At 63.3% G+C, this 56,577-nt stretch carries 52 protein-coding genes and 1 other RNA gene (2 of these 53 only partly in view); 17 read left to right on the plus strand and 36 right to left on the minus strand.

The window, feature by feature from the left end; all coding sequences use genetic code 11:
* From AC2T3R_RS25020 to AC2T3R_RS25065, 10 genes are all read right to left on the minus strand, one after another.
* On the minus strand, positions 1-394 hold the 5' portion of the coding sequence (locus tag AC2T3R_RS25020) for a MotA/TolQ/ExbB proton channel family protein (RefSeq protein WP_075046694.1). 326 nt of this gene lie to the left of the window's left edge; only the first 394 of its 720 coding nucleotides appear in the window; its start codon is at positions 392-394; its stop codon lies beyond the left edge, outside the window.
* A gap of 30 nt (positions 395-424) precedes the next feature.
* Positions 425-1,216: an energy transducer TonB gene (locus AC2T3R_RS25025; protein ID WP_486744405.1), complete on the minus strand. Its 792-nt coding sequence runs from the start codon at positions 1,214-1,216 to the stop codon at positions 425-427.
* 387 nt (positions 1,217-1,603) lie between these two features.
* On the minus strand, positions 1,604-2,593 hold the full coding sequence (locus AC2T3R_RS25030; protein WP_013974693.1) for a sulfate/molybdate ABC transporter ATP-binding protein: 990 nt from the start codon (positions 2,591-2,593) through the stop codon (positions 1,604-1,606).
* Positions 2,594-2,596: 3 nt separating this feature from the next.
* Positions 2,597-3,469 (minus strand): sulfate ABC transporter permease subunit CysW, encoded by an 873-nt coding sequence (cysW, locus tag AC2T3R_RS25035; protein ID WP_410951518.1) that lies wholly within the window; start codon positions 3,467-3,469, stop codon positions 2,597-2,599.
* Positions 3,470-3,480: 11 nt separating this feature from the next.
* A complete protein-coding gene (gene cysT, locus AC2T3R_RS25040) occupies positions 3,481-4,299 on the minus strand; it encodes a sulfate ABC transporter permease subunit CysT (protein ID WP_013974695.1) in 819 nt (272 codons plus the stop codon).
* A 184-nt stretch (positions 4,300-4,483) separates the two neighbouring features.
* On the minus strand, positions 4,484-5,491 hold the full coding sequence (locus tag AC2T3R_RS25045; RefSeq protein WP_486744406.1) for a sulfate ABC transporter substrate-binding protein: 1,008 nt from the start codon (positions 5,489-5,491) through the stop codon (positions 4,484-4,486).
* A 49-nt stretch (positions 5,492-5,540) separates the two neighbouring features.
* Positions 5,541-5,723, minus strand: coding sequence for a sulfur starvation response protein OscA (oscA, locus tag AC2T3R_RS25050; protein WP_003258557.1), 183 nt, complete (start codon positions 5,721-5,723; stop codon positions 5,541-5,543).
* 298 nt (positions 5,724-6,021) lie between these two features.
* Complete coding sequence (locus AC2T3R_RS25055; RefSeq protein WP_486744407.1) at positions 6,022-9,087, minus strand: efflux RND transporter permease subunit; 3,066 nt, start codon at positions 9,085-9,087, stop codon at positions 6,022-6,024.
* Positions 9,084-10,151 (minus strand): efflux RND transporter periplasmic adaptor subunit, encoded by a 1,068-nt coding sequence (locus AC2T3R_RS25060; RefSeq protein WP_013974699.1) that lies wholly within the window; start codon positions 10,149-10,151, stop codon positions 9,084-9,086. Before AC2T3R_RS25060 ends, AC2T3R_RS25055 begins: the two co-directional genes overlap by 4 nt.
* Positions 10,148-11,236 carry an efflux RND transporter periplasmic adaptor subunit gene (locus AC2T3R_RS25065; protein WP_024087886.1) on the minus strand — a complete coding sequence of 363 codons (1,089 nt, stop codon included), beginning with the start codon at positions 11,234-11,236 and terminating at the stop codon, positions 10,148-10,150. Before AC2T3R_RS25065 ends, AC2T3R_RS25060 begins: the two co-directional genes overlap by 4 nt.
* A 457-nt stretch (positions 11,237-11,693) precedes the next feature.
* Between AC2T3R_RS25065 and AC2T3R_RS25070 the strand changes: the two genes are divergently transcribed.
* Entirely contained in the window at positions 11,694-12,446 is a 753-nt protein-coding gene (locus tag AC2T3R_RS25070; protein ID WP_486745307.1) for an RHS repeat-associated core domain-containing protein, read from the plus strand.
* A 135-nt stretch (positions 12,447-12,581) separates the two neighbouring features.
* On the opposite strand, the gene AC2T3R_RS25075 is transcribed toward AC2T3R_RS25070, so the two are convergent.
* The gene (locus AC2T3R_RS25075; protein WP_085615857.1) at positions 12,582-12,854 is read right to left on the minus strand and encodes a DUF3077 domain-containing protein; all 273 of its coding nucleotides are present in this window, start codon (positions 12,852-12,854) and stop codon (positions 12,582-12,584) included.
* Positions 12,855-13,379: 525 nt separating this feature from the next.
* On the opposite strand from AC2T3R_RS25075, the gene AC2T3R_RS25080 reads away from it, so the two are divergent.
* Positions 13,380-13,835: an REP-associated tyrosine transposase gene (locus AC2T3R_RS25080; protein WP_410951514.1), complete on the plus strand. Its 456-nt coding sequence runs from the start codon at positions 13,380-13,382 to the stop codon at positions 13,833-13,835.
* Between the two features lie 106 nt (positions 13,836-13,941).
* On the opposite strand, the gene AC2T3R_RS25085 is transcribed toward AC2T3R_RS25080, so the two are convergent.
* The 7 genes from AC2T3R_RS25085 to AC2T3R_RS25115 form a co-directional block, all read right to left on the minus strand.
* Complete coding sequence (locus tag AC2T3R_RS25085; protein ID WP_003258560.1) at positions 13,942-14,835, minus strand: ABC transporter permease subunit; 894 nt, start codon at positions 14,833-14,835, stop codon at positions 13,942-13,944.
* Positions 14,832-15,752 carry an ABC transporter permease subunit gene (locus AC2T3R_RS25090; protein ID WP_013974703.1) on the minus strand — a complete coding sequence of 307 codons (921 nt, stop codon included), beginning with the start codon at positions 15,750-15,752 and terminating at the stop codon, positions 14,832-14,834. The genes AC2T3R_RS25085 and AC2T3R_RS25090 overlap by 4 nt, the downstream gene beginning before the upstream one ends.
* The gene (gene potA / locus AC2T3R_RS25095) at positions 15,749-16,891 is read right to left on the minus strand and encodes a polyamine ABC transporter ATP-binding protein (protein ID WP_013974704.1); all 1,143 of its coding nucleotides are present in this window, start codon (positions 16,889-16,891) and stop codon (positions 15,749-15,751) included. The genes AC2T3R_RS25090 and potA overlap by 4 nt, the downstream gene beginning before the upstream one ends.
* A 71-nt stretch (positions 16,892-16,962) precedes the next feature.
* The gene (locus AC2T3R_RS25100) at positions 16,963-18,057 is read right to left on the minus strand and encodes a polyamine ABC transporter substrate-binding protein (protein WP_486744408.1); all 1,095 of its coding nucleotides are present in this window, start codon (positions 18,055-18,057) and stop codon (positions 16,963-16,965) included.
* Positions 18,058-18,215: 158 nt separating this feature from the next.
* The gene (locus AC2T3R_RS25105; protein WP_039615410.1) at positions 18,216-19,313 is read right to left on the minus strand and encodes a polyamine ABC transporter substrate-binding protein; all 1,098 of its coding nucleotides are present in this window, start codon (positions 19,311-19,313) and stop codon (positions 18,216-18,218) included.
* A 331-nt stretch (positions 19,314-19,644) separates the two neighbouring features.
* Positions 19,645-21,006: an aspartate aminotransferase family protein gene (locus tag AC2T3R_RS25110; protein WP_350012862.1), complete on the minus strand. Its 1,362-nt coding sequence runs from the start codon at positions 21,004-21,006 to the stop codon at positions 19,645-19,647.
* Positions 21,007-21,052: 46 nt separating this feature from the next.
* Positions 21,053-22,411, minus strand: coding sequence for a glutamine synthetase family protein (locus AC2T3R_RS25115; protein WP_013974708.1), 1,359 nt, complete (start codon positions 22,409-22,411; stop codon positions 21,053-21,055).
* 41 nt (positions 22,412-22,452) lie between these two features.
* Here AC2T3R_RS25115 and AC2T3R_RS25120 point away from each other — a divergent pair, with 41 nt between their 5' ends.
* Together AC2T3R_RS25120 and AC2T3R_RS25125 are read left to right on the plus strand one after the other, a co-directional pair.
* Entirely contained in the window at positions 22,453-22,713 is a 261-nt protein-coding gene (locus AC2T3R_RS25120; protein ID WP_015272221.1) for a hypothetical protein, read from the plus strand.
* Between the two features lie 272 nt (positions 22,714-22,985).
* Positions 22,986-24,362: a glutamine synthetase family protein gene (locus AC2T3R_RS25125; RefSeq protein WP_003259348.1), complete on the plus strand. Its 1,377-nt coding sequence runs from the start codon at positions 22,986-22,988 to the stop codon at positions 24,360-24,362.
* Positions 24,363-24,513: 151 nt separating this feature from the next.
* Here the strand turns inward: AC2T3R_RS25125 and argA are convergent, their stop codons facing one another.
* Both argA and argE read right to left on the minus strand, forming a co-directional pair.
* Positions 24,514-25,812, minus strand: a complete 1,299-nt coding sequence (gene argA, locus AC2T3R_RS25130) for an amino-acid N-acetyltransferase (protein WP_013974710.1) — start codon at positions 25,810-25,812, stop codon at positions 24,514-24,516.
* 124 nt (positions 25,813-25,936) lie between these two features.
* Positions 25,937-27,079 carry an acetylornithine deacetylase gene (argE, locus tag AC2T3R_RS25135; protein WP_189121443.1) on the minus strand — a complete coding sequence of 381 codons (1,143 nt, stop codon included), beginning with the start codon at positions 27,077-27,079 and terminating at the stop codon, positions 25,937-25,939.
* Positions 27,080-27,299: 220 nt separating this feature from the next.
* On the opposite strand from argE, the gene AC2T3R_RS25140 reads away from it, so the two are divergent.
* On the plus strand, positions 27,300-28,667 hold the full coding sequence (locus AC2T3R_RS25140) for a CYTH domain-containing protein (RefSeq protein ID WP_410951509.1): 1,368 nt from the start codon (positions 27,300-27,302) through the stop codon (positions 28,665-28,667).
* Between the two features lie 102 nt (positions 28,668-28,769).
* On the opposite strand, the gene AC2T3R_RS25145 is transcribed toward AC2T3R_RS25140, so the two are convergent.
* Positions 28,770-29,240, minus strand: coding sequence for an Lrp/AsnC family transcriptional regulator (locus tag AC2T3R_RS25145; protein ID WP_015272225.1), 471 nt, complete (start codon positions 29,238-29,240; stop codon positions 28,770-28,772).
* Between the two features lie 126 nt (positions 29,241-29,366).
* On the opposite strand from AC2T3R_RS25145, the gene AC2T3R_RS25150 reads away from it, so the two are divergent.
* The 3 genes from AC2T3R_RS25150 (at position 29,367) to AC2T3R_RS25160 (ending at position 31,965) form a co-directional block, all read left to right on the plus strand.
* The gene (locus tag AC2T3R_RS25150; RefSeq protein WP_410951508.1) at positions 29,367-29,672 is read left to right on the plus strand and encodes a hypothetical protein; all 306 of its coding nucleotides are present in this window, start codon (positions 29,367-29,369) and stop codon (positions 29,670-29,672) included.
* A 203-nt stretch (positions 29,673-29,875) separates the two neighbouring features.
* On the plus strand, positions 29,876-31,561 hold the full coding sequence (locus AC2T3R_RS25155; protein ID WP_367245083.1) for a GspE/PulE family protein: 1,686 nt from the start codon (positions 29,876-29,878) through the stop codon (positions 31,559-31,561).
* A gap of 89 nt (positions 31,562-31,650) precedes the next feature.
* Entirely contained in the window at positions 31,651-31,965 is a 315-nt protein-coding gene (locus AC2T3R_RS25160) for a DUF2388 domain-containing protein (RefSeq protein WP_003259356.1), read from the plus strand.
* A 119-nt stretch (positions 31,966-32,084) separates the two neighbouring features.
* On the opposite strand, the gene gcvP is transcribed toward AC2T3R_RS25160, so the two are convergent.
* From gcvP to AC2T3R_RS25210, 10 genes are all read right to left on the minus strand, one after another.
* The gene (gene gcvP / locus AC2T3R_RS25165) at positions 32,085-34,958 is read right to left on the minus strand and encodes an aminomethyl-transferring glycine dehydrogenase (protein WP_486744409.1); all 2,874 of its coding nucleotides are present in this window, start codon (positions 34,956-34,958) and stop codon (positions 32,085-32,087) included.
* A gap of 195 nt (positions 34,959-35,153) precedes the next feature.
* A complete protein-coding gene (gcvH, locus tag AC2T3R_RS25170; RefSeq protein WP_013974715.1) occupies positions 35,154-35,537 on the minus strand; it encodes a glycine cleavage system protein GcvH in 384 nt (127 codons plus the stop codon).
* 51 nt (positions 35,538-35,588) lie between these two features.
* On the minus strand, positions 35,589-36,671 hold the full coding sequence (gene gcvT / locus AC2T3R_RS25175; protein ID WP_013974716.1) for a glycine cleavage system aminomethyltransferase GcvT: 1,083 nt from the start codon (positions 36,669-36,671) through the stop codon (positions 35,589-35,591).
* Positions 36,672-36,796: 125 nt separating this feature from the next.
* A complete protein-coding gene (locus AC2T3R_RS25180; RefSeq protein WP_410951506.1) occupies positions 36,797-38,419 on the minus strand; it encodes an ABC transporter permease in 1,623 nt (540 codons plus the stop codon).
* A 143-nt stretch (positions 38,420-38,562) separates the two neighbouring features.
* On the minus strand, positions 38,563-39,564 hold the full coding sequence (locus AC2T3R_RS25185) for an extracellular solute-binding protein (RefSeq protein WP_013974718.1): 1,002 nt from the start codon (positions 39,562-39,564) through the stop codon (positions 38,563-38,565).
* Between the two features lie 219 nt (positions 39,565-39,783).
* Positions 39,784-41,001: a 2-octaprenyl-3-methyl-6-methoxy-1,4-benzoquinol hydroxylase gene (locus AC2T3R_RS25190; protein WP_410951505.1), complete on the minus strand. Its 1,218-nt coding sequence runs from the start codon at positions 40,999-41,001 to the stop codon at positions 39,784-39,786.
* 9 nt (positions 41,002-41,010) lie between these two features.
* Positions 41,011-41,496, minus strand: a complete 486-nt coding sequence (locus tag AC2T3R_RS25195) for a DUF4442 domain-containing protein (RefSeq protein ID WP_013974720.1) — start codon at positions 41,494-41,496, stop codon at positions 41,011-41,013.
* Entirely contained in the window at positions 41,493-42,692 is a 1,200-nt protein-coding gene (gene ubiH / locus AC2T3R_RS25200) for a 2-octaprenyl-6-methoxyphenyl hydroxylase (RefSeq protein WP_486744410.1), read from the minus strand. Before ubiH ends, AC2T3R_RS25195 begins: the two co-directional genes overlap by 4 nt.
* The gene (gene pepP / locus AC2T3R_RS25205) at positions 42,689-44,023 is read right to left on the minus strand and encodes a Xaa-Pro aminopeptidase (protein ID WP_003259366.1); all 1,335 of its coding nucleotides are present in this window, start codon (positions 44,021-44,023) and stop codon (positions 42,689-42,691) included. The genes ubiH and pepP overlap by 4 nt, the downstream gene beginning before the upstream one ends.
* Positions 44,024-44,044: 21 nt before the next feature.
* Positions 44,045-44,599: a YecA/YgfB family protein gene (locus AC2T3R_RS25210; RefSeq protein WP_003259367.1), complete on the minus strand. Its 555-nt coding sequence runs from the start codon at positions 44,597-44,599 to the stop codon at positions 44,045-44,047.
* Between the two features lie 181 nt (positions 44,600-44,780).
* On the opposite strand from AC2T3R_RS25210, the gene AC2T3R_RS25215 reads away from it, so the two are divergent.
* From AC2T3R_RS25215 to AC2T3R_RS25230, 4 genes are all read left to right on the plus strand, one after another.
* Entirely contained in the window at positions 44,781-44,963 is a 183-nt protein-coding gene (locus AC2T3R_RS25215) for a TIGR02449 family protein (RefSeq protein ID WP_029886233.1), read from the plus strand.
* Positions 44,960-45,280, plus strand: a complete 321-nt coding sequence (locus tag AC2T3R_RS25220) for a cell division protein ZapA (RefSeq protein ID WP_003259368.1) — start codon at positions 44,960-44,962, stop codon at positions 45,278-45,280. Before AC2T3R_RS25215 ends, AC2T3R_RS25220 begins: the two co-directional genes overlap by 4 nt.
* A 17-nt stretch (positions 45,281-45,297) precedes the next feature.
* Positions 45,298-45,477, plus strand: a non-coding RNA gene (ssrS, locus tag AC2T3R_RS25225) — 6S RNA.
* Between the two features lie 79 nt (positions 45,478-45,556).
* Complete coding sequence (locus AC2T3R_RS25230; RefSeq protein ID WP_003259369.1) at positions 45,557-46,165, plus strand: 5-formyltetrahydrofolate cyclo-ligase; 609 nt, start codon at positions 45,557-45,559, stop codon at positions 46,163-46,165.
* An 18-nt stretch (positions 46,166-46,183) separates the two neighbouring features.
* Here the strand turns inward: AC2T3R_RS25230 and AC2T3R_RS25235 are convergent, their stop codons facing one another.
* Positions 46,184-46,336: a hypothetical protein gene (locus AC2T3R_RS25235; RefSeq protein ID WP_013974724.1), complete on the minus strand. Its 153-nt coding sequence runs from the start codon at positions 46,334-46,336 to the stop codon at positions 46,184-46,186.
* 178 nt (positions 46,337-46,514) lie between these two features.
* Here AC2T3R_RS25235 and AC2T3R_RS25240 point away from each other — a divergent pair, with 178 nt between their 5' ends.
* The 4 genes from AC2T3R_RS25240 to AC2T3R_RS25255 all read left to right on the plus strand — a co-directional run bounded on the left by AC2T3R_RS25240 (position 46,515) and on the right by AC2T3R_RS25255 (position 51,982).
* Entirely contained in the window at positions 46,515-46,964 is a 450-nt protein-coding gene (locus AC2T3R_RS25240) for an EVE domain-containing protein (RefSeq protein ID WP_410951503.1), read from the plus strand.
* A 227-nt stretch (positions 46,965-47,191) separates the two neighbouring features.
* Positions 47,192-48,151 carry an HlyD family secretion protein gene (locus AC2T3R_RS25245; RefSeq protein ID WP_013974726.1) on the plus strand — a complete coding sequence of 320 codons (960 nt, stop codon included), beginning with the start codon at positions 47,192-47,194 and terminating at the stop codon, positions 48,149-48,151.
* Entirely contained in the window at positions 48,148-50,868 is a 2,721-nt protein-coding gene (rbbA, locus tag AC2T3R_RS25250) for a ribosome-associated ATPase/putative transporter RbbA (RefSeq protein WP_486744412.1), read from the plus strand. The genes AC2T3R_RS25245 and rbbA overlap by 4 nt, the downstream gene beginning before the upstream one ends.
* Position 50,869: 1 nt before the next feature.
* Entirely contained in the window at positions 50,870-51,982 is a 1,113-nt protein-coding gene (locus AC2T3R_RS25255) for an ABC transporter permease (RefSeq protein ID WP_410951499.1), read from the plus strand.
* Positions 51,983-52,180: 198 nt separating this feature from the next.
* Here AC2T3R_RS25255 and AC2T3R_RS25260 read toward each other — a convergent pair whose 3' ends face one another.
* On the minus strand, positions 52,181-52,585 hold the full coding sequence (locus AC2T3R_RS25260; RefSeq protein ID WP_003259380.1) for a flagellar basal body-associated protein FliL: 405 nt from the start codon (positions 52,583-52,585) through the stop codon (positions 52,181-52,183).
* A 169-nt stretch (positions 52,586-52,754) separates the two neighbouring features.
* Here AC2T3R_RS25260 and AC2T3R_RS25265 point away from each other — a divergent pair, with 169 nt between their 5' ends.
* Positions 52,755-53,732, plus strand: coding sequence for an NADPH:quinone oxidoreductase family protein (locus AC2T3R_RS25265; RefSeq protein ID WP_238067063.1), 978 nt, complete (start codon positions 52,755-52,757; stop codon positions 53,730-53,732).
* A gap of 132 nt (positions 53,733-53,864) precedes the next feature.
* Here the strand turns inward: AC2T3R_RS25265 and AC2T3R_RS25270 are convergent, their stop codons facing one another.
* The 3 genes from AC2T3R_RS25270 to ubiD all read right to left on the minus strand — a co-directional run.
* The gene (locus tag AC2T3R_RS25270; protein WP_410951498.1) at positions 53,865-54,515 is read right to left on the minus strand and encodes a gamma-glutamylcyclotransferase; all 651 of its coding nucleotides are present in this window, start codon (positions 54,513-54,515) and stop codon (positions 53,865-53,867) included.
* A 245-nt stretch (positions 54,516-54,760) separates the two neighbouring features.
* Entirely contained in the window at positions 54,761-55,729 is a 969-nt protein-coding gene (locus tag AC2T3R_RS25275; protein ID WP_013974732.1) for a CDP-6-deoxy-delta-3,4-glucoseen reductase, read from the minus strand.
* Positions 55,729-56,577, minus strand: partial view of a 4-hydroxy-3-polyprenylbenzoate decarboxylase gene (ubiD, locus tag AC2T3R_RS25280; RefSeq protein ID WP_013974733.1) — the 3' portion only. Its footprint extends 618 nt past the window's final position; only the last 849 of its 1,467 coding nucleotides appear in the window; the start codon falls outside the window, past its right edge — the gene reads right to left on this strand; its stop codon occupies positions 55,729-55,731. Before ubiD ends, AC2T3R_RS25275 begins: the two co-directional genes overlap by 1 nt.

Here is a 56,577-nt window from a genome sequence, read left to right on the forward strand (position 1 = left end):
GCGAGGTACTGCCAATACTGGCGACCACCGCCAGGCCGGTTTCCAGCGAACGGCGCTCACGCACGATCTGCTGGCGCAGGGCGCGCTCCAGGCGGTCCTGGTGGTTGATGGCGTGGCTCAGGTCATTGGCCTGGCTGTCACCGACTGCGATGGCGGCATAACCGGCCTGGGCAACACGGGCGGCAGGGCCTGGCAGGTCGTGGCTGGGCTCGGCAGCCGAGTCCAGGCTCGAGGCGGCCCAGAATTGCTGGTGGAAGCGTTTGTCCTGATTCTTCAGCCGCACGAACTGCACGACCTTGACCAAGGCCAGGCCCCAGGTGGCGACGGAAAAACCGACCAGCAGCCAGATGACTGCGCTTTCAACGGATTCGAGGGGGGATGCCAGCAGGCTCATGATGATGTCTTCCTGTGTTCTGCGAAAAAGTTAGCGAAGCTTGAAATCGATCGGCACGCTGACCCAGCCGGTCTGGGCCACTTCGCCCTGCTTGGCAGGCACGAAACTCCAGCGCTTGACCGCGGCCAGTGCGGCAGCGTCGAGGGCATCACGGCCGCTGCTCTTCTGGATCTGGATCTGTCCGGGCTTGCCGCTGGGCAGCACCTCGACGCGCAGCAGCACGGTGCCTTCCCAACCGCGGCGCTGGGCCATCTGCGGGTACTCCGGCGCCGGGTTCTTCAGGTACGCCGCGTTGGCCGATGCCGGGGTGACCGGGGCCGGCGCGGGTGGCGCTGGCGGTGCCGGGGCAGCCACAGGCGCTGGCGGCGGCGCTTCGACCGGCTTGGGCTGGGGTTTGGGCTGTTGCTTGACCACCGGCTTGGGCACGGGCTTTGGCTTGGGTTTGGGCTTGGCGGCCAGTTCGTCGACCACGGCCGGCGGTGGCGACTGGACCACCGGCGGTGCCGGGGCTGGTGGCGGTGGTTCGACTACAGGCGGTGCTGGCGCGGCGAACTCGATGGTCATCGGCGGTACTTGCGGTGGCACCACCGGCAGCTCGGGCGTTGGTGCCTGGTTGACCCAATACGCTGCTGCGCCATGCAGGGCCAGCACCAGCAGGCCCAGCACCAGCTTGTCGCGGCGCTTGAGCCCACTGACAGGCGTGCGTTGCAAGCGCAGCTGGCCAAGCGGGAGGCGAAGCGTGCGTCCAAGGTCGACCAGGTCACCCGGGGCCGGGCGCCATGGCTGGTCGTAGGCCCTGACGGCCGACTGGACATTACCCATTGATCAAACTCCTGGGACTCGATTCAGGTGTGTGGCTGAATAATCGGGGCCAGGGGCTTATCACTTAAAGTAATGTTTAAAATTATGGTTAGAACTTTACTGAATATGATTTTTGAAGGATTGTGGCAAAGCCGCGGAATTCGCGGGCTGTGGCCGGGCGGGTTTTCAATCATGCATTGCCGGCATGCGAAATATTCGCGTAAGGCATGAGATTGCCGCGAGGGCTGCGCCCTCGATCGCCGGCAAGCCAGCTCCCACAGGGAACGGTGTTACGCGGTCAATGTGGGAGCTGGCTTGCCGGCGATGGGCTGCAAAGCAGCCCCGGCAATCCATCAGGCATAAAAAAGCCCAGGACCAACCCTGGGCTTTTTCATCATCAAAGCCGACTCAGATATCCGCCACCTTCTGCCAAACCTTCGGCCGGAAGAACAATGTCTCCCCCCGCGCCAACCCGGTCAGGCTGTCATGGTCCTTGACCACTTCGGCCTCGATCAGCTCGCTCTGCCCCTCCACCTTCAAGGTCACCCGCGTGGTCGCGCCCAGCGGCCGGATATCCCGCACCTCGGCCGCATGGTGCCCTTCGGTCTCGTGCCGCGACAGCGACACTTCGTGGGGGCGGAACAGCACATGATGTCCTTCGCTCAGGGCCAGGCGGTTGGAGTCACCAAGGAAGTGGTAGACGAAATCGTTGGCCGGGTGCTCGTACACCTCGCCCGGCGAGCCGATCTGCTCGATCACGCCCTTGTTCATCACCACGATGCGGTCAGCCACCTCCATGGCTTCTTCCTGGTCGTGGGTGACGAACACCGACGTCAGGTTGATGTCCTCGTGCAGGCGCGCCAGCCAGCGGCGCAGCTCCTTGCGCACCTTGGCATCCAGCGCACCGAAAGGCTCGTCCAGCAGCAGCACCTTGGGTTCCACCGCCAGCGCACGGGCCAGGGCGATACGCTGGCGCTGGCCACCGGACAACTGCTCGGGGTAGCGGTCGGACAGCCAGTCCAGCTGCACCATGTTCAGCAGTTCATGCACCTTCTCGGCTATCTTGCTCTCGCTCGGGCGCTCGCCCTTGGGCTTCATGCGCAGGCCGAAGGCAACGTTGTCGAACACACTCATGTGGCGGAACAACGCGTAGTGCTGGAACACGAAACCGACGTTGCGGTCGCGCACGTCATGGCCGGACACGTCCTCGCCATGGAACACGATATTGCCCTGGTCGGGGGTTTCCAGGCCGGCGATGATGCGCAGCAACGTGGTCTTGCCGCAGCCGGAAGGGCCGAGCAAGGCCACCAGCTCGCCGCTGTTGATGTCCAGGTTGATGTTGTCCAGGGCCTGGAAGCTGTTGAAGCGCTTGCTGACGTTACGAACTTCGATCGACATGAATCATTCCTCCGCGGCGCTGTGGCGCAGGCGGTTAATACGGTTCTCGCTCCACTGCTTGAGCAGCAGGATGAAGAGCGCCAGGATCAGCAACAGGCTGGCCACGCTGAAGGCCGCGACATGGTTGTACTCGTTGTAGAGGATCTCCACGTGCAGCGGCAAGGTGTTGGTCACGCCGCGAATGTGGCCGGACACCACCGACACCGCGCCAAACTCGCCCATGGCCCGCGCGGTGCACAGCACCACCCCGTAGATCAGGCCCCATTTGATGTTCGGCAGGGTCACGTGCCAGAACATCTGCCAGCCATTGGCGCCGAGCAAGCGCGCGGCCTCCTCTTCCTGCGTGCCCTGCTCCTGCATCAGCGGGATAAGCTCACGGGCCACGAACGGTACGGTGACGAAGATGGTGGCCAGGACGATGCCCGGCAGGGCGAACACGATCTGGATATCGTGGTCCTGCAGCCATGGCCCGAACAGGCCTTGAGCGCCGAACATCAGCACGTAGACCAGGCCCGCGATCACCGGCGACACCGAGAACGGCAGATCGATCAGGGTGACCAGGATACTCTTGCCACGGAAGGTGTACTTGCTCACGCACCAGGCGGCGCTGACACCGAACACCAGGTTCAGCGGCACCGAAATAGCCACGGCGAACAGGGTCAGCTTCAGCGCCGACAATGCGTCAGGCTCGAAGATCGCCTCGAAGAAGGTGCCAAAGCCGTTCTTCAGCGCCTGCGACACCACGATCACCAGTGGCAGCAGCAGGAACAGCGCGAACACCAGCCAGCCAAGGCCGATCAGGATACGCCGCGAAGTGGCGCTGCCCCGGCGGGCAGCGTTGGCGGCGGCGGTTGCATTCAGGGATGAACTGGACATGCCGGCCTCCTTCAAGGGGTTTCGATGCGGCGCTGCAGCAGGTTGATCAGCAGCAGCAGGATGAAGGAAACCACCAGCATCAGCACGCCGATGGCGGTCGCGCCGGTGTAGTCATACTGGTCGAGCTTGACCATGATCAGCAGCGGCAGGATCTCGGTCTTCATCGGCATGTTGCCGGCAATGAAGATCACCGAACCATACTCGCCCACGCCGCGGGCGAAGGCCAGGGCAAAACCTGTCAGCCAGGCAGGCAGCAGCGCTGGCGCCAGCACATGGCGGAACACCTGCAGCGGCTTGGCGCCCAGGCAGGCAGCGGCCTCCTCCACTTCACGCGGAATGTCGGCCAGCACCGGCTGCACCGTACGCACCACGAACGGCAGGGTGACGAAGGTCAGCGCCAGGGTGATGCCCAGTGGGGTGTAGGCGATCTTGAAGCCCAGGTCGGTGGCGAACTGGCCGACCCAGCCCGAGGGTGCGTACAGGGCGGTCAGGGCGATACCGGCTACAGCCGTGGGCAGGGCGAACGGCAGGTCGATCATCGCATCGATGATCTTGCGCCCGGGGAAGGTGTAGCGCACCAGCACCCAGGCCAGCAGGGTGCCGATCACTCCGTTGATGATGGCGGCGAACAGGGCGGTGCCGAAACTCAGCTTGAGCGCGGCGATCACCCGCGGTGCACTGATGATGTTCCAGAACTGCTCCCAGGTAAGCTGCGCGGCATGCACGAACATGGCGGCCAGCGGTATCAGCACTATCAGGCTGAGGTACACCAAGGTGTAACCCAGCGTCAGCCCGAAGCCGGGTATGACGGGGGAAATGCGACGTGACATAAATATCCCTGGTTGAACGCACTTGGCCCGGGAACGATCCCGGGCTGGTGCTAGCTTCTGAAATCCTGGGGCTGCTTTGCAGCCCATCGCGACGCAAGGCCGCTCCTACAGGGGTGCGCGTACCTCTGTAGGAGCGGCCTTGTGTCGCGATGGGCCGCATGGCGGCCCCGCTTTTCCTTGGCCCTTACTGTGCCTGATAGATCTGGTCGAACACACCGCCATCATTGAAGAATTTCGGTTGTGCAGTCTTCCAGCCACCAAAGTCCTTGTCGATGGTTACCAGGTCCAGTTTCGGGAACTGCTTGCCAAACTCGGCAGCGACCTTCTCGTCACGCGGGCGGTAGAAGTTCTCGGCTGCGATCTTCTGCCCGGCCGGGCTGTACAGGTGCTTGAGGTATTCGGTGGCAATCTCGCTATTGCCCTTCTTCTCGGCGTTCTTGTCCACCACCGCCACCGGCGGTTCGGCGAGGATCGACAGCGACGGCACGACGATCTCGAACTTGTCGGCGCCACCGTCTTCCTTCAGCGCCAGGAAGGCTTCGTTTTCCCAGGCCAACAGCACATCGCCCTGGCCGTTATTGACGAAGGTGATGGTCGAGCCACGGGCGCCGGTATCCAGCACCGGGACGTGCTTGAACAGCTCCTGCACGTACTCCTTGGCCTTTTCTTCGCTACCGCCGGCCTTCAGGCCATAGGCCCAGGCCGCCAGGAAGTTCCAGCGGGCGCCGCCGGAGGTTTTCGGGTTGGGGGTGATGACCGACACATCCTTCTTGATCAGGTCGCCCCAGTCCTTGATGCCTTTCGGGTTGCCCTTGCGCACCAGGAACACGATGGTCGAGGTGTACGGGGTGCTGGCATCCGGCAGGCGGGTCTGCCAGTTGTCTGGCAGGGTCTTGCCGAGCTTGGCGACTTCATCGATGTCGCCGGCCAGGGCCAGGGTCACCACGTCGGCACGCAGGCCGTCAATCACTGCACGGGCCTGCTTGCCCGAACCGCCGTGGGATTGCTGGATCTTCACCTTGTCGCCCGGGTGGGCCTGCTGCCAGTGCTTGATGAACTCGGCGTTGTACTGCTGGTACAGCTCGCGGGTCGGGTCGTAGGACACGTTCAACAGTTCGTAGTCCTTGGCGATGGCGGAACCGGCAAAAACAGCACTGGCCAAGGCGGCAAGCGCATAACGGCGGATGGACATGGTGAAGCTCCCGATTGGCATTTTTCTAGTTTTTGAATGTGTGGTGCGATCAGCCGGTCTTGTTGCCGGGCTGCTGCAGGCGGAACTTCTCCTTGCGCTCGATCTGTACGACCTGAGCGTTGTGCACGGTGATCTCCACCGCACCGAATCGCAGGTCGCGCAGAGCGCTCTGGATTTCCCGCAGAATGGTGGCTTCGTCCTGACCGTCGATGCTACGCAGAGATGCACTCATGCTCGTTCTCCTTGGAGTGAGGGTGCCGGGCTGAGGTTTGAAGGGGATTTGCGCCTGGCTTGAGGGCAATAGTAGTGAGGCGGGGTTATTCTTAAAAATACCGTTTAAGAATCTTTATATAACTAAAAATTAGCGATGATCTTGCAGGCGAGAAGGCGCCTCTGTGGGAGCGGGCATGCCCGCGAAGAATCCAACGCGATGGATGGCACCGGCTTCGCCGGTGTTCGCGGGCACGCCCGCTCCCACAAGGACTGCACAAGCATTTGGATATTGAACAAGACAGCTGTTTCAACAGGGTTCAGTGTTGGGTTCTAGTACTGTTTTCAGGCTCGCGGATCTTGTACCAGGCCACATACAAGGCCGGCAGGAACAGCAGCGTCAGCAGGGTCGCCACGATGATCCCGCCAATCATGGCGTAGGCCATCGGCCCCCAGAACACTTCGCGGGCAATCGGGATCATGCCCAGGCTCGCCGCCGCCGCGGTCAGCAGAATCGGCCGGCGCCGGTGGTTGGTTGCCTCCACCACCGCATCCCACGGCGACAAGCCCTGGGCTTCGAACTCGTCGATCTGGGTCACCAGGATCACCGAGTTACGAATGATGATGCCCGCCAGCGCGAGAATGCCGAGAATCGCCACGAAGCCCATGGGCGTACCTGTGGGCACCAGCGCAATGATCACGCCAATCAACCCCAGCGGCGCCACGCTGACCACCAGGAACAGCTTCTGCACGCTGTGCAGCTGGATCATCAGGAACGTCGCCATCAGGAACAGCATCAGCGGGATGACCTTGCGGATCGGCCCCTGCGCCTTGGCGCTCTCCTCCACCGTACCGCCGGTGGCCACTTCGAAGCCCACCGGCAACTTGCTGGCGAACTCGTCGATCTTCGGCTTCAGCTGGGCCACCAGGTCGGTGGGCTGGATGTCGCCGTTGACCGAAGCCTTGATGGTGATGGTCGGCTTGCGGTCGCGACGCCACACCAGCGGCTGCTCCAGCTCGTAGCGCACGGTGGCAAACGCCAGCAGCGGGATCGAAGTGCCGTTGGGTGTCAGGATCTGCAGGTTCTGCAGGGTATCCGGCGAGCCACGCTCGCTGTCCTCGGCACGGGCGACCACGTCGACCAGGTAGATGTTGTCGTTGACCTGGGTGATCTGCACGCCGCTGACGATGCTGTTCATCACATTGGCCACGTCCTCCGACGACAGGCCCAGCTGGCGCGCCTTGTCCTGGGCGATTTCCACGCGCAGCACCTTACCCGGCTCGTTCCAGTCGTAGATCATCTCGCCGATGTGTTCGTTCTGGTCGAGCAAGGTGGCCAGCTCGATGGCGTGCTTGCGAACCTCGTCGATATTGGCACCGCTTACCCGATACTGGATCGGTCGGCCCACCGGTGGGCCCATTTCCAGCGATTGCACGTTGGTGCCGACGCCAACGAATTCTTCATGCAGGATCTTCTGCAGGCGCTCCATCATGGCCTGGCGTTCTTCGAAGCCCTTGCTGACGATCACCAGCTGCGCGTAGTACGGGTTCTGCAACTGCTGGTCGAGGGGCAGGTAGAAGCGGATCGCGCCCTGGCCGATATAGGTACTCCAGTGCACCAGGTCCGGGTCGTCCTTGATCCGCGCCTCGAAACGGTCGACCACCTTGCGCGTCTCCTCGATCGAGGCGTTCTGCGGCAGGTTGAGGTCGACGAGGATTTCCGGGCGGTCAGAAGACGGGAAGAACTGGTTCTGCACGAAGCGTTCGCAGAAGATCGCCAGGGCAAACAGCACCACGGTGCCGATGATGGTCAGCCAGCGGTTGCGCATGCACCACAACAAACCATGCTCGAAGGCCCGGCCGACACGCCCGGGCTCGGCTTCATGGTGCTTGAGCTTGGCACTGCTGAGGATGTGCACGCCTAACACCGGGGCGAAGAATACCGCCACCACCCACGACACCATCAGTGCCACGGCAATTACCGCAAACAGCGTGTAGGTGTATTCACCCGCCGAACTGGCGTTGAGGCCGATCGGCACGAAGCCGGCCACAGTCACCAGGGTGCCGGTGAGCATGGGGAAGGCTGTGGAGGTATAGGCAAAAGTCGCCGCCTGCTCCTTGCTTTCGCCCATTTCCAGCCGTGTGACCATCACTTCCACAGTGATCATCGCATCATCCACCAGCAGGCCCAGGGCGATGATCAGCGCCCCCAGCGAAATCCGCTGCATGGTGATACCGCTGTACTCCATGAACACGAACACCATGGCCAGCACCAGCGGGATCGAGCAGGCCACCACCAGCCCGGCACGCACGCCGAGGCTGACGAAGCTCACCGCCAGCACGATCACCACCGCCTCGAACAGCGCACTGGTAAAGCCGCCGACCGCTTGCTTGACCACCACGGCCTGGTCGGAAACAGTGTGCACCCCGACGCCCACCGGCAGGTCTTCGACCACCTGGTCCATGCGTTTTTTCAGCGCCGCGCCGAACACCTGGATATTGCCGCCGGCCTTCATGCCGATGGCCAGGCCCAACGCCGTCTGGCCGTTGTAGCGGAACATTGGCGAAGGGGGGTCGACGTAACCACGCTCGATATCGGCGATGTCGGCCAGGCGGAAGAAGCGGTCGTTGATCTTCAGGTTGACGGTTTCCAGGTCTTTTTCCGAGGTGAACTGCCCGGAGGTACGCACCGAGATACGTTCCGGCCCGGCCTCGATCACGCCGGCAGGGGTCACGGCGTTTTGCGATTGCAGGGCCTGCATGACCTGGCGCTGATCGATGCCCAGGGCTGCCAGCTTGCGGGTAGAGAAGTTCAGGTACAGCACTTCGTCCTGGGTGCCGATCAGCTCGATCTTGCCGATGTTGGGCACATCGCGCACTTCGGCCCGCGCCTGTTCCACGTAGTCGCGCAACTGGCGCAGGGTCAGGCCGTCGGCGGTGAAAGCGTAGATCGAACCGAACACATCGCCGAATTCATCGTTGAACCCGGGCCCCTGGATGCCTGCAGGGAACTCACCGCGAATGTCCTGGATCTTCTTGCGCACCTGGTACCAGATTTCCGGGATGTCCTTGGCCTTGGTGGTGTCGCGCAGGTACACGTAGACCGTGGATTCGCCGGGGCGGGTGTAGCTTTTGGTGTAGTCGAGGGAGTCGAGTTCCTCGAGCTTCTTCTCGATACGGTCGGTGACCTGGTACAGGGTTTCGTCCTGGGTAGCGCCGGGCCAGCGGGTCTGGATGACCATGGTCTTGATGGTGAACGACGGGTCTTCCTCACGGCCCAGGTTGAAGTAGGAGAAAATCCCCATCAACAGGGCAACGAACATCAGGTACCAGACGAACGATTGATGCTTGAGTGCCCAGTCGGACAGGTTGAAGCTTCCTTTCATTGCGCATCCTCGTCGAAGGTGACCTTCTGGCCAGGCTTGAGGCTGTTCACGCCCGCAGTCACCACCCGCTCGCCGGGCTGTACGCCCGAGGTCAGGACGATGCTGTCGGCGGTTCGACCGATCAGGGCCACATCACGAGTGGCAACAGTCTTCTGCTGCGTATCGATCACCCATACCTGGGTCTTGCCGTCGCGCTCGAGCAAGGCACTCAAGGGCAGTTCGCTGCGCGGCGACACCTCCGAACTCAGGGTCACGCTGATGGCGGTGCCCAGGTGGAAGGCCGCCGGGGTGCTGGCCAGGGTCAGGCGCGCACGGCGGGTGCGCGTGGTGGCGTCGGCCTGGGGTTCCAGTTCCCGCAGGCTGGCGGTGGTGTTGATGGTCGGGTCCAGCTGCGAAGCAACGGTGAAGGTCAGGCCTTTGCTCAACTGCTCGGCCAGGCCGATCGGCAGGTCGATCACCGCTTCCTTCACATCCGGCCTGGCCAGGGTTACCACGGCCTGGCCGGCGGTGACGGTTTGCCCGGCTTCGGCCTGCCAGGCAGTGATTACCGCGGCGTGGTCGGTTCGCAAGGTACTGTAGTCGAGCTGGTCACGCGCCTGGCTGAGCGCAGAGCGCGCCTGCTCCAACGCCGCGCTGGTGGTTTTCAGGTTGGTTTGGGCGATATCGAGCTGGGCCTGGGCGCCTACGCCACGGTCATACAGCTGTTGCTGGCGGCGGGCATCGGCCTGGGCGTTGATCCACTGCGCCTGCACCTTGGCCAGGTCGCCCTCGGCGGCACGAAGCTGGTTCTGCTGGTCGGTCGGGTCGAGGGTGGCCAGGGTGTCGCCCGGTTTCACCTGGGCGCCCACATCCAGCCAGCGCCGGGCAATACGCCCGGAAACCCGGAAGCCCAAGGTGCTTTCGAAACGTGCCTGGATACTGCCTGCGAAGCGGCCCAGCTGCGACTGCACCTGGGGTTCGACCTTGACCGACAGCACCGGCCGAATCGGCTCCGGCACTTCATCCTCGCTACTGCAGCCGGCCAACAGCACGCCGGCCGACAGCATCAGCAGCAGGCGCTTCATAGCTCACCCCCTTTGGCCTTGGCATCGATCTTCAGTACCTGCATGCCGGGGTGCAGCAACTGCCCGCCATTGACCACCACGGTCTCGCCGCCTTTCAGGCCACTGGCGACCACGATCCTGCCGGTGAGGTAACGGCTGACCTCGACCTTGCGCAGCTCTACCTTGTCACCCTCGCCCACTACCCAGACGGCAGGCTCATGCAGGGCCTTGGTCAGTGCCGACCATGGCAGCTCGATACTTGGTCGGCCCTGGGCATTGGTGGTGGCCGTCACCGGTGCACCCAGTTGCATCCCTGGCGGCACATCCCTCAGCCCGACCTTGACCTGTACCGTGCCGCTTTGCGCGGACACCGTGGGGGTGATTTCGCGCACGAAGCCACGGGCCTGGACCTTGGGGTCGTCCAGCAGGCTGACGATCACGCCGGCGTCGCTTGGCGGAGCCACCAGCAGCGATTCGTAGACATTGAACACGGCATCACGGTCGCCATCGGTGGCCAGGCTGAAGATCGGCATGGTCGCCTGCACCACCTGGCCAACCTCGGCCTGGCGCTCGGTGATGACCCCATCGGCCTCGGAGACCAGCGCGGTATAGCTCAGTTGTTCGTTGGCATTGGCCAATTGCGCCTGCGCGGCCTTGAGCGCGCTCTGGTTGCTGCGCAGCGCGGCTTCGGCGGAATCGTATTCGCTCTGGCTGGTGTAGCCCTTGGGCAACAGCTTTTGCTGGCGCACGAACGCGGCACTGGTCTGGGTGACCCGCGCCTGCGCGGCGAACACCTCGGCCTTGGCCGAGTCGACATTGTTCTGCAGGTCTTTCGGGTCCAGCCGCGCCAACACCTGGTTGGCCTTGACGTGGTCGCCGACATCGACGCTGCGCGAAATGATCTTGCCGCCCACACGGAACGACAGGTCGGTCTGCACCCGCGCCTGCACATCGCCAGTCAGGGTGACCCTGGCAGCGAAATCGGTGGGTGACACCTGTTGCACGCCTACGCGTGGCAGTGTTTCGGTGGTTTCTTCCTTACTACAGCCCGACAGCAGGGACACAAGCCCCAGGCAGACGACCAACAGCGGACGTATCAACGTCATGCAGGCTCCTTGCTTGCGCGCAAATGATTCGTGGGATGCGACTGTTAGCGTAGATCAGGGTTCGATAAACATCACTGACGGGGATCAGCTCAGCATTTTCAGCGCCTGTGGGGCGGGCGGGTCCGCGAATCGGCCGCACAGGTCAGACGGTCCACCAAAAAACTAGCATTTATGCCAGTAGCTGGAAGCACGCGACCGTTACATAGTGAGATGACTGTGGTCGAACCGACAACGTCAGCTACGCCTGGGCAATTTCTGTCAAGGTCTGAAACTGAGAAGCCATATGGACGCGCGCGAAACTTCACTCCGTTTTTACCAGAACAACAGATGTACCACCGAAATCTGCGGGTCTGTAACACGCTCGTATTTTCACCATGAGGGGAACCTCTTGGCACAACGCACGGCAGGTGCAGATACACCGCTTTTACTCTTCGCAGTGAACAGCAGCAACACAGTGATGAGTGCGTTCGAACAGGCTGGTAGAACGCAGTACCGTTATACCCCGTACGGCCAACGCCCGGCCTCTGCCGATTCTAATATGCCTTTGGGATTCAATGGCGAGCAGCTGGACGAAGTAACAGACTGTTACTCGCTGGGTAATGGCTATCGTCAGTATAGTCCCGTGCTGCAGAGGTTGTGCAGCCCCGATGATGAAAGCCCGTTTGAGGAAGGTGGGTTGAACGCCTACGCGTATTGTGTAGGGGACCCGGTGAACAACGTTGACCCCACCGGGCACTTTTCTTTCTCATTACTTATTACGGCTACGACAGGATTAGCCAGCATTGGAACACTCATTGCAAGTTTTATTGTAAAAGATCCTAAAGCCCGAAGTGCTCTACAGGCCGTATCTGGGATACTTGGAACCGTCGCGCTTGTGGCGGGTACCTATTACCAGGGTAAGCGCATCTCTCTAGGACCATCGCGGGGTGCCCCCGTGGTCAGAGGGAATACTGCTCAACCGCCCGGGACTCCTCAAAACAATAATTACCGAAGCGCCGCGAGAAGCCTAAATTCCGGTCCGCCCGAGGACAACAACGAGGGTTTCGAACCCATTGGGCTTTACATGGCTCCACAAACGTACTTTATCCCCCGAGCAAGGATCCAGCCTGGTGTAAGAGCGGACACACCAGCGAATAGACATCCAGCACCGGGCGCACCAACGACAGGGCTCCCTGCTGGCGCAAAAACGATTCGTAATTTAAAGAACTGACGGGAATTTATTAGGCATTTCCAGCGCCTGCGTGGGCCTCTTCGCGGGCACGCCCGCTCCCACAGGATGGTCGCCAGCCTCAAGCCTGCGCTGTACCTGTGGGAGCGGGCGTGCCCGCGAAAGGGCCAGTACAGGTCAGAGCTGAACTGAAGCCTTGTTCAGTCCCAGTTCGATGTCATCGATCAGTGCTTTTGCAAAGCCACTGAGAATTCTCGCGGCACTACCAGCCAGCCGGTCATTTTCCATCTCGGCTTCGGTCGTCAGGTGATTGATGCACCCGAGCATTACGGAGAGTTCGGAGAAGGCATGGTTGAAGGGGATATTGGCCTGGACGCGGAAAAGGTCCATGCAGGTTTCTTTACCGACGGTGCTGCTGTTTTTTGGGTGATTTGGAACGTGCGTTGTCATGGTCGGAATCCAATGTCGTTTATGGAACCGCCAGCTCATCTTTCTCACGGATAAGGGGTGGCAGCCGTACGCGGGGTGAGAAAACCGAGGACATTGAACCCGGCCAGGCCGAAGCCTGCCCACGTAGGCCGCCATGACTGGAAGCCTGTTCAACATCGAGCGGGTTTCTCACACCCGGTCACCTTGATTGGCGACTCGACGACGTTATCCCTGGGGCATTTCCCCTACAACAGAGCAGCTTCCACACGGCTCGTAGGATAATTCCCAAGCCGATCCAGCTGAAGCCTTTGGTTTGAGTTGATGAAAAGTCGTACGCCTTCAGGGCCTCTTCGCGGGCATGCCCGCTCCCACAGGAAAGTCGCCAGCCCCAAGCCAGCGCTGTACCTGTGGGAGCGGGCGCGCCCGCGAAGAGGCCGGCACAGCAATGCACAAGCTTCTGCCATATTCAGAAACCATCAGCCACCCGGTAACCCCCGCTTCAGCCACTACCTTTCAAAAGGAGATTCAATTTCAAGGAAGATCACAATGCCACTAGCTGAATCCCACCGACTGCGTCGTGGGCGCTACTCCGAGCCAGGCAGGCTCTACCTGCTGACCACCATCACGCACCAACGAAAACCACTGTTCCATGACTTCGACAATGCTCGCCTGGTGGTCAAACATCTGCGGGTTTCAAATGACATTCAGGATTGCCATTCCCTGGCCTGGGTAGTGATGCCGGACCACCTGCATTGGCTGGTCGAGCTGAAGGAGGTGGCATTGGGAACGTTGATGCGCAAGTTCAAATCACGCACAGCCATTGCGTTACGCAAGGCAGGTGTCAGGCACAAACCGATCTGGCAACCCGGTTACCATGACCATGCGCTGCGGCGGGAAGAGTGTGTGGTGCATACAGCCCGGTACATTGTTGCCAATCCTTTGAGAGCAGGATTGGTCAGGAGTGTCAGGGACTATCCACACTGGGATGCGGTATGGCTTTGAGTCGGCGTTGGGGCCTTCGCGGGCTTGCCCGCTCCCACAAGGACATCACAGCCTTCAGGCTTGTGGTGATCCCTGTGGGAGCGGGCGAGCCCGCGAAAGGGCCAGATCAGGCCGACGCCGCAACCTGCGCCGGGCGCTTCACCTGTGGCTGCGAAGCATTCGCCGCAGCGCCCTCTTCGATCGCCTGCTGAATCGCCTTGCGACGGCGCTCTTCAGCCTGGCGGCTGAAGTACCAGACGAAGAAGGTCACCAGCGACACCGACAGCAGGATCAGGCTGGCCACGGCGTTGATCTCCGGCTTCACGCCCAGGCGCACCGCCGAGAACACTTCCATCGGCAAGGTGGTCGAACCAGGGCCTGAGACGAAGCTGGCCAGTACCAGGTCATCCAGCGACAGGGCGAACGACATCATGCCGCCCGCCGCCAGCGATGGCGCGATCATCGGGATGGTGATCAGGAAGAACACCTTCCACGGCTTGGCACCCAGGTCCATCGCCGCTTCCTCGATCGACAGGTCCAGCTCACGCAGGCGTGCCGACACCACCACCGCCACATACGCGGCACAGAACGTGGTATGGGCGATCCAGATGGTGACGATGCCACGCTCCTGCGGCCAACCGATCATCTGCGCCATGGCCACGAACAGCAGCAACAGCGACAGGCCGGTGATCACCTCGGGCATTACCAACGGCGCGGTGACCAGGCCACCGAACAGCGTGCGTCCCTTGAAGCGGGTAACCCGGGTCAGCACGAACGCCGCCAAGGTACCCAGCGCCACCGCCGCCACCGCCGTGTAGCAGGCGATTTCCAGCGAACGCATCACCGAACCCATCAACTGGGTGTTGTCGAGCAGGCCGACGTACCACTTCACCGACCAGCCACCCCACACCGTCACCAGCTTGGAGGCGTTGAACGAGTAGATCACCAGGATCAGCATCGGCAGGTAGATGAACAGCAAGCCGAGCACCAGCATCAGCTTGGAGAAACTGAAGCGTTTCATGCCCTGCCCTCCATTTCTTTGGCCTGGCTGCGGTTGAACAGCAGGATCGGCACGATCAGGATCGCCAGCATGACCACCGCCAGCGCAGAGGCCACCGGCCAGTCACGGTTGTTGAAGAACTCTTGCCACAGCACCTTGCCGATCATCAGGGTTTCCGGGCCGCCAAGCAGTTCAGGAATCACGAACTCGCCCACCACCGGGATGAACACCAGCATGCAGCCGGCGATGATGCCGTTCTTCGACAGCGGCACGGTGATCTTCCAGAAGCTGTTGAAGGTGCTCGAACCCAGGTCCGAGGCGGCCTCGAGCAGGCTCGGGTCGTGCTTCACCAGGTTGGCGAACAGCGGCAGGATCATGAACGGCAGGTACGAATAGACCACGCCGATGTACACCGCCAGGTTGGTGTTGAGGATCTGCAGCGGCTGGTCGATCAACCCGGTCCACAGCAGGAAGCCGTTGAGCAGGCCGTTGTTGCTGAGAATGCCCATCCAGGCATAGACGCGGATCAGGATCGCGGTCCAGGTCGGCATCATGATCAGCAACAGCAGGACCGTCTGGGTCTCCTTCTTGGCGTTGGCAATGGCATAGGCCATCGGGTAGCCGATCAGCAGGCACAGCAGGGTGCTGAAGAAGGCCATCTTCAGCGAGCCCAGGTAGGCCGAGATATACAGCTCATCCTCGGTCAACAGGCCATAGTTGGCCAGGTTGAGCACCAGCTGCAGCTTGTCTTCGACGTAGCTGTAGATCTCGGTATACGGCGGGATCGCCACGTCGGCTTCGGCGAAGCTGATCTTCAGCACGATGAAGAACGGCAGCATGAAGAACAGGAACAGCCAGATGAACGGCACGCCGATCACCAGGTGCCGCCCCTCCGGGGTAATACGCTGGAAGGCTCGCTTGAGCTTGCGCAGTTTCATGACCGCAGTACCACGCCGCTGTCGTCTTCCCACCACACGTACACTTCATCGCCCCAGGTCGGGCGGGTGCCCTGGCGCTCGGCGTTGGCGACGAACGACTGGACGACCTTGCCGCTCGGCAACTCGACGTAGAACACCGAGTGGCCACCCAGGTAGGCAATGTCGTGAACCTTGCCGCGCGACCAGTTGTGCTCGCAGGTCGGTTGCTGGGTGGTGACCAGCATCTTTTCCGGGCGCAGGGCGTAGGTGATGTGCTTGTCTTCCACCGACGTGGTGATGCCGTGGCCGACATAGATCTTGCGCTCCAGCTCCGGGCTGGCAATGATCGCGTGGCCTTCGGCGTCGTCGACCACTTCACCTTCGAACAGGTTGACGTTGCCGATGAATTCGCACACCAGGCGGCTGGTAGGCGTCTCGTAGATGTCCACCGGCGAGCCGATCTGGGCGATCCAGCCCAGGTGCATGATGGCGATGCGCTGGGCCATGGTCATGGCCTCTTCCTGGTCGTGGGTCACCATCACGCAGGTCACGCCAACGCGCTCGATGATCTCCACCAGTTCCAGCTGCATCTGCGAACGCAGTTTCTTGTCCAGTGCACCCATCGGCTCGTCGAGCAGCAGCAGCTTGGGGCGCTTGGCCAGCGAGCGGGCCAGTGCCACGCGCTGGCGCTGGCCGCCGGACAGCTGGTGCGGCTTGCGCTTGGCGTACTGGGTCATGTGCACCAGCTTGAGCATCTCGGCCACGCGGGCGTCGATCTCGGCCTTGGGCATCTTGTCCTGCTGCAGGCCGAAGGCGATGTTCTGCGCCACGGTCATGTGCGGGAACAGCGCGTAGGACTGGAACATCATGTTGATCGGCCGCTCGTAGGGCGGCATGTCGGTGATGTCGACGCCATCAAGGAAGATCCGCCCTTCGGTCGGGCGTTCGAAGCCGGCCAGCATGCGCAGCAAGGTGGACTTGCCAGAACCGGAGCCCCCCAGCAGGGCGAAGATCTCGCCCTTGCGGATTTCCAGGGACACATCGTCCACGGCTACCGTTTCGTCGAACTTTTTCGTGACCCGGTCGATCTTGACCAGCACCTGCTTGGGTTGCTGGCCACCCTCGAGGGCTTTTTTATAGGCACCGGAGGCAACTGCCATGAGTGAAACTCCCAACAAGATTTTTGTGCCCGCGAGCCCTGTGCTACAGGTGCCGCCACGGGCCTGGATTTTTACTTGCCCGACTTGACCTTGGTCCAGCTACGGGTCATCAGCCGTTGCACCTTGGGTGGCAACTCTGAATTCACGAACATCTTGTTCAGCACTTCCTGCGGTGGGTAAACCGCGGCGTCAGTCCTCACGGCCTGGTCCATCAGGTCGCCAGCCTTGGGGTTCGGGTTGGCGTAACCGACGTAATCACTGACCTGGGCGATAACCTCAGGCTTCAGCAAATAGTTGATGAAGGCATGCGCCTCTTTGACGTTCTTGGCGTCCTTGGGAATCGCCAGCACGTCGAACCAGAGGTTGCCGCCTTCCTTGGGAATGGCGTAGGCCAGGTTCACGCCCTTCTTCGCTTCTTCGGCGCGGGTCTTGGCCTGGAACACATCGCCTGAGAAACCTGCCGCGACGCAGATGTCGCCGTTGGCCAGGTCGGTGATGTACTTGGACGAGTGGAAGTAGGTCACGTACGGGCGTACCGCCAGCAGTTTCTTCTCGGCGGCCTGGTAGTCCTTGGCATTGGTGCTGTTGGGGTCCAGCCCCATGTAGTTGAGCACCGCCGGCAGCATTTCGTCCGCCGAGTCGAGGAAGGCCACGCCGCACTTGGCGAGCTTCTTCATGCTCTCGGGCTCGAACAGCACTGCCCAGGAGTCGATGGTGTCCACGCCCAGCGCGGCCTTCACCTTGTCGACGTTGTAACCGATGCCGTTGGTGCCCCACAGGTAAGGCACGGCGTACTGGTTGCCCGGGTCGTTCCTTTCCAGGCGCTTCATCAGCGCCGGGTCCAGGTTGGAATAATTGGGCAGCAGGTTCTTGTCGAGCTTCTGGAACGCGCCCGCCTTGATCTGCTTGCCGAGGAAATGGTTGGACGGCACTACCACGTCATAGCCGGTATTGCCGGCCAGCAGCTTGCCTTCCAGGGTTTCGTTGGAATCGAACACATCTTGCACGGGCTTGATGCCCGTGGCTTTCTCGAAGTCCGCGAGTGTGGTCGGGCCGATGTAGTCGGACCAGTTGTAGAAGTGCACCGTAGGCGCCGCTTGGACGCTGCATGCCAGCGTCAGGCCCGCTCCAGCCATCAAGGCCTTGCGGAATACAGAAATGGACAAGTGGGTGGTCCTCACAATCAGTGCCTGGGTAGCGACAATGCTGCCGCACACGCAAAACCGGCGCGCAACTTACCTTCGCAGCTTCGATGCCGCAATCATCAATTGCCTTTCACTGGCTCTGGGCCGGGATTCCCCGGCCCAGAGGTACCGCATCGGGCTTATTTGCCCGACTTGATCTTGGTCCAGCTGCGGGTGATCACACGCTGGGCAGAAGCTTCAGGCGCAGCGATCGCGTACAGCTGCTTCTTCACTTCAGCTGGTGGATAGATGCTCGGATCGCTGGTGATTTCCTTGTCCACGAACTGGGTGGCGGCAGCGTTGCCGTTCGGGAAGCGCACGGCGTTGGTGATCTCGGCCATGATTTCCGGCTGCATCAGGAAGTTCATGAACTGGTAGGCAGCGTCTTTATGCTCGGCATCCTTGGGGATGGCGACCATGTCGTAGAAGGTACCGGCACCTTCCTTCGGAATGACGTAGTCCACCTTGACCTTGTCGCCAGCTTCGTGGGCACGGGCCTTGGACTGCTCCAGGTCACCCGAGTAACCGACAGCTACGCAGATGTTGCCGTTGGCCATGTCGCCGATGTACTTGGACGAGTGGAAGTAGGTGATCGAAGGACGGATCTTGAGGAACAGGTCCTCGGCGGCCTTCAGGTCTTCCTTCTTGGTACTGTCGGTCGGCAGGCCCAGGTAGTGCAGAGCAGCCGGCAGCATTTCGGTCGGGGCATCGAGGAAGCTCACGCCGCAGCTCTTGAGCTTGGCGATGTTCTCAGGCTTGAACACCACGTCCCACGAGTCGATCTTGTCCACGCCCAGCGCGGCCTTGACCTTCTCCGGGTTGTAGCCGATACCGATCGAGCCCCACATGTACGGGAAGGCGTGCTTGTTGTCCTTGTCGCTGGCATCGCCAACGGCCTTGAGCAGGTCAGGGTCGAGGTTCTTCCAGTTCGGCAACTTGGAGCGGTCCAGTTCCTCATACACGCCAGCCTTGATCTGCTTGGCCAGGAAGTTGTTGGACGGCACTACGATGTCGTAGCCGGACTTGCCGGCCAGCAGTTTGGCCTCGAGGGTTTCGTTGCTGTCGAATACGTCGTACTTGACCTTGATGCCCGACTGTTTCTCGAACTTGGCGATGGTGTCCGGAGCGATGTAGTCCGACCAGTTGTAGACGTTCAACACCTTGTCTTCAGCCTGAACAGCGGTAGCCATGGCACCCATCAGGGCGGTGGCCAGCAACGTCTTGCCCAATTTATTCATGCGTAATGCTCCAGAATTTTTTATTTAGCCATCTGTTCAGCAGCCAGGACCTACGGTGCAGAGCGCGCGGCGACTGAAACAGTCGCTAGTCTGGCAAGTTACAAGGCTCTGTATCAAGGAAAGCAGGGCCTTGTAACGACTTAATGTCACATCGCGGAGGCCTGAGTGGCTGTTTTGAATATTCAAGTTCGAGTGCAAGGGTTTACTGGGCAAGGCGGCACGACGAGTCGTAGCCAGCTACGGCGAGGAGTGCCAACGCCGCCCAGTAAAGCCTTGTGCCGAAATTGAGTATTCAAAACAGCCATTCAGGCCTCTCCAGCCTAGCAAACTGTCAACGAATCGCTTCGAGCGTCAGGTCCAGGCATTTGCGTGCCTTTTCCACCAGTTCATCGATCTCTGCATGGCTGATCACCAGCGGCGGCGCAATGATCATGGTGTCACCCACCGCACGCATGATCAGGCCGTTTTCGAAGCAGAAGGTGCGGCAGATCATGCCTACGCCCTTGCCTTCGTAACGGCTGCGGGTGGCCTTGTCCTTGACCAGCTCGATCGCGCCGAGCAGGCCCAGGCCGCGTACCTCGCCCACCAGAGGGTGGTCCTGCAGCTCACGCAAACGCTTTTGCAAATAAGGTGCCGCTTCGGTGCGCGCCTTCTCGACGATTTTCTCGTCGCGCAGGATGCGCAGGTTTTCCAGGCCCACCGCCGCCGCTACCGGGTGGCCGGAGTAGGTGAAGCCGTGGTTGAAGTCGCCGCCTTCGCTGAGTACCTGGGCCACGGTGTCACGCACGATCACACCGCCCATGGGGATGTAACCGGAAGTCAGGCCCTTGGCGATGGTCATCAGGTCGGGCTTGAGGTCGTAGTAGTCGGAGCCGAACCACTCGCCGGTACGACCGAAACCGCAGATCACTTCGTCGGCGACGAACAGGATGTCGTACTTGGCGAGGATCTCCTTCACCTTCGGCCAGTAGGTTTCCGGCGGGATGATCACGCCGCCGGCGCCCTGGATCGGCTCGGCGATAAAGGCGGCGACGTTGTCTTCGCCGACTTCGAGGATTTTCTGCTCCAGCTGATCGGCCGCCCACAGCCCGAACTCATCCGGGGTCATGTCGCCGCCTTCGCCGAACCAGTAAGGCTGCGGGATATGCACGATGCCAGGAATCGGCAGGCCGCCCTGCTCGTGCATGCCGCTCATGCCGCCCAGGCTGGCGCCAGCCACGGTGGAGCCGTGGTAGCCGTTGATGCGGCCGATGATGGTCTGCTTCTGTGGCTTGCCTTTCAGCGCCCAGTAATGGCGGACCATGCGCAGCACGGTGTCGTTGCCTTCGGAGCCGGAGCCGGTGAAGAACACATGGGTCATGCCTTGCGGCGCCACGTCGGAGATCGCCTTGGCCAGTTCCAGCGCAGGCGGGTGGGCAGTCTGAAAGAACAGGTTGTAGTACGGCAGCTCGCGCATCTGCTTTTCTGCCGCCTGCACCAGTTCTTCACGGCCATAGCCCACAGCCACGCACCACAGGCCAGCCATGCCGTCGAGGATCTTGTGCCCCTCGCTATCCCACAAATGCACACCCTGGGCCTTGGTGATGATGCGCGGCCCCTTCTCCTTCAGCTGCTTGTAGTCGCTGAAGGGCGCGAGGTGATGCTCCCCGCTCAGGGTTTGCCATTCACGGGTTTGCGGGTTGTTGACGCTCATGTGCTTCTCCGTTGTTCGACAGCCGCGTCCTGCGGCACCAAGTTGATCAGACAGCAAACAGCAGGAACTCACGCTCCCAGGAACTGATGACTCGCTTGAAGTTCTCGTGCTCGGCGCGCTTGGTGGCGACGTAGCCGGTGATGAACTTCTTGCCCAGGTACTGCACCAGTGCACGGCTGTTTTCCATGCGTTCCAGGGCATCTTCGATGGTCAGTGGCAGGCGCAGGTTGCGGCGTTCGTAGCCACGGCCCTGCACCGGCGCGCTGGCGTCGATGCCTTCGACCATGCCGATGTAGCCACACAGCAGGCTGGCGGCGATGGCCAGGTAAGGGTTGGCGTCGGCGCCTGGCAGGCGGTTCTCGACCCGGCGGCTTTGCGGGCCGGCGTCCGGCACGCGCAGGCCGACGGTACGGTTTTCCTCGCCCCATTCCACGTTCACCGGCGCCGAGGTGTCGGGCAGGAAGCGGCGGAACGAGTTGACGTTGGGGGCGAACAGAGGCAATGCCTCGGGGATGAACTTCTGCAGGCCACCGATGTGGTGCAGGAACAGTTCGCTCATGCTGCCGTCGTCGTTGCTGAAGATGTTCTTGCCGGTGGCCACGTCGACCACGCTCTGGTGCAGGTGCATGGCACTGCCTGGCTCACCGGTCATGGGCTTGGCCATGAAAGTGGCGGCCACATTGTGCTTGAGCGCGGCCTCGCGCATGGTGCGCTTGAACACCAGGATCTGGTCGGCCAGGTGCAGAGCGTTGCCATGACGGAAGTTGATCTCCATCTGCGCCGTGCCGTCTTCATGGATCAGCGTGTCGAGGTCCAGCTGCTGCAGTTCGCACCAGTCGTAGACGTCTTCGAACAGCGGGTCGAATTCGTTGGCGGCTTCGATCGAGAACGACTGGCGGCCGGTTTCCGGCCGGCCCGAACGGCCTACCGGGGGCTGCAGCGGGAAGTCCGGGTCTTCGCTGCGCTTGGTCAGGTAGAACTCCATCTCCGGCGCGACGATCGGCTGCCAGCCCTTGTCGGCGTATAGCTTGAGGACTTTCTTCAGCACGTTGCGCGGCGACAGTTCGACCGGGTTGCCCTTCTTGTCGTAGGTGTCGTGGATCACCTGGGCGGTCGGCTCGATGGCCCATGGCACCAGGAACACGGCGTTCTCGTCGGGGCGGCAGATCATGTCGATGTCCGCCGGGTCCAGCAGTTCGTAATAGATGTCGTCGTCGACGTAGTCGCCGGTCACGGTCTGCAGCAGCACGCTCTCAGGCAGGCGCATGCCTTTTTCGGCGATGAACTTGTTGGTAGGCGAAATCTTGCCGCGCGTGATGCCGGTCAGGTCACTGATCATGCATTCGACTTCGGTGATCTTGTGCTCTTTCAACCAATCGGTGAGCTGGTCGAGGTTGTTACTCATAAATACCTCAGGAGGTAAGGTGGTCCGCGCACTGATTCTGGATGGAGTACATTGCTAAAGCAAAAACCCCCGCGCAGAGCCGCAGTGGATACACTGAAAACAAGTGTGTCCGTAATGAGTTCGAAAGGCAGGAAGACGAAACGAAGGGCGGCAAGCCGCTGCGAGGGCAGGTCCGGGAGCACCAAACGTCAATTATTGCGGCCAGGGCGGCCACGCCGTTGACGAAGCTTGCAAAAATGACGGATGTACCCGATGGCACTGCGCAGGCAGTACTTTCAGGTCTCGGCAAGCGGACCATGTGACCCTCGTATTATTGTGTTCTGGGTTGAGACCGAGCTTAGCCTTGTTCATTTTTTTACACAACACCTCCGTAAAAAATAAAACACGGCTGGTCGGAGATAGCCCTTTGCGAGGGAAATAGCGGATAATGGCTTGCCCCGATATGCAGCAAATCTGCCGTCGATGTGCCATTTCAGGGCATCATGGGGTTGGCTTGACATCAGTTTGTCTTTTCGATTGACTGGTCTTGCAAGCCCCCCTTGATTGATATTTTTAACAACAAAGGTGTTGCATCATGTCGGTACCCCCGCGTGCCGTTCAGCTTAACGAAGCGAACGCGTTCCTTAAGGAACATCCTGAGGTTCTCTACGTTGACCTTCTGATTGCAGATATGAATGGTGTGGTGCGTGGCAAGCGCATAGAGCGCACCAGCCTCCACAAGGTTTACGAGAAAGGCATCAACCTGCCTGCCTCCCTCTTCGCCCTGGACATCAACGGTTCCACCGTTGAAAGCACCGGGCTGGGCCTGGACATCGGCGATGCTGACCGCATCTGCTATCCAATCCCTGACACCCTCTGTAACGAGCCGTGGCAAAAGCGCCCTACCGCTCAGCTGCTGATGACCATGCACGAGCTCGAAGGCGAGCCGTTCTTCGCCGACCCGCGTGAAGTGCTGCGTCAGGTGGTGAGCAAGTTCGACGAACTGGGCCTGACCATCTGCGCCGCGTTCGAGCTGGAGTTCTACCTGATCGACCAGGAGAACGTGAACGGCCGCCCGCAGCCGCCGCGCTCGCCAATTTCGGGCAAGCGCCCGCAGTCGACCCAGGTGTACCTGATCGACGACCTCGACGAATACGCCGACTGCCTGCAGGACATCCTGGAAGGCGCGAAGGAGCAAGGCATCCCGGCCGACGCCATCGTCAAGGAAAGCGCCCCAGCGCAGTTCGAAGTCAACCTGCACCACGTGGCCGACCCGCTCAAGGCCTGCGATTACGCGGTACTGCTCAAGCGGTTGATCAAGAACATCGCCTACGACCATGAAATGGACACCACCTTCATGGCCAAGCCCTACCCGGGCCAGGCAGGCAACGGCCTGCATGTACACATTTCCGTGCTGGACAAAGATGGCAACAACATCTTCACCAGCGAGGATCCCGAGCAGAACGCCGCGCTACGTCACGCTGTCGGCGGTGTGCTCGAGACCCTGCCCGCGTCCATGGCGTTCCTTTGCCCGAACGTCAACTCGTACCGCCGCTTCGGCGCGCAGTTCTATGTACCGAACGCGCCAAGCTGGGGCCTGGACAACCGCACCGTGGCCCTGCGCGTGCCGACCGGCTCGCCGGACGCCGTACGCATCGAGCACCGCGTGGCCGGTGCCGACGCCAACCCGTACCTGATGATGGCCGCCGTACTGGCCGGCGTGCACCATGGCCTGACCAACAAGGTAGAGCCGGGTGAGCCGATCGAAGGCAACTCGTACGAGCAGCTGGAGCAGAGCCTGCCGAACAACCTGCGCGATGCCCTGCGCGAGCTGGACGACAGCGAGATCCTGAACAAGTACATCGATCCGAAGTACATCGACATCTTCGTCGCGTGCAAGGAGAGCGAGCTGGAGGAGTTCGAGCACTCGATCTCCGACCTCGAGTACAACTGGTACCTGCATACCGTGTAAACGAAAACGCCGCCCACAAGGGCGGCGTTCTTGTTCGAGATCGGTGTCGCCTGCTTCGCGGGCTTGCCCGCTCCCACAGGGTAGTCACAAGGTCTGAAGCCTGCGGTGTACCTGTGGGAGCGGGCGAGCCCGCGAAGAGGCCGGTACAGGCTTACAGAGGCTTCTCGAAGATTTTCGAATTACGCTGGTAGTTGTACAGCGAAGCCCGCGCCGCTGGCAGCCGCTCGACCCCGCTCGGCGCAAACCCGCGTTCGCGGAACCAGTGCGCGGTACGCGTCGTCAGCACGAACAAGGTGTTCAGCCCCAACTGTCGCGCCCGGCTTTCGATGCGCTCCAGCAGCTCGTCGCCACGCCCGCCATGGCGGTACTCGGGGTTCACCGCCAGGCACGCCAGCTCGCCGGCATCGGAGTCGGCAATCGGGTACAACGCCGCACAGGCGATGATCATGCCTTCGCGCTCGACCACGCTGAACTGCTCGATCTCCCGCTCCAGCACCTCACGCGAACGGCGCACCAGGATGCCCTGCTCTTCCAACGGGCTGATCAGCTCCAGCAAACCGCCCACGTCCTCGATGGTCGCCTCGCGCACCACTTCGAACTGCTCCTGCGACACCAGCGTGCCGCCACCGCCACGGGTGAACAGCTCGGTCAGCAAGGCGCCGTCCTCGGCATAACTGACGATATGGCTGCGCGCCACGCCGCCTTTGCAGGCTTCGGCCGCGGCATCCAGCAATTCGCCCTGGTAATCGCTGCCAAGGCGCTGCAGATGCGGGGCAACCTGCTGCGGGCGCAGCTCACGCACCAGCTTGCCATCGGCATCCAGCAGGCCCGGCTCGGCACCGAACAGCAGCAGCTTGTCGGCACCCAGTTCGATGGCGGCGCGGGTGGCCACGTCTTCGCAGGCCAGGTTGAAGATTTCACCCGTGGGCGAGTAGCCCAGCGGCGACAACAGCACGATGGAGCGCTCGTCGAGCAGGCGGCTGATACCCTTGCGGTCGACCCGACGCACTTCGCCGGTGTGGTGGTAGTCCACGCCTTCGAGCACGCCGATCGGCCGCGCCGTGACCAGGTTGCCGGACGCCACGCGCAGGCGCGAACCCTGCATCGGCGAAGCGGCGATGTCCATCGACAGGCGTGCCTCGATGGCCAGGCGCAGGGCGCCGACGGCATCGATCACGCAGTCCAGGGTGGCGGCATCGGTGATGCGCAGGCCACGGTGGTAGTGCGGGGTCAAGCCGCGATCAGCCAGGCGGCTTTCGATCTGCGGGCGCGAGCCATGCACCAGCACCAGGCGCACGCCCAGGCTGTGCAGCAGCACCAGGTCGTGGACGATGTTGCCGAAATTAGGGTGTTCCACCCCATCGCCAGGGAGCATGACCACGAAGGTGCAGTCGCGATGGGCATTGATATACGGGGAGGCATGACGCAGCCAGTTGACGTAGTCGGGCATGACAGGGCCTGTGGATAAGTGGACGGAGAACGGCGATACAGGGGGCGTTCAGGATCATCGTCGGAACAGGCTTGCGGTCACGCGCGGTCTCCTCTAGGCAGGAACGAAACAGTTCGGTTGACGTTTAGTCCAGGCAATAGTGCCGGATCAGGTCACGCAATAGACGCACGGTAGGCTCGATTCGTGACATTTCCAGGTATTCGCCGGGCTGGTGGGCACAGGCGATGTCGCCGGGGCCCAGCACGATGGTCTGGCAACCCAGTTGCTGAAGATAAGGCGCTTCGGTGCCGAACGCCACCGCTTCGGCGCGATGGCCGGTCAGGCGCTCCGCCACTTGCACCAGCTCGGCGTCGGCTGCCTGCTCGAACGGCGGCACCTCCGGGAACAGCGGCGCATAGTCGATGCGCACCTCAAAGCGCTCTGCCACCGGCATCAGCTTGGCGCGAATGGCCGCGCGCAGTTGCTCCACATCCATGCCTGGCAGCGGGCGCAGGTCGAACTCCAAGGCACATTGGCCGCAGATACGGTTGGGGTTGTCGCCGCCGTGGATACAACCGAAATTCATGGTCGGGGTCGGTACGGTGAACTGCGGGTTGCGGTAGGTTTGCTGCCATTGCTGGCGCAACCCCATCAGCTCGCCCATCACTGCGTGCATGGCCTCCAAGGCGCTGCGGCCCAGGCTTGGGTCCGAGGAGTGGCCGCTGCGCCCGAGGATGTCGATGCGGTCCATGAGGATGCCTTTGTGCATGCGGATCGGCCGCAGCCCGGTGGGCTCGCCGATCACCGCCGCACGGCCGAGCGGCTGGCCAGCCTCGGCAAGGGCACGGGCCCCGGACATGGAGCTTTCTTCGTCACAGGTAGCGAGGATCAGCAGCGGCTGCTTGAAATCGTGCTCCAGCAATGGGATGACCGCTTCGATGACCAGGGCGAAGAAGCCCTTCATGTCACAGCTGCCCAGGCCGACCCAGCGGCCGTCGGTTTCGGTCAGTTTCAGCGGGTCGCTGGCCCACAGCTGTTCGTCGTAGGGTACGGTGTCGCTGTGCCCCGCCAGCACCAGGCCACCCGGGCCGGTGCCACGGCTGGCCAGCAGGTTGAACTTGCCGGGGCTGACCTGCTGGATGTCGCACTTGAAACCCAGGTCACCCAGCCAGCCGGCCAGCAGGTCGATGACCTGGCGATTGGACTGGTCCAGCGCAGGCTGGGTGCAACTGACCGAGGGCGCGGCGATCAGGGCGGCGAACTGGTCTTTCAGCGTCGGCAACGGCATGCGCGTACTCCTCGGAAGCGTTGCCCATCATAGCAATGCCGTCCAACCGTGTGGACTTCTTCGCGGGCTTGCCCGCTCCCACAGGGATTGCACCGCCCTTGAAAGCGATGCTGTACCTGTGGGAGCGGGCAAGCCCGCGAAGAAGCCAACCACGATCCAACAGACGAGAGCCGACTCCTGTAGACTGCTGGGCAACCACGCCCCCTCCTTCGAGCCTGTGATGCACAAAGAAACCGAACTCAAGCTCCGCGCCAGCCGCGAGACCCTTGCCGCCCTGCGCGAGCACCCTCTGCTGAAAAAGCGCAACAAGTCCGGCTGGCAGACCCGCGAACTGCTCAACCAGTACTTCGACACCCCCGAGCGCGAGCTCTCTGCTGCCCGTGTCGCCCTGCGCCTGCGCCGCGATGGCGAGGCCATCATCCAGACCCTCAAGTGCCGCGGCACCAGCGTGGCCGGCCTGTCCGAGCGCAACGAGCACGAATGGCAGCTGGACAAGGTCAAGCTCGACCTGAAGAAGCTCGACGACAGCTGCTGGCCCGCGCAACTGGCCAACCTGGACAAAAAGACCATCAAGCCGCTGTTCACCACTGACTTCAGCCGTGAATACGCCGAAATCGCCTGGGGCCGTGGCAAGAGCAAGGTGGTGATCGAGGCCGCACTGGACCAGGGTTTCGTGATCGCCGGCAAGCGCAAGGAAGAAATCTGCGAGCTGGAACTGGAACTGCGTGAAGGTGAGCCGCAGGCACTGCTGGAACTGGCCGCCGAGCTGGCCGCCAGCCTGCCGCTGATGCCATGTGACATCAGCAAGGCCGAGCGTGGCTACCGCCTGCTGGAGCCGGACAGCTACGAGCTGGGCCTGCCGCACACCGAGCTGGAAGCCGAAATGGCCGTAGACGACGCCTACGCCGCACTGGCCTGGCAACTGCTGGGCAGCAGCCAGCGCCTGGCCGAGCAATACCGCCACAACGGCCACTGGCGCCTGCTGCAGGACTGGGTCGAGTGCCTGAGCGAGCTGCGTGCCATTACCGCCAGCCTGGGCCAGGCCGCGCCACGCGCCAACACCCGTGACCTGCGCAGCAGCCTGGACGCCGTGCTCGAAGACTGGCGCCCGCTGGTGCAGGCCGGTAACGAAGACGAAGATATCCGCCGCGCCGCCCCCGAGCAGTTCGCCGAAGAACTGGAAGACGTGCGCTGGGGCCAGTTCTCGCTGGAAACCTCGCGCTGGCTGCTGGCCCGTGCCTGGACCGTGGAGCGCAAAGGCCGTGGCGAGCGCCAGGGCAAGGCGCAGCTGGCAAGCTGGCTGGCGCACCTGCTGGGCGAAGAAGGCCGAGCGTTGAAGCTGCCGCTGTACACCCAGCGGCCGGAAGACCTGGCCGAGCAACTGCCGCGTATCGAGCAGCTGCTGGCCTGGCTGCACCATGCTCGTCAGGTGCTGGAAGCGCCCCAGATGGACCGCCTGTATGGCGACCTGAAGAAGCTACATGAGCTGGCTGAGCAGCCGATCAGCGATGAAGTACTGGAAGCGCGTATCGAGCAGGCTCGGGCGGTGGATCAGAGCCGCGGCTGGAAGCATCTGCTCAAGGCGTGATACCGCGTCGCATTCTTCGCGGGCTTGCCCGCTCCCACAGGGAACTGCACAAGGCCTGGGCCTGCACAGCACCTGTGGGAGCGGGCGAGCCCGCGAATGGCCTCAACGCGACAGTGGCAGGCTGGTGGTGGACTTGATCTCCGACAGCGCCACGATCGAGTTCACCTCCTGTATCCCCGGCACGTTCGACAGCTTTTCGAAGAAGAATCGTTCATAAGCCTCGATATCCGGGGTGACGATGCGCAACAGAAAGTCCACCGACCCCATCAGCACATAACACTCCAGCACCTCCGGAAACCCGCGGATTGCGTCGGTGAACTCGGTGAAGTTGGAGCGCCCGTGGGCGTTCAGTTTCACCTCGGCGAATATCTGCGTGTTCAGGCCGACCTTCTTGCGGTCCAGCAAGGTCACCTGCCCACGAATCACACCCTCCTCCTTCAACCGTTGGATACGCCGCCAGCACGGCGATTGCGACAGCCCCACGCGTTCGGCGATCTGCGCGCTGGACAGAGAAGCGTCCTCCTGCAGCAGTTCGAGGATACGGCGGTCGTAGGCGTCCAGCTCGCTGTGCATCAATAATTCTCCTGAACAGCACTTCATGAATAGAACAATTCGCCAATACAGCGAAATGATCAAATCATAGCGAAAAAATACCGCCACTAACGTGCAAGAATTTCTCCAACATTTGCGGAGACCAGCATGAACGCACAGCCCCGTACCGACGCCTGGGCCGCCAGCAGCGCCCACAGCACCGTGCACTATCGCCTGCAGGCCGAGGCCGAGCCTGACAGCCTGTGCCGGGTACTAAACCTGTTTGCCCTGCAGTTCCTGACCCCGCACAGCGTGCAGGTCAGTCAGCAGGACGACTGGCTGGATATCGAGGTCGGCATCGGCGGCCTGAGCTGGCACCGGGCCGAGGTGATTGCGCAAAAACTGCGTAACCTGGTGTGTGTGGGTGAGGTGAGCCTGAGCAAGCTGCAGCGGGTGGAGCTGGCGGTTGTGTAAGCATTTACCGATCCTATCGCCGGCAAGCCGGCTCCCACAGGTACAGCGCAATCTTCGAGCCTGTGGTGGTCCTGTGGGAGCTGGCTTGCCGGCGATAGGGCCAGTACAGGCACAGTAAATTTCCGAAACTTTTCACTTCCGTTAACCTTCCGCCGTCCGGCTAGCCTTGATCAGCACTCCCCTATCAGGCACGGACGCCAATCATGCACACCCCCGACAACCCGGCACTCGACCTCAAGCGCGTGCTCCAGGGCCTGCTCGCCGACCAGCACCTGCACGCCAACGACACCCTGCAGGTACTCGAGCACGCCGCCAATCACCCCACCGCCCACCCGCTGGAACAGATCGCCGCCTGCGCCCTGGAAGACCGCCGACACCCTGGCAAGCCCCTGGACCTGGATCGCCTCTGCCAATGGCTGGCCAACAAGGTCGGCCAGCCCTACCTGCGCATCGACCCGCTGCAACTGGACCTGCCCCAGGTCACCGGCCTGATATCCCCGGCCTTCGCCCAGCGCCACGGCATCCTTATCGTCGCCGCCGACGCCTCCAGCGTCACCGTCGCCAGCGCCCAGCCCTACCAGGACGACTGGCTGGCCGACCTCACCCGCAGCCTGGGCCGGCCGATCCGGCGCGTGCTGGCCAGCCCGCAGCAGGTCCGCCAGGCAGGGCAGTCGTTCCACCGCCTGGCCCAATCGGTAAAGGGCGCGCAACACCAGCAGTCAGCCAGCCTGGGCGAACTCGAACAGCTGCTGGAGCTGGGCAAGCGCCAGGCCGAGGCCAGTGCGGACGACGCGCACATCGTGCATATCGTCGACTGGCTGCTGCAGTACGCCATCGAGCAACGCGCCAGTGATATCCACCTGGAACCACGCCGCGAACTGGGCCAGCTGCGCTACCGCATCGACGGCCTGCTGCACAACGTCTATGCCTTCCCTGCCGGGGTAACCCTGGCGCTGGTCAGCCGCCTGAAACACCTGGGGCGCATGGACGTCGCGGAAAAACGGCGGCCGCAGGATGGCCGGCTGCAAAGCCGCCTGCCTGGCGGCGGCGAGGTGGAACTGCGGCTGTCGACATTGCCGACTCCGTTCGGCGAGAAACTGGTGCTGCGCCTGTTCGACCCGCAACAGTTGCAAGAAGGCTTCGACCGGCTCGGCCTGGACGGGGCGCAACTGGACCAGTGGCAAGGCCTGCTGCGTCATCGTCAGGGCATCATCCTGGTTACCGGCCCCACCGGGTCCGGCAAGACCAGCACGCTTTACGCCAGCCTCAAGCTGCTGGCCACGCCGCAGGTCAACCTGTGCACCATCGAAGACCCGATCGAGCGCCTGGAACCCGCCTTCAACCAGTTGCAGGTGCAACCCGCCCTGGACCTGGGATTCGCCAATGGTGTGCGGGCCATGCTGCGCCAGGACCCGGACATCATCATGATCGGCGAAATCCGTGATCGCGAGACCGCCCTGGTGGCGGTGCAGGCAGCCCTGACCGGGCACCTGGTGCTGTCGACCCTGCATACCAACGACGCCTGTGGCGCGATCACCCGCCTGCAGGAGCTGGGTGTGGCCGACTACCTGATCAAGGCGACGCTGGTGGGGGTCATGGCCCAGCGGCTGGTGCGCACACTGTGCGCGGATTGCCGGGGTGATACAGCGCTGCGCGAAGGGCAGCCATGCCGTACCTGTCGTGGCACGGGGTTCCATGGCCGCACAGGGTTGTTCGAGCTGCTGATACCCAGCGACAGCCTGCGCGCCCTGATAGGCCCGGACAGCGATCTGGCCAGTTTGCGGCGCCAGGCCGTGGCCGATGGCTTGCTCGATCTGCGCCGCTGCGGCGAAGCCAAGGTAGCCTGTGGGCAGACCCGCCTAGAGGAAGTGCTACGGGCCTGTTCCTGAGCAAAAATCCTTTGTATTCAAGGAACTTGCACCCCTGTGGCAGGATCAAACCGCGCATCTTCAACCCTCACCCTTCGAGGTGTTTCAACATGCGTTTCAAAACCGCCATCGCTGCCGCTGCCTTGCTTTCGCTGCCTATCGGCTCGGCCATGGCCGATACCTTCTGGCGTAACGTGATGACTACCGGCGCTACCACGGCATCGAGCTACCTGACTTCCGGGGATCACAAGCTGGTGATGGCGGCGCAGGATGACGCCGGCAGCTTCGTGGCCAGCGAAGGCGCGATCCGTGGGCCGTTCCTCGAAGCGGCGATTCGCCAGGCTCGCGCGGAGAACCCGGGGATGCAGGCTTCCGACATGGAACTGGCCAATGCCATCCTGGCCAAGAATGCGGTAGCCGAGTAACCGCGTCGCCTGCTTCGCGGGTGAACCCGCTCCCACAGGTACTGCACAGTATTCGAAACTTGTACAAGTCCTGTAGGAGCGGGTTTACCCGCGAAGGGGCCGGCACAGGCAAACCACAATTAGCGATACGCCTCCACCGGCACACAAGCACAGAACAGATTCCTGTCCCCATAAACGTTGTCGACCCGGTTCACCGCTGGCCAGTACTTGTGCTGGCGCACGTGAGCACTGGGCGCCACCGCCTGCTCCAGGCTGTAAGGCCTGTCCCACTCCGCCAGCACATCGGCCAGGGTATGCGGCGCATGCTTGAGCGGGTTGTTCTCCGCCGGCCAGTTGCCCTCCTGCACTTCGCCAATTTCCGCCCGAATCGCCAGCATCGCCTCGACGAAGCGGTCCAGTTCAGCCTTCGATTCACTCTCGGTCGGCTCGACCATCAGCGTGCCCGGCACCGGGAACGACATGGTCGGCGCATGGAAGCCATAGTCCATCAGGCGCTTGGCCACGTCCTCTTCACTGATGCCGGTCAGCGCCTTCAGCGGCCGCAGGTCGAGGATGCACTCATGCGCCACCCGCTGGTTGCGCCCGCGGTAGAGCACCGGGAAGGCACCACCCAGCTGGCTGGCCAGGTAATTGGCCGAGAGGATCGCCACCTCGCTGGCATCGGCCAGTTGCGGGCCCATCATGGCTATGTACATCCAGCTGATCGGCAAAATGCTCGCACTGCCCCAGGGCGCAGCACTGACCGCGCTGTTGTTCGGGTCCAGACCGGGTACCGGCACCACCGGGTGGCTGGCGACGAACGGCTTGAGGTGCGCGCGAATGCCGATCGGGCCCATGCCCGGGCCGCCACCACCGTGGGGGATGCAGAAGGTCTTGTGCAGGTTCATGTGTGAAACGTCGGCGCCGATATCCGCCGGACGCGCCAGGCCCACCTGGGCATTGAGGTTGGCACCATCCATATACACTTGGCCACCATGCTGGTGGACCACTTCGCAGATTTCGCGAATCCCCTCCTCGTACACGCCGTGGGTCGATGGGTAAGTGATCATCAGGCACGACAACCGATCCCCGGCCGAGTGGGCCTTGGCCTTGAGGTCGGCTAGGTCAACGTTGCCATCGTCGTCGCAATCGACGATCACCACCTCCATTCCGGCCATTTGCGCCGATGCCGGGTTGGTGCCGTGGGCCGACGACGGGATCAGGCAGAGCGTGCGTTGCGGCTGGTGGCGGTTGCGATGATAGCGGGTAATGGCCATCAGGCCGGCGTACTCGCCCTGGGCGCCGGAGTTGGGCTGCATGCAGATGGCATCGAAGCCGGTAATGGCGCACAGCCAGCTTTCCAGTTCGTCGATCATCGCCTTGTAGCCGGTGGCCTGGGCCGCCGGGGCAAACGGGTGCAGCAGGGCAAAGCCGGGCCAGGTGATGGGGATCATCTCGCTGGTAGCGTTGAGCTTCATGGTGCACGAGCCCAGCGGGATCATCGACTGGTTCAGCGCCAGGTCCTTGTTCTCGAGTTGCTTGAGGTAGCGCAGCATCTCGGTTTCGCTGTGGTGCAGGTTGAACACCGGGTGGGCGAGAAACGGCGTGCGCCGCACCAGGCTGGCAGGGATGCCTTCGGGCAGGGCCAGTTGGTCGAGTGCGGCTATATCCAGGCCGTGATCCACCCCCAGGAAGATATCGAACAGGCGCAACACCGTCTGCTCCGAGCAAGTCTCGTCCAGGCTCACGCCCAGATGCCCGCGGCCAAGGATTCGCAGGTTGATCTGGGCGGCCTCGGCGCTTTCGATGATGGCCGCCTGGGCACCGCCGACGTCCAGGGTAAGGGTGTCGAAGAAGTGCTGGTTGAGGCGCTTGATGCCCTTGGCCTCAAGGCCGGCGGCCAGGATGAAGGTCAGCCGGTGCACGCGCTGGGCAATGCGCTGCAGGCCTTCGGGGCCATGGTATACCGCATAGAAGCCGGCAATGTTGGCCAGCAGCACCTGGGCCGTGCAGATGTTGGAGTTGGCCTTCTCGCGGCGGATATGCTGCTCGCGGGTCTGCAGTGCCATGCGCAGCGCGGTGTTGCCACGGGCATCGCGCGACACGCCGATGATGCGCCCCGGCATGGCTCGCTTGTAGTCATCGCGGCAGGCGAAATAGGCCGCGTGGGGGCCGCCATAGCCCATCGGTACGCCAAAGCGTTGGGTTGAACCCAGCACCACATCGGCTCCCAGCTCCCCAGGCGGTGCCAGCACCACCAGGCTGAGCAGGTCGGCGGCTACGCAGGCCAAGGCATGCTGGCTGTGCAAATGGTCGATCAGCGGGCGCAGGTCGCGCACCTCGCCGTGAGTATCCGGGTACTGCAGCAAGGCCCCGAAAACCGCGTGTTTGCCAAGGTTATCCACAGAGTCGACGATCAGCTCGAAGCCGAAGCCCTCGGCACGGGTCTTGAGTACCGACAGGGTTTGCGGGTGACAGTGCTCATCGGCGAAGAAGGCATTGCTCTTGTTGCGCGCCACCCGCTTGGCCAAGGCCATTGCCTCGGCGGCGGCGGTGGCTTCGTCGAGCAGCGAGGCATTGGCCAGGGCCAGCCCGGTGAGGTCGATGACCATCTGCTGGAAGTTCAGCAGCGCCTCCAGCCGGCCTTGGGCAATCTCGGGCTGATAAGGCGTGTAGGCGGTGTACCAGCCCGGGTTCTCCAGCACGTTGCGCAGGATGACCGTGGGGGTGATGGTGCCGTGGTAGCCCATGCCGATCAGGCTGGTCCAGACCTGGTTCTGCCTGGCGTAACCGGCGAGCTTGGCCAGGGCGGCCTGTTCGTCCAGTGCAGGCGGCAGGTCGAGGGGGCGGTTGAGGCGGATGTCTGGCGGTACGGTCTGCTCGATCAGCTCACTGCGGCTGGCGACACCCAGCGCATTGAGCATGGCCTGCTGCTCCGTGGCATCCGGGCCCAGGTGGCGACGCAGGAATGGGTTGAGCTCTTGCAGTTGATGCAGGGATGGCGACTGGGACATGACGACGCTCTCTTCCTGGAACAGCTCTCATGGAGACTTACAAGTCTAGGAAGGGATTGCCGATTCTGCGGGGAAACTTGTTTTGCAGTACCGCCCTCTTCGCGGGCATGCCCGCTCCCACAGGTCAACCACGAGCCCTGAGGCTGGCGCTACTCCTGTGGGAGCGGGCGTGCCCGCGAAGAAGGCGACGCGGTCTTACTCGCCGATCGCGGCCTTGTAGCCCGCAGCATCCAGCAGCTTGTCCAGCTCGGCCGGGTTGCTTGGCTTCAGCTTGAAAATCCACGAATCGTAAGGTTCTTCGTTGAGCAGCTCAGGGCTGTCTGCCAGCTCTTCGTTGACCGCAATCACTTCGCCACCGACCGGGGCGTAGATGTCCGAAGCGGCCTTGACCGACTCGACCACACCGGCCGCATCGCCAGCGGCGAATACCTTGCCGACTTCGGCCAACTCGACGAACACCACGTCACCCAGGGCTTGCTGGGCGTGGTCGCTGATACCAACAGTCACGGTGCCGTCGGCTTCCAGGCGAGCCCACTCGTGGCTTTCGGCAAAACGCAGTTCGGCGGGGATATTGCTCATGTCTTGAATTCCTCGATTGGCTCAGCGGTACGCCCGCCGGTTAAAAATTGTTCAGATCAGGATCTTGCCGTGGCGCACGAAGGTCGGTTTGACCACCCGCACCGGGTACCACTTGCTGCGAATTTCCACCTCGGCCCGGTCGCCGGTGGCCATGGGCACGCGTGCAAGGGCAATGGACTTGCTCAGCGTAGGCGAGAAACTACCACTGGTGATCTCCCCTTCGCCAATCCCGGCTACACGCACCACCTGGTGGGCACGCAGCACGCCACGCTCTTCCAGCACCAGGCCGACCAGTTTTTCCTGCACGCCGTGCTCGATTTCCGCCAGCAGCCCGGCGCGCCCGATGAAATCGCGCTCGGCCGGCTCCCAGGCGATGCTCCAGCCGAGGTTGGAGGTGAGCGGTGTGTGGTTTTCGTCGATGTCCTGGCCGTACAGGTTCATGCCGGCTTCCAGGCGCAGGGTATCGCGGGCACCAAGGCCGCTGGGGGCGATGCCGGCACCGACCAGGTCGTTGAAGAAGGCCACGGCCTGCTCGCCGGGGAGGATGATCTCCAGGCCGTCTTCACCGGTATAACCGGTGCGGGCAATGAACCAGTCGCCTTCGGCAAAGCCTTCGAAAGGACGCAGTTCGCGGATCAGCGCCGCACGCGAGGGGCTGAGCAGGGCTGCAACCTTTTCCCGAGCATGCGGGCCCTGGATGGCAAGGATGGCCAGGTCTGGGCGGACCTGGAAGTCCACGGCAAAACCGTCACGCTGCTGCTGCAGCCAGTCGAGTACCTTGGCACGGGTGGCGGCGTTGGTGACCAGGCGATAGCCATGCTGTGTGCGGTAGACGATCAGGTCGTCGATCACCCTGCCCTGTTCCTGCAACAGCGGGCTGTACAGCGCCTTGCCGGTGTCGTCGAGGCGGGCCACGTCGTTGGCCAGCAGACGCTGCAACCAGGCAGTGGCGTCGCTACCATCGACATCGATCACGGTCATGTGGGAAACATCGAACACCCCGCAATCGCTGCGCACCTGATGGTGCTCCTCGACCTGCGAGCCATAGTGCAGGGGCATGTCCCAGCCACCGAAATCGACCGTCTTGGCGCCAAGCGCCAGGTGCAGGTCATACAAAAGCGTGCGCTGTCCCATGGGTTTCTCCTTCCGGGCGTGGCGAAGCGGCGGCGGTCGATGACGTCGGGTCGTCAGCTCTTCTTGTGTAGGACCCGCCGCGCGAATGCCGCGCATTGTAGCCGCAAGGGCGCGGGCTGGCACCCTCAGTGACTGTGACCGGGTCGACGTGCCGAACGGCGGATCAGGCCGATGACCGGCAGCAGGCCCACCAGCACCAGGGTCAGTGCCGGCAACGATGCACGCGCCCACTCACCCTCGCTGGTCATCTCGAACACCCTTACCGCCAAGGTGTCCCAGCCGAACGGGCGCATCAGCAAGGTGGCCGGCATTTCCTTGAGCACGTCGACGAACACCAGCAGGGCGGCGCTGAGCGCGCCAGGCACCAGCAGCGGCAGATACACCTTGAAAAACAATCCCGCGCCACCGACGCCCAGGCTGCGGGATGCCTCGGGCAGTGACGGGCGGATCCGCTCCAGGCTGCTCTCCAGCGGCCCGTAGGCCACCGCGATGAAGCGCACCAGGTAGGCCAGCAGCAATGCGGCCAGGCTGCCCAGCAGCAGCGGCTTGCCGGCACCGCCCAGCCAGCTGGACAGCGGGATGACCAGGTGGTTGTCGAGGTAACTGAAGGCCAGCATGATCGAAACCGCCAGTACCGAGCCGGGCAAGGCATAGCCCAGGTTGGCCAGGCCCACCCCGGCGCGAATACCACCCGTCGGCGCCTGGCGCCGGGCAAAGGCCAGCAGCAACGCCACGCACACCGTGACCAGCGCCGCCATGCCGCCCAGGTACAGGGTGTGCAACACCAGGCCGACATAGCGCTCGTCCAGGTCATGTCGGCCACGCTGCCAGAACCACGCCAGCAGTTGCAGCAGCGGGATGACGAAGGCGCAGGCGAACACCAGCAAGCACCAACCGCTGGCCAGCAACGCCTTGACCCCGTGCAGGTGGTACAGCGCCTGCCCGCGCGGCCGCTCGTTGCCGCTGCGGCTGGCCCCCCTGGCACGGCGCTCGCCATACAGCACCAGCATCACCGCCAGCAGCAGCAGGCTGGCCAGCTGGGCAGCGCTGGACAGGCTGAAGAAGCCGTACCAGGTCTTGTAGATGGCCGTGGTGAAGGTGTCGAAATTGAACACTGCCACCGCGCCGAAGTCGGCCAGTGTTTCCATCAGGGCCAGGGCAATACCGGCGCCGATCGCCGGCCGAGCCATGGGCAGAGCCACGCGCCAGAACGCTTGCAGCGGGGACAGCCCCAGCACCCGCGCGGCTTCCATCAGGCCCTTGCCCTGGGCCAGGAATGCGCTGCGCGCCAGCAGGTAGACATAGGGGTAGAACACCAGCACCAGTACGACGATCACCCCGCCGGTGGAGCGCACCCGCGGCAGGCGCATCGGCCCGAACACCTCGCGCAGGGCGCTCTGCACCGGGCCGGCGAAGTCCAGCAGGCCGACGAAGACGAACGCCAGTACATAGGCCGGGATGGCGAACGGTAGCATCAGCGCCCAGTCCAGCCAGCGCCGGCCAGGGAACTCGCAGAGGCTGGTCAACCAGGCCAGGCTGACCCCCAGTACCGTGACGCCGATGCCCACACCCCCCACCAGCGTCAGGGTATTGCCCAGCAGGCGAGTCATCTGGGTGTCGAGCAGGTGCGACCAGATCTGCAGGTCGATCGACTGCCAGGACAGCAGCAGGACGCTCAGGGGCAGGAGCACCAGGGCGGCGACCAGGGTGACCGGGAGGTACCAGCGGCGTTGGGGGGAGTGGGGCAAGTTGAATGTCTCTGTGGCTGATTTGCGACCGCTATGCGGTCGTTCGCGGGCATGCCCGCTCCCACAGAGATCGAGTAATCCTGTGGGAGCGGGCATGCCCGCGAAGAGGCCCTGAAAGGCCCCGGAAGGATAAAGCCTGGCGCTTAGTTCCAGCCAGCCCGATCCATCAAGCGAATCGCTTCAGCCTGGCGCTTGCCAGCGATTTCAACCGGAATGCTGTCAGCCTTGAAGCTGCCCCACGCTGCCACTTCTTCCGATGGCTTGACCTTCGGGTTGGCCGGGAACTCCTGGTTGATGTCGGCGAACAGCTTCTGCGCCTCTTCACCAGTCATCCATTCAACCAGCTTCTTCGCTGCCTCCGGGTGTGGCGCATGCTTGGTCAGGCCGATACCCGACAGGTTCACGTGCACGCCACGGTCACCCTGGTTGGGCCAGAAGATTTTCACCGGCAGTTTCGGGTTCTGGTTGTGCAGGCGACCGTAGTAGTAGGTGTTGACCACGCCCACATCGCACTGGCCGGCCTCGATGGCCTGGATCACTGCGTTGTCGTCGGAGAACACGTCGGTGGACAGGTTGTTGACCCAGCCTTTGACGATCTGCTCGGTCTTCGCCTCGCCGTGGGTCTCGATCAGGGTGGCGGTGAGCGACTGGTTGTACACCTTCTTCGCCGTGCGCAGGCACAGGCGGCCTTCCCACTGCTTGTCGGCCAGGGCTTCGTAGGTGCTCAGCTCTTGCGGCTTGACCCGCTCGGTGGAGTAGATGATGGTGCGCGCGCGCAGGCTCAGGCCGGTCCAGTCGTGGGACGAGGCGCGGTACTGCGACGGGATGTTCTGGTCGATGATGTCGGACTTGATCGGCTGCAGGATGCCCATCTGCTCAGCCTGCCACAGGTTGCCGGCATCGACGGTCAGCAGCAGGTCGGCCACGCCGTTTTCGCCCTCGGCCTTGATGCGCTGCATCAGCGGGGCTTCCTTGTCGGTGATGAACTTGATCTTGACCCCAGTCTTGGCGGTATAGGCATCGAACACCGGCTTGATCAGCTCATCGATGCGCGAGGAGTACACCACCACTTCGTCCGCTGCCTGGGCGGTGCCGCCGAACAGGGTCAGGGCCAGGGCGGCCAGTAGGGGCTTGCGTGGCAACATGGAAAGCACTCCTCGGATCGTATGAGAGGCGCAAATGGTAGTGAATCCCATTTTCCGACTCATCTACATAGGCGTTACCGGATGTTGCAGAGGGGGGCTGCTGTGCAGCCCATCGCCGGCAAGCCAGCTCCCACAGGTACTGCACAGGGCTTGAGGTCGATGCGGTCGAGGTGGGAGCTGGCTTGCCGGCGAAAGGGCCGCAAAGCGGCCCCGACAATCTCAAGCCTTGGCCAGATCCGGCAGATCACCGCTCAAACCCAGCGCCTGCCGCACGAACAGCGCCTTGGCCTCCGGCATCTGCTCCACCAGCTTCAACCCGCTGTTACGCAACCAGCGCAACGGCAACGGGTTGGCCTGGAACAACCGCTCGAACCCCTCCATCGCCGCCATCAGCGCCAGGTTGTGCGGCATGCGCCGTCGCTCGTAACGGCTCAGTACCTTCACATCCGCCAGCCGCTCGCCACGCTCGCAGGCGTTGACCAGCACCTCGGCCAGCACTGCAGCATCGAGGAAGCCCAGGTTGACGCCCTGCCCGGCCAGCGGATGAATGGTGTGCGCGGCATCGCCGATCAATGCCAGGCCTTCATCCACATAGCGCTTGGCGTGGCGCTGGCGCAGCGGCACGCACACCCGAGGGTCGGCTTGCAGTACATCACCCAGGCGCCCCTCGAAAGCCCGCTCAAGGGCCTTCAGGAACGCAGCTTCATCCAGCGCCATCAACTGCTCGGCATGCTCCGGCGTGGTCGACCACACGATCGAGCACCAGTCCTGCTGGTCGTCGCGGGTCAGCGGCAGGAACGCCAATGGTCCTTCGTCGGTAAAGCGCTGCCAGGCCGTGGCCTGGTGCCCGGCGCTGCAACGCACGCTGGTGACAATGGCGTGGTGCAGGTAATCCCACTCGCGGGTTGCGCAGCCGGCCAGGCGCCGCACTGCCGAGTTGGCACCGTCGGCCGCGATCACCAGCGGCGCACGCAGCTGGCGGCCATCGGCGAGGGTCAGCAGCCACTCGTCGCCGGAGCGTCGCAGCTGTTCGAGCCGCGCATTGGGCAGCAGGCCGATATCGCTGTCATGCAGGCGCTCCAGCAGGCCATCCTGCACCACCCGGTTCTCGACGATGTGGCCGAGCACTTGAGCATGCACGCTGGCAGCCGAGAAGTGAATCTGCCCGGTGCCGCTGCCATCCCATACATGCATGTCCGAGTATGGCGTGGCACGCCGGCGGGCGATGCCATCCCAAGCGCCAAGGCGCTCGAGGATGCGCTGGCTGGCTGCCGACAGCGCGCTGACACGCGGTTCGAACGGGGCCTGGGCATCGAACGGCTTGACCGTCAGCGGGCCGCCGTCGAGCAAGAGGATTTGCAAGCCACTGTGGCGCAACGCCAGGGCCAGGGCGCTGCCGACCATACCGGCACCGACAATCAACAGATCTGCGCGCATTTCCATGCCTTACGCCAGCCTCGCTTGCGGCTTGAGCCGCACATATAGGGTTTTATCGACCCGCGCCACCAGCTCGCCGGCGCCGTCGCGGATATCGACCTGCAAACGCGGCAGGCACTTCTTGCCGGTGGCAGTCTGCTGGCGAATTTCGTCCAGCAGCGCGTCATCGACGTGGAGTTCGGCATACACCGGGCCTTTGCCCGGCGAAATGAAATCGATGCTGGCGGCCTTGTCCCAGACGATGTAGTCACGACCCAGCTGCTCGATCAACAGCAGCATGTAGAACGGGTCGACCATCCCGTACAGGCTGCCGCCGCACTGGGTGCCGACGTAGTTGCGGTTCCAGCGGGTCAGCTTCATCGCCACCTTGACGCTGCGCAGGTCCGGGCTGATGTGCTGCACGCGGATACCAGCCCCGAGGTGCGGCGGGAACAGGTTCAGCCGCCAGCGCAACAGGCACGCCCGGCGCGCCAGCCTGCGCGTGTTGTCACTCATGCCTGACCTCGCGGATCGGGGCGGGTGCCCAGGCCCATGGCCTGGCGGGCGAACCAGCTTTTGGCCGGTGGCAGCAGGTCGAGCCCGAGCAGGCCAAGGTTGCGGCCGGCGGCCAGCAATGGCTGGCTGCTGCCGAACAGACGGGTGACCTGGTCGGAAAAGCCGATGGTCATGGCCTGGTCCACGCGCTGGCGCTGGTGGTAGGCCTGCAATGTTGTCAGGTCGCCAGGCTGCTGCGGGCCGGCCAGCAGCGCCTCGGCAAGCGCCTGCACGTCACGCAGCGACAGATTGAAGCCTTGGCCGGCAATAGGGTGCAGGCTGTGCGCGGCGTTACCCAGCACCACCAGATGCGGCCGCACCTGCTCCTGGGCCTCGATCAGCGACAGTGGATAGAGGTGCCGCGCGCCGACCTGGCGCAAGGCGCCCAGGCGATAGCCGAACACGCCCTGCAGTTCACGCAGGAAATTGCGCTCGTCGATGTCGGCCAGACGCCTCGCGTCCATGCCCTGGCGGGTCCAGACCAGCGCGCAGCGGTTATCCGGAAGCGGCAGCAGGGCCATGGGGCCTTCTTCGGTGAAACGTTCGAAGGCCTGGCCGTCGTGGGCCTCGCCCGGGGTTATGTTGGCGATCAGCGCGCTCTGTTGGTAGGGCGTGTGGCGCACGTGGATACCCAGCTGTTCGCGCAGGCCGGAACGGCCACCGTCGGCCAGTACAGCCAGGTCGCACTCCAACTGGGTGTCATCGTTCAGCTGCAGGCGGTAGCCACCCTCGATGGCCTGCATCGCAGTCACTTCCGCCGGGCAGCGCCAGCTCACCACCTCGCTGTCCAGCCCTTGCCAAAGGCACTGGCCCAGCCAGGCGTTTTCCACCACGTAGCCAAGCGCCGGCACACCCTCTTCCCGGGCATCCAGGCGGGTGGCACCGAAACGGCCGCGGTCGGACACGTGAATCTGCAAGATCCGCTCGGCGCGATGGCCGATGGCCTGCCACAGGCCCAACTGCTGGTAGATCTGCTGGGTACCGAACGACAGTGCCGACGAACGCGCGTCGTAGCTGGGCTGGAAGCTGTCACCGGGGGCGAACGGCTCGATCAGCAGGATCTTCCAACCTCGCGCCTTGGCCCCCGCCTGCAGGGCCAGGGCAAGGCTCGCGCCCACCAGGCCGCCACCGATGATCGCCAGGTTTACCCGATTCATGCCACGTCCTTGCGGGCGGCCTGCATCAGCGCCTCGATCTCGGCGACCGTGCGCGGCACGCCCGAAGTCAGGATTTCACAGCCTTGCCTGGTCACTACCACGTCATCCTCGATCCTTACACCAATGCCGCGCCATTTCTTGGCCACGGCCTGATTGTCGGCGCCTATGTAGATGCCCGGCTCGACGGTCAGCGCCATGCCGGGTTCAAGCACCCGCCACTCGCCGCCTACCTTGTACTCGCCCACATCGTGCACATCCATGCCCAGCCAGTGCCCGGCGCGGTGCATGTAGAAGGCACGATAGGCCTCGCTGTCGATCAGCGCCTGCACCTCGCCCGTCAGCAGGCCCAGTTCCACCAGGCCCTCGGTGATGACCCGCACGGTCGCCTCATGGGCGTGGTTCCAGTGCTTGCCAGGGGCGATTTCGGCAAACGCCGCTGCCTGGGCTTTGAGCACCAGCTCGTAGATGGCCCTCTGCTCGGGCGAAAAACGCCCGCTGACAGGGAAGGTACGGGTGATGTCGCTGGCGTAGCAGTCGATCTCGCAGCCGGCGTCGATCAACACCAGGTCACCATCCTTGAGCGGGGCGTCGTTCTGCTGATAGTGCAGGATGCAGCCATTGCGCCCAGCCGCGACTATCGAGCCGTAGGCCGGCATCTTCGCCCCGCCCTTGCGGAACTCGTAGTCCAGCTCGGCTTCCAGGCTGTATTCGTGCAAGCCGGCCCGGCAGGCCTGCATGGCCCGCACGTGGGCCCGCGCCGAGATATCTGCGGCAGCGCGCATCACCTTCACTTCCGCTGCCGATTTATACAGGCGCATGTCGTGCAGCAGATGATCCAGCGCAACGAACTCGTTCGGCGGCTGGGCCCCCAGGCGCGCCTTGGAGCGGATCACGTTGATCCAGTCCATCAGCCGGCGGTCGAACTCGGGGTTGCTGCCCATGGCGCTGTATACCCGCTCACGGCCTTCGATCAGGCCCGGCAGGATCTCGTCGATGTCGGTGATGGGGAAGGCATCGTCTGCGCCAAAATCGCGCACCGCACCTTCCTGGCCGGCACGCAGGCCGTCCCACAGCTCGCGCTCGGGGTTGCGTTCACGGCAGAACAGCACGTATTCGCCATGCTCGCGACCGGGAATCAGCGCAATCACCGCTTCCGGCTCGGGGAAACCACTGAGGTACTGGAAGTCGCTGTCCTGGCGGTAAACGTGCTCGACGTCGCGGTTACGGATGGCAACCGCGGCGGCGGGCAGGATGGCGATGCTGTTGGGGACCATCTGCGCCATCAGCGCCTTGCGCCGACGGGCATACTCGGCCTTGGGAATGTGGCTCATGGGCAGACTACCCCTGGTTGATCAGTGCAGCGATGGCTTGGGTGCAGGGGCGGCCGGCTTGGCCAGCTCGGAGAACAGCAGCAACGGCGCCACACGCAGGTATTCCATGACTTCCATGTAATCGCTCTCGCCATCCTCGGACTCCTCGAGGGCTTCCTGGACCTGGGAAATGGCCACCAGGTCCTGCAGCACTTCCTTGGCCTCGTCGGACAGGTCCTTGCCACCGGCATTCAGGCCGAAACCGGTAATGAAGCCTTGGCACCACTGGCCTAGCGCGGTGGCGCGATCGCTCAGGGCGGCGTCGTCGGAAGGCAGCAGCAGGACGATCGCCATGTCGTCGCTGGTCAGTTCGCCCTTGACCATTTCCTGCAGGCCGACCAGGGCGTTGCGTACGGTGTCACCGGGCTCGGTTTCCAGCAGCTGGGCGGCATCGGCCAGCCAGCCGTCGGCGTCGAAGCCGGCACCGGCGCAGCTGCGGCCGATCAGCAGGCCGTGCAGTTCGGCCGGGGTTACAGGATGGCCATTGCTGGACAGCAGCATGGCGAAGGCGATGTAGGGCGATTGGGTATTGGGCATGGGCAGCTAGGCGCCAGACGGCGCAATGACTAGAATGGAGACCTTGTATCCTAGCACCGGCAGGCGCGCCAAGACCATCGGCACTGGCCGCCGCCGCCCAGGGAGAGGCATCATCGCCAGGTGACTCAACGACGGAGCGAATCGAGTGCAACCCACGCAAGAGAACGACCTGCAGGCACTGATGAGCCGATTCGAGTTGCTGATCGAACGTGTCGAGCAACTAAAACGGCAAAATGCACTCCTAGTAGCTCAGGAAAAGTCCTGGCGCGAAGAGCGCGCCCACCTCATCGAAAAGAACGAGATCGCCAAGCGCAAGGTCGAGTCGATGATTTTACGCCTCAAGGCTCTGGAGCAAGACTCATGAGTTCAAGCAATAGCGTCACCGTGCAGATCCTCGACAAGGAATATTCGATCATCTGCCCGCCGGAAGAGCGCAACAACCTGGTCAGTGCCGCGCGCTACCTGGACGGCAAGATGCGCGAAATCCGCAGCAGCGGCAAGGTGATCGGCGCCGACCGCATCGCGGTCATGGCAGCGTTGAACATCACCCACGAAATGCTGCACCGCCAGGAAGACCGCAACGATGCCCCGGCAGGCGGCACCACCCGCGAACAGGTGCGCGACCTGCTGGAACGGGTCGACCAGGCACTGTCCGACGACGCGGATACCAAAATCGGCTGAGATTGGTATACTGGCGCCACTCCCTGGGGGATGCGCCAGTCGGTTATGTCCCTGAGCCGATACGCACAACCACGGGGGTTGCACGCTGGGGCCGGTGTGCATGTCCGCCCGACGGAAAGCCTTAACGCCCCCTGCAATCTCCACCTTGAACTTTCGGGTTCAAGGGCTACACCGATAGCGGTCTTATCGGGGAGCCTGAATTATCTTGCCCGCCCCTTTCGGCGGGCAATTCGTATTGGCCGACCACGTCGGCCAGCACCTGGGATCGCCCGTGCCATGACCGACACCGCGCAGCTCACCCGCCCCCAGCTCCGTCGCTTGCTCCGCAATGCCCGCCGCGCCCTTACCCCTGCTCAGCAACGCCAGGCCGCCCTTGGCCTTTACCGCCAGCTGGCGCAGCACCCGCTGTTCCGACGCGCCCGGCACATTGCCCTGTACTTGCCCAACGATGGCGAAATCGACCCTTACCTGCTGCTGCGCGAGGCCCAGCGCCGCGGCAAGCGCACCTACCTGCCGGTGCTGCACGCCTGGCCGCGCACGCGCATGGTGTTCCAGCGCTTCGAGCAAGGCGAGAAGCTCAAGCCCAACCGCTTTCGCATTCCCGAGCCGGTCACCGAGCGCAAGCGCCAGCGCCCGATCTGGTCGCTGGACCTGATCCTGCTACCGTTGGTCGGTTTCGACGAAGTGGGCGGTCGCCTGGGAATGGGCGGTGGTTTCTATGATCGCAGCCTGGCCTACCAGGCACGTCGCCAGACCTGGAAAAAACCATTGCTGTTGGGGCTGGCACATGAATGCCAGAAGGTCGAGCGGCTGGCTCAGGCCAGTTGGGACGTACCGCTACAGGGGACGGTCTCGGACCGTGGCTGGTACCTGGCGCCGCGTTGAGCGGCGCCGGCGGGGGCATCAACGTTGCGGCTGGCTGGCGTCGACCGGCATCTGATAGGCGTTGTCCAGCTTGCGCTCCCAGATCCCTTGCGCATAACCGGTAGTGACCACACCCAGGCCAAAAATGAACACCAGGATCCACAGCAGATCCGGCTTGTTACGTTGATTCATCGAAGATTGCCCCCCAGGCAAACTGTTCAGGCTCGGCAATTTTCTGGGTATTGCCGGAGCATCGCGCTTTAAACGGGGCGCATTTTCCGACAACCTGCGTCTGCACGCAAACCTTGACGCCAACCGGCTGTCGGTTTCGTCCAACAGGTTATTTCAAACCTTTTCAGGAGCAGTTCCCATGGCCCACTGGCTGATGAAATCCGAGCCCGACGAGCTCTCCATCGAAGCCCTCAGCCGGCTCGGCGAAGCGCGCTGGGACGGCGTGCGCAACTATCAGGCACGCAATTTCCTGCGGGCCATGAGCGTTGGCGACGAGTTCTTCTTCTACCACTCCAGCTGTCCGCAGCCGGGCATCGCCGGCATTGCCAGGATCACCCGCGCAGCCTACCCGGACCCAACCGCGCTGGACCCGCAAAGCCCCTACTACGATGCCAAGGCCACGGCCGACAAGAACCCTTGGAGCGCGGTCGATGTGGCCCATGTGCAAACCCTGCCACGGGTGCTGGAGCTAGGCTGGCTGAAACAGCAGACAGGCCTGGCCGAACTGCCGCTGGTGCAGAAGGGCAGCCGCCTGTCGGTAATGCCGGTGACGCCAGAGCAATGGGCGGTGATTGTCGCTTTGCGTTGAAACTGCGGCTAAGGTCATAAACCAAAGGGGCCGCCCTGCGGCCCATCGCCGGCAAGCCAGCTCCCACCCCGACTGCATAGACCTCAAGCCATGCGCTGCCCCTGTGGGAGCTGGCTTGCCGGCGATGGGCTGCGAAGCAGCCCCTGTCATGGGCTTGACCGATATCAACACGCTACGCATGGCCGCGGACCATGATGCAGTGTGCATGACCGCAAGGATGCAGACCGATGAACCGATACGCCCCCAGGATCTTCGCCACCGCGCTGATCGCCCTACTCGCAGCAGCCGGTGGGCTAGGGTACTGGAAGTCGATCCACGACCAGTTGCCCGAAGGCCTGAGCATGGGCAACGGCCGCCTGGAAGCCACCGAAGTGCAGATCGCCAGCAAAATCCCTGGCCGCCTGGCCGAGGTGCTGGTCGACGAAGGTGACAAGGTGTCTCGCGGCCAACTGCTGGCGCGCATCGACACCCGTACCATGGAAGCCCAGCGCAGCCAGGCCGAAGCCGAAGTGCTGCGCGCCCGGGAAAACTACGCCGCCGCCCAGGCCAGCGTGCAGCTGCGCCAAAGCGAACTGCTGCTGGCCAGCCAGGAGCTCAAGCGCGTGCGTGAGATCTTCCAACGCAAATACGCTAGCCAGCAATTGCTCGACCAACAGCAGGCGCGCTTCGACACAGCCAACGCCGCCGTGGTCGCCGCCCGCGCCCAGCTGGCGGCGATCAAGGCCGCCATCGGCGCCGCCGAGGCCCAGGTAGCGCAGCTCACCAGCGAAATCGACGACAGCAGTCTGCGCGCACCGATCAACGGCATCATCCAGCTGCGCCTGGCCGAGCCCGGTGAAGTGCTGGGTGCCGGCGGCCGCGTGCTGATGTTGATCGACCCCAGCGACCAGTACATGAACCTTTACCTGCCCGCCTCCACCAGCGGCCGGCTGACCGTCGGCGACCAGGCACGGATCGTGCTCGACGCCCTGCCCGAGCGGGCGCTGCCGGCGAAGGTGGCCTTTGTCGCGGCCAAGGCCCAGTTCACCCCCAAGCAGGTGGAAACCCGCGACGAGCGGCAGAAGCTGGTGTTCCGGGTCAAGCTGCGCCTGACCGACCCGGGCGCCGTGCCGCAGGCCAAGCCGGGCATGCCAGGCGCCGGCTATGTACGCACGGCTGAGGTGGACTGGCCGGCCAACCTGCAATGAACGCCCCGGCACTGCTGGCCGAGGGTATCAGCCATCGCTACGGCGACCTGGTGGCCCTGCATCCCCTCGGGTTCAGCCTGCCGGCGGGCACCCGTTGCGCGCTGATCGGCCCTGACGGGGCTGGCAAATCGACCCTGCTGGGGCTGATCGCCGGCGTCAAGCGCCTGCAACAGGGCGAACTGCAGGTGCTGGGTGGCTCGATCCGCCAGCGGCGCCATCGCGCGGCGCTGTACCCGAAAGTGGCGTTCATGCCGCAGGGGCTGGGCAACAACCTGTATCCGGAGCTGTCGATCAGCGAGAACATTCGCTTTTTCGCCACCCTGTTCGGCCTCGGCCGTCGCGAATGCGAACAGCGAATGGCCAACCTGCTACAGGCCACCGACCTGCAGCGCTTTGCCGAGCGCCCGGCGGGCAAACTGTCGGGCGGCATGAAGCAGAAGCTTGGCCTGTGCTGCGCGCTGATCCACGAGCCGGACCTGCTGATCCTCGACGAGCCGACCACCGGCGTCGACCCGCTGTCACGGCGGCGCTTCTGGGAGCTGGTCGAACAGGTGCGTGCACAGCGCCCGCAACTGACCCTGCTGGTGGCCACCGCCTACATGGAGGAGGCCGAACAGTTCGAGCATTGCCTGATGCTCGATGGCGGCCGCCTGCTGGCCGCCGGCCCCAGCCATGAGCTGGCCGCAGTCACCCCCAGCGGCAAGCTGGACGACGCCTTCACTCACTACCAGGGCGCGGGCAAGGCACAACACCCTCCGCTCATCATCCCGCCGCGCCCGGCCGCTGACAGCCCGGTCGCCATTGAGGCCCACGACCTGACCCTGCGCTTTGGCGATTTCACTGCCGTGAACAAGGTCAGCTTCGCCATTGGCCGCGGGGAGATTTTCGGCTTCCTGGGCTCCAACGGCTGCGGCAAGACCACCACCATGAAAGTGCTCACCGGCCTGATGCCGGCCAGCGAAGGCAGCGCCAGCCTGCTCGGCCGCCCGGTGGATGCCAGCGACCTGGCCACGCGCAAGCGGGTCGGTTTCATGTCGCAGAGTTTTTCGCTGTATGGCGAGCTCAGCACCCGGCAGAACCTCACTCTGCATGCACGCCTGTTCGACCTGCCCAAGGCCGAGAGCGCCCAGCGCATCGACGAGCTGATCGAGCGCTTCGACCTGGTTGCCATCGCCGACCAGCCATCCGGTGCCCTGCCCCTCGGCCTGCGTCAGCGCCTGTCACTGGCGGTAGCGGTGCTGCACCGCCCGGAAGTGCTGATCCTCGACGAACCCACCTCCGGCGTCGACCCGGCTGCCCGTGACGACTTCTGGCGCCTGCTGGTGGAGCTTTCACGCGAGCAGGGCGTGACCATTTTCCTTTCTACCCACTTCATGAACGAAGCCCAGCGCTGCGACCGTATCTCGCTGATGCATGCAGGCCGGGTGCTGGCCTGCGACACGCCGGATGCCCTGCAACGCCACTATCAGGGCAACACTCTGGAAGACGCGTTCGTGCGCTGCCTGGAACAGGCTCAGGAACTGGCGCCGCAAGCCACCGGCAACGCCGTGCTGGAACAGGCCGACGCGCCTGCGCCGCCGCTGCGCCAGGGCTTCAGCCTGCGTCGCCTGCTGGCGGTGGCCAGCCGTGAGGGCAAGGAGCTGCTGCGCGACAAGGTGCGCCTGGCCTTCGCCCTGCTGGGGGCGATGTTCATGATGGTGATCTTCGGCTATGGCATTTCACTGGATGTGGAAAACCTCGCCTTCGCCGTACACGACCAGGACCAGAGCCCGCAAAGCCGGGCCTACCTCGAAGCCTTCCGTGGTTCACGCTATTTCGCCGAACAGGCGCCCATCCGCGACACCCGCGAAATGCACCAGCGCCTGCAGCGCTCGGAAATCAAACTGGCACTGGAAATTCCACCCGGCTTCGGCCGCGACCTCTACGCCGGGCGTCAACCGGTGGTGGCCGCCTGGCTCGATGGCGGTATGCCGTTCCGCGCCGAAACCAGCCGCAATTACGTGGAAGCCGTGCACCAGGCCAATCTCGAGCAACTAGCCAAAGCCAGCCCACAGCCGCAGCCGCGCCAGGACCTGGTGCGCCTGGAAACCCGTTTTCGCTACAACCAGGATGTGGTCAGCGTGAACGCCATCGGCCCTGGGGTAATGGCGCTGATCCTGGCCTTCATCCCGGCCATGCTCACCGCGCTGGGTATCGTCCGCGAGAAAGAGCTCGGCTCCATCACCAACTTCTACGCCACACCCCTCACCCGCCTGGAGTTCCTCCTCGGCAAGCAGATGCCCTACCTGGCCGTGAGCCTGGTCAACCTGGCACTGCTGGTGGCGATGAACCGCTGGCTGTTCGCCGTGCCGCTAAAGGGCAGCGTGCTGGCCCTGGCCTGTGGCGGCGTCGCCTACCTGCTGGCTACCACCAGCCTGGGCCTGCTGATCTCGGCCTTCACCCGCACCCAGATCGCCGCCATCCTGGGCACCATGATCATCACCAGCTTGCCGACCATCCAGTTTTCCGGGCTGATCGTGCCACGCTCGTCGCTGGACGGCGCGGCGGCGGTGATGGGCCAACTGTTCCCGGCGGGCTACTTCCTCGATATCGCGGTCGGCACATTCACCAAAGCGCTGGGACTGCGCGAGCTGTGGCCGCAGTGCCTGATCCTGCTCAGCTTTTTTGCCGTGTTCACCGGCCTGAGCCTGGCCATGCTGAAGAAGCAGGAGGCCTGATATGTCACGCCTGAACCACACCCTGCGTCTTGGCCTGAAAGAGCTGACCAGCCTGCGCCATGACAGCGTGCTACTGCTGTTCCTGCTGTATGCCTTCAGCGTGGCCATTTACATGCCAGCAGCCGGCTCGGTGATCGGCGTGCACAACGCCAGTGTCGCGATGGTGGACGAAGACCACAGCCTGCTATCGCGCAAGCTTGGTGAAGCCCTGCAACCACCCGAGTTCCAGCCCGCCGTGCCACTGGCCCCGCAGCGTCTGGACCAGGCCATGGACAGCGGCCAGTACACCTTCGTGATCAACGTGCCGGTGAACTTCCAGAGCGACCTGCTGGCCGGGCGCTCGCCGGAACTGCAGATCTATGTCGACGCCACGGCCATGAGCCAGGCGTTCATGGGTGCCGGCTACATCGGCCGCATCTTCGAACGCGAGTTGCTCGACTACAGCCAGCGCAGCAACACACAGAGCCCGGTGTTAATAAACGCCAAGGCTCTGTTCAACCCCAACCTGGAGGGCGGCTGGTTCCTGGCGGTGATCCAGATCGTCAACAACATCACCATACTGGCGATCATCCTCACCGGCACCGCGTTGCTGCGCGAGCGCGAGCACGGCACCCTCGACCACCTGCTGGTGCTACCGCTGACCGCGCTGGAAATCATGCTGGCGAAGATTGCCAGCAACGCGCTGGTAGTGGTGATCTGTACCTGGATTTCGCTGGTGGTGGTGGTCAAGGGCGCGCTTGGCGTGCCGCTGTCCGGTTCGATGGGCCTGTTCCTGGCCGTGACGGCGCTGTACCTGTTCGCCAGTACCGCACTGGGCATCTTCCTCGCCACCCTGGCGCGCTCGACGCCACAATTCGGCCTGCTGGCAATCCCGGTGATCATCCCGATGCTGTTGCTGTCCGGCGGCAGCACACCGCTGGACAGCATGCCGCAGTGGCTGCAGTGGGTGATGCAAGGGTCGCCGTCGACGCACTTTGTCAGCCTTGGCGCCGCAATCCTGTTCCGTGATGCCGGCTGGACGGTGGTGTGGCCGGACATCCTGGCGCTGGCTGTGATCGGGCTGGTGTTCTTCGGCGTGGCGCTGGCGCGGTTTCGCCGAAGCCTGGCGTCCTGAGCAAAACCCAAGACCACTTGCCCGGTTCAAATATAAGAGTCTGCGCGATCCCTGTGGGAGCGGGCACGCCCGCGAACACCGGCGAAGCCGGTGCCACTCACCGCGCCGCCTGCTTCGCGGGCTTGCCCGCTCCCACAGGTCCCTGCCAGGCCATTGAAAGTAGATTCCACCCGAAGCGCGTCAACTCGAACGAGCGGATCACTGCACGATCAGGTTATTGAACAGCAGGTCTTCAACGATCGGTTTGCCCTCTTCGGCTTCCATCACCTGCTGCACCTGTTTCAGCGCTTCCTGGCGAAGATGCTCCTTGGCCTCGACGTTGCTCATGCTGTCCACCGACTGTTGGGTGAACAGCGCCACCAGCTGGTTGCGGATCAGCGGCTCGTGGTGCTTCACCGCCTTGGCGGCTTCGTCGCCGGTCACGCGCAGGGCCACGTCGGCCTTGTACACGCGCAGCCGCGGGCTACCGTCGAGGGCGTAGTTGCCCACAAAGGGCGGACTCAGGCTGATGTAGGCGACTTTCGGCGCCCCTTCCTTGGCTTCCTCGCCCATGGCCGCAGCCGGCAGCAGCAGCGCCAGCACCATCAAGATCCACGCTTTCAAGAATTCTCTCCTCAATACAGTTGGTGCCAGCTTACCCAGCATGCCGCTCAAACCCAAGCCCGTGCTTGTGCCGCCACTTATGCCTGCACATCAGGGTGCCCCATGCTCGTTGACCGGGCAGGCGGCCCTCCTACACTTATCGGCCACGACCCGCAAAGGAATAGCCCCGATGAAAGCTGTGTTGTGCAAAACCCTGGGCCCGGCGCGCGACCTGGTGCTGGAAGAGGTAGCCAGCCCGGTGCCGAAGAAAAACGAGATCCTGCTGGATGTGCAGGCCGCCGGGGTCAACTTCCCCGACACCCTGATCATCGAAGGCAAGTACCAGTTCCAGCCACCGTTGCCGTTCTCCCCCGGCGGCGAGGCAGCGGGCGTGGTGGCCGCAGTCGGGGAAAAGGCCGGCGCATTCAAGGTCGGTGACCGGGTCATGGCGCTGACCGGCTGGGGTGCATTCGCCGAGCAGGTGGCGGTACCGCTCTACAATGTGTTGCCGATCCCGGCGAGCATGGACTTCACCACTGCCGCGGCATTCGGCATGACCTACGGCACCTCCATGCACGCCCTGCGCCAGCGCGGCCAGTTGCAGGCGGGCGAGACCCTGTTGGTGCTGGGTGCGTCCGGCGGGGTCGGCCTGGCGGCGGTGGAGATCGGCAAGGCCATGGGCGCGCGGGTGATCGCGGCCGCCAGCAGTGCGGAAAAACTGGCCGTGGCCAAGGCAGCCGGCGCGGATGAACTGATCGACTACAGCCAGGCCAGCCTGCGTGACGAGATCAAGCGCCTGACCGGTGGCCAGGGCGTAGACGTGATCTACGACCCGGTGGGTGGCGAGTTGTTCGAGCAGGCCGTGCGCGGGCTGGCCTGGAATGGCCGGTTGCTGGTGGTGGGCTTTGCCAGCGGGACCATCCCGCAGCTGGCGGCCAACCTGGTGTTGCTCAAGGGTGCGGCGGTGCTCGGGGTATTCTGGGGGGCGTTTGCCCAGCGTCAGCCGGAGGACAATGCGGCCAACTTCCGACAGCTGTTTGCATGGCATGCCGAAGGCAAGTTGAAGCCGCTGGTGTCGCAGACTTATCCACTGGCTGAGGCAGGGGCTGCCATTGAAAAGTTGGGGCAGCGTCAGGCTGTGGGTAAGTTGGTGGTGCTGGCCAGGTAAGGATTGAGAAATCTGTTGCCTGTCAGGGCCCTATCGCCGGCAAGCCGGCTCCCACAGGATCTCCACAGCGTCCAAGGCCAGTGGAGTACCTGTGGGAGCGGGCGTGCCCGCGAAGAGGCTGGTGCAGGCCAATCAGACTTCGCGCAGGTTATGGCAGCGCCTGAAACGCGCCTCCAGGTTGCGATCGGGCATCTGGTGGCTGCGCAGGGCATTCAGGGTCTGCTCGACATAATCACGCGTGGTGCCATAGCGCCCCTTGGCACTGGCCAGGATCTGGCTTAGCAGGGTGTCCGGCAGGTTCCCGGCATAGCACGGCAAATGCCGCTCCAGCACGAAGCCCAGGGCCTGCACCTTGCTGCCATCATCCAACCGGCAGCTGAGCCAGTGCGGCCGGTACGCCGGGTACGGCATCTCGCGCTGCCACAAGGCCATCAGCGAATCGTCCAGGCAGCTGTCATCCAGCCGATAGGCAAAACCGCTGCAGGAGCCACCACGGTCCAGGCCGAACACCAGGCCAGGGGTTTCCGGGGTGCCACGGTGCTCATGCGACCACAGGTACAAGCCACGGTGGTAACCATGCACCCGCGCGCGTTGGCGTTCCACCGAGTTGCACTCCGGTCGCCAGATCAAGGAACCATAGGCGAACAGCCACACCGGCCCACCCTGATGGCGAGACATGGTTGTCTTCATGGAATTGAACAACTGTTCGCGAGTATGTTGCTGACCGAAGTCGAGTGTCGGTGGATATGAAACTTCCCAGGACATACTTTCAAGTGCCGACATAAGCTGCCGCCATTATCCCTGTGAACTACGGATGTAGCGAGATTCGATTACGATGCGCCCCCAGCCTCTGTACCAAGGGCGCTTGCAGTAACCATAGGACAGAAGTGCAGGAATACTCAAGCCCTCGCGCCAGAGTTTCATCCGCGCTCCCGACGACTGGAAAGTACTGTTTCGGCAACTGTGAAAGTTATTAGCCAAGGCGGTAACAATTACCGCCTTATACCCATAATTTCAAACTTCGGTTATTAGCCGCGTGGTGCGTAGGCAAACACATCGGCGCGCATACGGTGCGCATCCATCCCGGCTTCGACCAGGGCGTCGAGAGTGGCATAGATCATGTTCGGCGAGCCGCTGGCATATACATGCACGCTGTTGAGATCGGCGATGTCTTCGCAGACCGCCTCATGCAGCATGCCGCAACGGCCTTCCCAACCGCACAGGTCGCTGACCACCTGGTGCAAGAACAGGTTGGGCAGGCGCTGCCATTCGTCCCAGTGCTCGATCTGGTAGAAGTCCTCGGGCCGACGCACGCCCCAGTACAGGTGCACCGGGTGCTTGAAACCCTGTGCCCGGCAATGCTCGACCAGGCTGTGCATCTGGCCCATGCCGGTGCCAGCAGCGATCAACACCAGCGGCCCATCGGGCAACTCGGCCAGGTGGGTGTCACCGAACGGCATTTCAATGCGCGCCAGGCCGTCGCGCTTGAGCTGCTCGATAAGTTGCAGCGCACTGGGCTCGCGCGCCAGCACATGCAGCTCCAGCTCGCGCCCGGCATGGGGTGCGGAAGCCAGCGAAAACGCCGCCTGCTTGCCGCCTTCGCGCTCGATCATCAGGTACTGCCCCGCGTGGTAGCGCGGCGGCCTGCCAGCCGGCGCGCGCAACCGCACGCGCCAGACGTCGCCACCGACCTCGACGCACTCACTGACACTGCACGCCAGTTTGCGCACCGGCAGCTCGCCAAGGGCGAGCACACCATCCCAGAGCAACACGCAGTCCTCCAGCGGTTCGGCAATGCAGGTGAACAGCTCGCCATGGTCGCGGACTTCGCCGTCCTGGCGTACCCGGCCTTCGACCAACAACGCGGCGCAGACATGGCAATTGCCATTGCGGCAGCTGTTCGGGCAGTCATAGCCCAGCCGCCGCGCTCCATCCAGGATCCGTTCCCCGGGTTCGAGCGCCAGCACCGCCCCGGACGGCTGCAACGTTACCTGCATCAATCTATTCCCAACTGATCCCACAGCTCATCGATACGGCGGGTGACGGCTTCGTCCTTGACGATGACCCGTCCCCATTCGCGTGTAGTCTCGCCCGGCCACTTGTGCGTGGCGTCCAGGCCCATCTTCGACCCCAGCCCGGATACCGGCGACGCGAAGTCCAGGTAGTCGATCGGGGTGTTGTCGATCATCACCGTATCACGCTTGGGGTCCATGCGTGTGGTGATGGCCCAGATCACGTCATTCCAGTCACGGGCATTGATATCGTCATCGGTGACAATAACGAACTTGGTGTACATGAACTGTCGCAGGAACGACCACACACCCAGCATCACGCGCTTCGCGTGGCCCGGGTACTGCTTCTTCATGGTCACCACCGCCATGCGATACGAGCAGCCTTCCGGTGGCAGATAGAAATCGACGATTTCCGGGAACTGCTTCTGCAGGATCGGCACAAACACTTCGTTCAGCGCCACGCCGAGGATCGCCGGCTCATCTGGCGGCCGGCCGGTGTAGGTGCTGTGGTAGATCGGTTTCTGCCGATGGGTGATGCGCTCCACGGTGAACACCGGGAAGCTGTCCACTTCGTTGTAGTAGCCGGTGTGGTCGCCATACGGGCCTTCCGGGGCCATTTCGCCCGGGTGGATCACGCCTTCCAGGATGATTTCGGCGGTGGCCGGTACCTGCAGGTTGCTGCCCCGGCACTTGACCAGTTCGGTGCGGTTGCCACGCAGCAGGCCGGCGAAGGCATACTCGGAGAGGGTGTCCGGCACCGGGGTCACGGCGCCGAGGATGGTGGCCGGGTCGGCGCCCAGGGCCACGGCGACCGGGAACGGCTGGCCAGGGTT

Source organism: Pseudomonas sp. PVC-5-1 (assembly GCF_057444345.1).

Coding starts and splice junctions, on each gene's coding strand:
- AC2T3R_RS25190 (WP_410951505.1), bottom strand. CDS start 41,001: ATGCGCGCAGATCTGTTGATTGTCGGTGCCGGTATGGTCGGCAGCGCC.
- AC2T3R_RS25230 (WP_003259369.1), top strand. CDS start 45,557: ATGACCGACACCGCGCAGCTCACCCGCCCCCAGCTCCGTCGCTTGCTC.
- cysT (WP_013974695.1), bottom strand. CDS start 4,299: ATGTCACGTCGCATTTCCCCCGTCATACCCGGCTTCGGGCTGACGCTG.
- AC2T3R_RS25075 (WP_085615857.1), bottom strand. CDS start 12,854: ATGACAACGCACGTTCCAAATCACCCAAAAAACAGCAGCACCGTCGGT.
- AC2T3R_RS25070 (WP_486745307.1), top strand. CDS start 11,694: ATGAGTGCGTTCGAACAGGCTGGTAGAACGCAGTACCGTTATACCCCG.
- gcvP (WP_486744409.1), bottom strand. CDS start 34,958: ATGTCCCAGTCGCCATCCCTGCATCAACTGCAAGAGCTCAACCCATTC.
- pepP (WP_003259366.1), bottom strand. CDS start 44,023: ATGAGCCACATTCCCAAGGCCGAGTATGCCCGTCGGCGCAAGGCGCTG.
- AC2T3R_RS25240 (WP_410951503.1), top strand. CDS start 46,515: ATGGCCCACTGGCTGATGAAATCCGAGCCCGACGAGCTCTCCATCGAA.
- AC2T3R_RS25150 (WP_410951508.1), top strand. CDS start 29,367: ATGAACGCACAGCCCCGTACCGACGCCTGGGCCGCCAGCAGCGCCCAC.
- AC2T3R_RS25125 (WP_003259348.1), top strand. CDS start 22,986: ATGTCGGTACCCCCGCGTGCCGTTCAGCTTAACGAAGCGAACGCGTTC.
- AC2T3R_RS25255 (WP_410951499.1), top strand. CDS start 50,870: ATGTCACGCCTGAACCACACCCTGCGTCTTGGCCTGAAAGAGCTGACC.
- AC2T3R_RS25110 (WP_350012862.1), bottom strand. CDS start 21,006: ATGAGCGTCAACAACCCGCAAACCCGTGAATGGCAAACCCTGAGCGGG.
- AC2T3R_RS25140 (WP_410951509.1), top strand. CDS start 27,300: ATGCACAAAGAAACCGAACTCAAGCTCCGCGCCAGCCGCGAGACCCTT.
- AC2T3R_RS25090 (WP_013974703.1), bottom strand. CDS start 15,752: ATGAAACTGCGCAAGCTCAAGCGAGCCTTCCAGCGTATTACCCCGGAG.
- AC2T3R_RS25145 (WP_015272225.1), bottom strand. CDS start 29,240: ATGCACAGCGAGCTGGACGCCTACGACCGCCGTATCCTCGAACTGCTG.
- AC2T3R_RS25055 (WP_486744407.1), bottom strand. CDS start 9,087: ATGAAAGGAAGCTTCAACCTGTCCGACTGGGCACTCAAGCATCAATCG.
- AC2T3R_RS25115 (WP_013974708.1), bottom strand. CDS start 22,411: ATGAGTAACAACCTCGACCAGCTCACCGATTGGTTGAAAGAGCACAAG.
- AC2T3R_RS25080 (WP_410951514.1), top strand. CDS start 13,380: ATGCCACTAGCTGAATCCCACCGACTGCGTCGTGGGCGCTACTCCGAG.
- argA (WP_013974710.1), bottom strand. CDS start 25,812: ATGCCCGACTACGTCAACTGGCTGCGTCATGCCTCCCCGTATATCAAT.
- AC2T3R_RS25025 (WP_486744405.1), bottom strand. CDS start 1,216: ATGGGTAATGTCCAGTCGGCCGTCAGGGCCTACGACCAGCCATGGCGC.
- AC2T3R_RS25185 (WP_013974718.1), bottom strand. CDS start 39,564: ATGTTGCCACGCAAGCCCCTACTGGCCGCCCTGGCCCTGACCCTGTTC.
- rbbA (WP_486744412.1), top strand. CDS start 48,148: ATGAACGCCCCGGCACTGCTGGCCGAGGGTATCAGCCATCGCTACGGC.
- AC2T3R_RS25235 (WP_013974724.1), bottom strand. CDS start 46,336: ATGAATCAACGTAACAAGCCGGATCTGCTGTGGATCCTGGTGTTCATT.
- gcvT (WP_013974716.1), bottom strand. CDS start 36,671: ATGGGACAGCGCACGCTTTTGTATGACCTGCACCTGGCGCTTGGCGCC.
- AC2T3R_RS25160 (WP_003259356.1), top strand. CDS start 31,651: ATGCGTTTCAAAACCGCCATCGCTGCCGCTGCCTTGCTTTCGCTGCCT.
- AC2T3R_RS25105 (WP_039615410.1), bottom strand. CDS start 19,313: ATGAATAAATTGGGCAAGACGTTGCTGGCCACCGCCCTGATGGGTGCC.
- AC2T3R_RS25060 (WP_013974699.1), bottom strand. CDS start 10,151: ATGAAGCGCCTGCTGCTGATGCTGTCGGCCGGCGTGCTGTTGGCCGGC.
- AC2T3R_RS25085 (WP_003258560.1), bottom strand. CDS start 14,835: ATGAAACGCTTCAGTTTCTCCAAGCTGATGCTGGTGCTCGGCTTGCTG.
- AC2T3R_RS25120 (WP_015272221.1), top strand. CDS start 22,453: ATGGAGTACATTGCTAAAGCAAAAACCCCCGCGCAGAGCCGCAGTGGA.
- AC2T3R_RS25210 (WP_003259367.1), bottom strand. CDS start 44,599: ATGCCCAATACCCAATCGCCCTACATCGCCTTCGCCATGCTGCTGTCC.
- AC2T3R_RS25195 (WP_013974720.1), bottom strand. CDS start 41,496: ATGAGTGACAACACGCGCAGGCTGGCGCGCCGGGCGTGCCTGTTGCGC.
- cysW (WP_410951518.1), bottom strand. CDS start 3,469: ATGTCCAGTTCATCCCTGAATGCAACCGCCGCCGCCAACGCTGCCCGC.
- gcvH (WP_013974715.1), bottom strand. CDS start 35,537: ATGAGCAATATCCCCGCCGAACTGCGTTTTGCCGAAAGCCACGAGTGG.
- AC2T3R_RS25275 (WP_013974732.1), bottom strand. CDS start 55,729: ATGCAGGTAACGTTGCAGCCGTCCGGGGCGGTGCTGGCGCTCGAACCC.
- AC2T3R_RS25030 (WP_013974693.1), bottom strand. CDS start 2,593: ATGTCGATCGAAGTTCGTAACGTCAGCAAGCGCTTCAACAGCTTCCAG.
- potA (WP_013974704.1), bottom strand. CDS start 16,891: ATGGCAGTTGCCTCCGGTGCCTATAAAAAAGCCCTCGAGGGTGGCCAG.
- AC2T3R_RS25220 (WP_003259368.1), top strand. CDS start 44,960: ATGAGTTCAAGCAATAGCGTCACCGTGCAGATCCTCGACAAGGAATAT.
- AC2T3R_RS25045 (WP_486744406.1), bottom strand. CDS start 5,491: ATGTCCATCCGCCGTTATGCGCTTGCCGCCTTGGCCAGTGCTGTTTTT.
- oscA (WP_003258557.1), bottom strand. CDS start 5,723: ATGAGTGCATCTCTGCGTAGCATCGACGGTCAGGACGAAGCCACCATT.
- ubiH (WP_486744410.1), bottom strand. CDS start 42,692: ATGAATCGGGTAAACCTGGCGATCATCGGTGGCGGCCTGGTGGGCGCG.
- AC2T3R_RS25245 (WP_013974726.1), top strand. CDS start 47,192: ATGAACCGATACGCCCCCAGGATCTTCGCCACCGCGCTGATCGCCCTA.
- AC2T3R_RS25065 (WP_024087886.1), bottom strand. CDS start 11,236: ATGACGTTGATACGTCCGCTGTTGGTCGTCTGCCTGGGGCTTGTGTCC.
- AC2T3R_RS25270 (WP_410951498.1), bottom strand. CDS start 54,515: ATGTCGGCACTTGAAAGTATGTCCTGGGAAGTTTCATATCCACCGACA.
- argE (WP_189121443.1), bottom strand. CDS start 27,079: ATGCCGTTGCCGACGCTGAAAGACCAGTTCGCCGCCCTGATCGCCGCG.
- AC2T3R_RS25265 (WP_238067063.1), top strand. CDS start 52,755: ATGAAAGCTGTGTTGTGCAAAACCCTGGGCCCGGCGCGCGACCTGGTG.
- AC2T3R_RS25215 (WP_029886233.1), top strand. CDS start 44,781: ATGAGCCGATTCGAGTTGCTGATCGAACGTGTCGAGCAACTAAAACGG.
- AC2T3R_RS25155 (WP_367245083.1), top strand. CDS start 29,876: ATGCACACCCCCGACAACCCGGCACTCGACCTCAAGCGCGTGCTCCAG.